This window comes from Campylobacter concisus, from assembly GCF_003048555.1.
In the GTDB taxonomy this organism is placed as follows: Bacteria; Campylobacterota; Campylobacteria; order Campylobacterales; family Campylobacteraceae; genus Campylobacter_A; species Campylobacter_A concisus_AO.
Genome location: NZ_PIRR01000009.1, coordinates 1 through 50,252, shown reverse-complemented (window position 1 = coordinate 50,252; position 50,252 = coordinate 1). Strand labels below are relative to the sequence as shown.

Genomic DNA, 50,252 nt, shown 5'->3' with positions numbered 1-50,252 from the left:
GATATAATTTCGCAATCAATAAAATTTATTATTAAGGAGAACAAATGTTAGTAACAAAAAAAGCACCTGATTTTACAGCTGCAGCAGTTTTAGGAAACAATCAAATTGTAAATGATTTTAATCTTTATAAAAATATTGGCGAGAAAGGCGCAGTTGTATTTTTCTATCCAATGGATTTTACTTTTGTTTGCCCAAGCGAAATTATCGCATTTGATAAAAGATATGACGAGTTTAAGTCACGTGGTATCGAAGTTATCGCAGTTTCATGCGACAACCAATTTTCACATTTTGCATGGAAAGAAACTCCAGTAAACAAAGGCGGTATTGGCAAAGTTCGCTTTCCTATCGTAGCTGATATGACAAAATCAATCGCTCGCGGATTTGACGTACTTCTAGAAGATGCTGGTGTAGCGCTTCGCGGTAGTTTCTTGCTAGATAAAGACGGCACTGTTCGCCACGCAGTTATAAACGATCTTCCACTTGGCAGAAATATCGATGAGATGATAAGAATGGTTGATACTATGCTATTTACAAACGAGCACGGCGAAGTTTGCCCAGCTGGTTGGAATAAAGGTGATGCTGGTATGAAACCAAGCACTGAAGGTGTTGCCGACTACCTTTCACACAACGAAGGCAAACTATAATTAATAGAAATTTCTAGGTATCTTTACCTAGAAATTTCTCCTCCAAATAAATTTAAATACTTTTTTAATATAACTTTTTATATCATAGCCTTGGCTTTAATCAATAACATTCCGGAGACTACATGGATTTTAAAGGCAGGCAAGAGCTTGTAATAAATTGCGAAGATAGCATACTTAAATTAAGAGATAAATTTATCGACGATGGTATCAAATTTTGTAGACAGCTAACATTTATCGTGCCGCACGATCAGGTAAAAATTTGTCTTGAAAACATCTTTGATACACTGCTTATTCAAAAGCCAAATGCTACGCAGCTACAAGATGATTTAAATAATCTAATACCAAAATCAAATGCAAGAGATGAATTAATCAATTTTCTACTTTTAAATTTGACCTTAAATTTTAGTCACTCTTGCGACAACAGTACCTTCGTAGGCTATTTCGTAAATGCCGTTTCAAGAATCAAAGAAATTTTATGTGGTACCAAAGACCAGCAAGAAACAAATGTAAAAGACATGATCGAAACCGGAACATTTTTTTATGAAGATCCGATCAATACATTCACTCGTATGAAAAAAGCCAAGGTAAGGCCTGAGCTTTTAAATTTATATGACGGACTAAATATAAAATATGAGGCTGAAATTTTAGAAGTTAAAGAAGATAGTGTCGTTTTTCGCGTGGACATGATGCAAATTTTAGCTATGAAACAAGACGGCAAAGGTTTTATTTTGCCAAATAGCTTTTTCTCAAAGCCATTATGTGCTGATATTGTTAATTACAATATAGTTAATAAAGGCGTCACTCTTTCAAATTTCTTACGAAATACGACGATGTACGCATATAAAAGAAAATTCCAACGTATCTTGCCAAATCGTTTCACCAAAACTATTATCAAAGGCAAGCAAGACAAGATCGAAGGTAGCCTTTATGATGTTTCTGAAGGCGGCATAAGTGTATTAAGCCCGCAAACTACAAATTTTCAAGATGGAGAAGAGCTAGAAGCGACCTTTGATATCTCAATCGCGCCAGATAAAGTAAAAAACGTGACTTTAAAGCTAAGACTTGTTACAGAGCTGGCATATAAAGGCTACATTAGATACTGCATGAAGCTTATCGATGATGATGAAACTATAAAAGATTTTACGCAAAAGCGCATAAAAGAGACGCTTGACGAGCTTCGCTCACGTATAAATTTATACGAATAAGGCAATCAGTGAAAACAATACAAGAAAATTTAAAACTTTTTTATATCGGACTAAAAGATAAAGAGCCATTTTTTTATAAAAATAAGGATCTAACCACCCACGCAGCCATCATCGGTATGACAGGTAGCGGCAAAACAGGCCTTGGTATCACACTTTTAGAAGAGGCCTGCATAGACAATATCCCTTCTATCATCATCGATCCAAAGGGCGACATCACAAATTTAACTCTAACCTTTCCGCAGATGAGGTCGGAGGATTTTTTACCATACATAGATGAAGCAGAAGCGGCCAACAAAGGTCAAAGTGTAGAAGAATTTGCCGCTGCTCAAGCCGAGCTTTGGAGAAACGGCATAGAGTCAAGCTTTCAAGATCTTGAGCGAGTAAAAATTTTAAAAGAGAGCGCTAGCTTTAACATCTACACACCAAAAAGCTCAGCTGGCATAGGCGTAGCGCTACTTAGTGACTTTGCCTGCCCAAATATCACTGATGAAGAAATTTTTAGCAACTATATAAATTCGCTTGCGGCCTCGGTATTATCTCTTATTGGTATAAATTCTGAGGATATGAACTCAAAAGAACAGCTTCTCATCTCAACCATATTTGAGACTAAATTTAAAGAACAAAAAGATGTCAGCATCGAAGAGCTTATAAATTTCATCGCAAATCCACCTTTTAAAAAGATAGGTGTCTTTGACGTGGATACCTTCTATCCAAGCAGTGAGCGCCTAAAGCTTGCCATGAAGATAAACGCTCTCATCGCAAGCCCAAGCTTTAAAGGCTGGACGCAAGGCGTTAGACTAGAAATTTCAAAGATGCTATTTGATGAAAACGGCAAAGCAAAGTGCAATATCTTTACAATCTCACACCTAAATGACGCTGAGAGGATGTTTTTTGTCACCCTTTTACTAAATGAGATCATCGCATGGATGCGCGGTACTGAGGGCACAAGCTCACTTAGAGCGATCCTTTATATGGATGAAATTTTTGGCTTTTTCCCGCCAAACGCAAACCCTCCATCAAAAACGCCTATGCTCACGCTCTTAAAACAAGCCCGTGCATTTGGTTTAGGCTGCGTATTAAGCACGCAAAACCCAGTCGATCTTGACTATAAAGGTCTAAGCAACATCGGCACTTGGTTCATCGGTCGCCTCCAAACAGCGCAGGATAAAGCACGCGTGATCGACGGGCTAAGCGGCATCGCAGGCTCAAGCTTAGACAAAGCTTCACTTGAAAATCTCATATCAAATTTAGCCAAAAGAAATTTCTTACTTAAAAATATAAACGAAGATGGCTTAAACGTCATCTCCACGCGCTGGGCACTTAGCTATCTAAAAGGTCCGCTTAGCCGCGAACAAATTTCAAATTTGATGAAAGATAAAAAAGAAAATTTAAGCAGCCAAGGCGTAGATAAAAGCGAGATGAAATTTAGCATAAAGCCTATCATTTCAAATGAGATCACGCAACTTTATACTAACTCAAAAACCCTTACACCAAACCTACTGGCAAGTGCGAAGGTGAGAATTTATGACACCAAAAAAGGTATCGATAGCGTTTATGAAGTAAGCTATCTTTATGAACTAAACGAAAATGACAATGAGCCAAACTGGGATGAGGCTGGCGAAGGCATGCACGTTGAAACAAGCGAAAATGAGCCAAGCGGTGCAAGCTTTGCAGCTGTGCCAAATTTTATTTTAAAAGCTAAAAATTTTGACAATATCCAAAAAGATTTTAAAGAGTATCTGTATAGAAATTTCAAATTTAACACCTTTGAAGCATTGAGAATTTATTCAAAAAACAATGAAACAAAGGAGCAGTTTTATATTAGGCTTCAAGATAAGTGCAATGAAATTTTAGAAGAACAAACCGCAAAACTCACAGCAAAATTTGAAAAAGAGCGAAAAAGCCTACAAGACAAGCTAAACAAGGCTCTAGCAAAGCTTGATAAAGAGCAAAAAGAGATGACCACAAGTGGGCTTGATGCTGCCATAAATATAGGCGCTAGCATACTTGGAGCGATATTTGGCAACAAGCTTTTATCTCGTCAAAATGCGGGTAAAATCGCATCGAGTGCAAGAAGTGCAAATAGAGTCTTAAAAGAGCGAAGTGATGTAAAGCTTAGTGAGCAAAGCGTAAATGATATAAGCTTAGCCATAAGCGAGCTCGAAGAGAAATTTGCACAAGAGTGCGATGCGTTAAAAGAAGCAAATGATGTTAAAAACATCACGATAAACGAAACGCAAATTTCACCAAAGAAAAGCGATATCTATGACGAGAAAGTCGTACTTTTGTGGAGATGATTTATAAAATAATTAGTATTTTTTTACTATCATTTCTGTTAAATTTAAAAGGTAAAATATGCAAAATTTAATACTTTATGCCGTTAGTTATTTACTTGGAAGCATTCCGTCTGGCCTTATTCTTGCAAAAATTTTTGGGCATGTTGATATAAAAAATGAAGGTAGCAAGAGTATCGGTGCAACAAATGTTTTAAGAGTTTTAAAACAAAAAGATCCAAAACTAGCCAAGAAACTAGCCATTTTAACGATAGTTTGTGACGTGTTAAAAGGCGTTTTACCACTAATGGTCGCCTCTTCTCTTGGTGCAAGCCAAAGCGTGCTTTGGATGATAGCAGTTTTAAGCGTGGCCGGACATTGCTTTTCAATATTCTTAGGATTTCAGGGTGGCAAAGGAGTCGCAACTGGAGCTGGAGTGATCGCTTTTTTCTTGCCAGTTGAGATCATTATTGCTCTAGCTGTCTGGTTTGTGGTCGGTAAATTTTTAAAAATTAGCTCTCTTGCTTCACTTTGCGCGTTGATAGCTCTCATAGCGTCAAGCTTTATAATCCACCCAGAGTTAGATGAAATTTACACACACGCTCCGATACTAATCATCGCATTTTTGGTGGTTTATAAACACATACCAAATATCGTTCGTTTAATATCCGGTAAGGAGAAAAAAGTCGTATGAAAAGCGAGATGACGACGATCATTAAAGATTATAAATTTGAAACGATCATCGGAATGCTTGATTTTGAGCGAGTCGCTAAGCAAGAGGTGCAAATGAATCTAGAAATTTGCTCAACTAGTTTTATTGATTATGTTTTAATTATTGACTTTGTTAAAAATTTTTATAATGAAAGACAGTTCCAAAGCGTTGAAGAGTCTCTTGAAGAAACCAGCAAAGCGTTAAAAGAGAAATTTAGCTCACTCACTGGCCTTAAAATGGAAATTTTAAAAACTGAAATTTTACCAAATGCAGTTGTTGGAGCAAAAATAAACACTATTTTTTAAAAATTTATTAAACTATCTTGAAATATTGCTTAATTTATGATACAATCGCCCATAAATTTTAGTTTAAGGAAGCAAAATGCGTATTTTAATAGTTGAAGATGAAGTGACGCTAAATAAGACGATTGCTGAGGGCTTGCAGGAGTTTGGCTATCAAACTGATAGCTCTGAAAATTTTAAAGATGCTGAATACTATATAGGGATCAGAAATTACGATCTAGTTTTGACTGATTGGATGCTCCAAGATGGCGATGGCATAGATCTTATAAATATCATCAAACATAAATCTCCACGCACTTCAGTTGTAGTTCTTTCTGCAAAAGATGACAAAGAAAGCGAAATAAAAGCACTTAGAGCTGGTGCTGATGACTATATCAAAAAACCATTTGATTTTGATATCTTAGTAGCTAGACTTGAAGCAAGGCTACGCTTTGGCGGCACAAATATTATAAAAATCGATGAGCTCATCATCAATCCAGATGAGGAGAAGATCACATATTTAGGTCGTGATATTGAGCTTAAGGGCAAACCTTTTGAAGTCTTAACTCATCTTGCAAGACACTCAGATCAGATCGTATCTAAAGAGCAACTACTTGATGCTATCTGGGAAGAGCCAGAGCTTGTCACTCCAAACGTTATTGAAGTCGCTATCAACCAAATCCGCCAAAAAATGGATAAACCACTAAATATTTCAACAATTGAAACTGTTAGAAGACGCGGATATAGATTTTGTTTTCCCAAAAAAGCCTAAGGAATAGATTTATACTACAATTAGCATCTGGTGCTATGATGCTAATTGTAGTTATTTCGGTAATGCTTTATCACTATATAAGGGTTACCGTTTTTCAAAGTGTAGTTAATGAGCTAAACTATCAAGCAGAAGCTTATAAAAAAAATCCTCAGAATTTCAATCCTTTAAATTCAAAAACATTTACGATAGAAAATCCAAATAAAACTCTAGCAACGATAAAAACAGACGAGCCACAAGATAGAGAAACATATATCGTAACACGAAAATCAAAGGATCAGAGTAAAACTTTTTTAATAACAAAACTTGATGAAAGCAGTTATTTAAGCCTAGAAAAAGATACTACACTTCAAGCTCATATAGTAGAAGAAATTTTTATAGATATTATAATCGTAAATGTATCAGCGATACTTTTGGTACTTTTTTATGCACTATTTTTATCAAGAATGCTTTTAATACCTATAAAAATTTTGAGTCACAAACTTACAAATTTAGACGAAAAATTTCTTCATGAGATCGATATAAAAAGTCTACCAGATGAGTTTTTACCACTTGGACAAAGCATAAATAGGCTAATCTCTCGCATCCAAACATTTGTCTTATACCAAAAAGAACTTTTTGTAGGCGTGGCACATGAGCTAAAAACACCGCTGGCTGTAATGAAAACAAAAAATGAAGTTACACTTTTAAAGCCACGCGAGAGCGAAAAATATATCGAGGCTCTAAAATCAAACAATGAAGCTATAAACGGCATGAACGCAATGATAAGTTCTGTGCTTGAGATCGGCCGTCAAGAAGGAGCTCAGTTTGAAGAGCCAGTAAATACCGATGTTATAGGATTTTTAAAAAAACTTACGAAAAACTATGAGATACTTGCGAAAAATGATGAAAAAAATATAAAACTGGACCTAAAGCCAGAAATTTTAAATCTAAAAATACAAACTAGCTTGCTAACTCACATTGTGCAAAATTTTGTTCAAAATGCTATTAAATTTTCACCAAAAAATAGCACCATTACGATTAGCTCTAAGCTTATAAAAAATAAATTTATCATCGAAGTAATAGATGAGGGAATAGGCATAGATGAGAGTAAAGATTTATTTGCTCCATTTAAAAGATACGGCGACAAAGGTGGTGCTGGGCTTGGGTTATTTCTAGCTAAAGGTGCGGCGCAGGCTCTTGGTGGCGAAGTAGACATTGAAAATAGAAACGATAGAAGCGGTGCAGTCGCAAGCCTAGTTTTAAATATAAAAGGATAAAAATGGCAAAGAGAACCGCAGTAATCGACCTTGGCTCAAATTCTATGCGAATGGCGATATTTGAGAGAACGTCACGCTTAGCGTTTTTTATACTAGCTGAATATAAAACAAAAGTGCGTCTAGGCGAAGGTGGATATGGTTCAAACAATGAAATATCCGAAAGCTCAATGAAAAAAGCACTAAAGGCTTTTAGCGAATTTTCAAATATCATAAAAAGCTACAAATGCAATAAAGTCTTATGTGTTGGTACTTCAGCGCTTAGGGACGCTCCAAACGCAAATGTTCTGATCTCTCTTTTAAGAAAAAAACTTGGTATAAATTTAAAAGTCATAGACGGCAAAGAAGAGGCTACTTTTGGTGCGATCGCAGCCAAAAATTTACTCCATAATATCGATGAATGCGTCACTATCGATATCGGTGGCGGATCAACTGAACTTGCCAGAATAAGCAAAGGCAAAATAATAGATACGCTCTCACTTGACATTGGCACAGTTAGATTAAAAGAGCTTTTTTTTGATAAAAAAAACTTAAATAAATTGCCAAAATTTTTAGAACAAGTTACAAAACAGATAGATGAGCGATTTAAATGCCAAAATATAATCGCTATTGGTGGCTCTCTTAGAGCGATATCATCTGCCATAATGAGCAAAAATTTATATCCACTCTCATCACTGCATGGCTTTTGCTACAAGCTTAGCGACGAGCAAGCCTACATCGAGAGCATCGCAAATGTTAGCGTGCTTGAGCTAAATAAATTTCCTATTAAAAAAGATAGATACGATACCATTAGAGAGGGTGCACATATCTTTTTGGCCCTCGCCAAAGCTCTAAATGCCAAAAATATTATAACAAGTGGGGTTGGCGTAAGAGAGGGAGTGTTCTTGAAAGATTTTTTACGCCCTAGCCTTAAATTTCCGCAAAATTTTAATCCAAGTATCAAAAGTTTGCAAGATCGTTTTATATTATCATGCAATAAATCGGTCACAAGATATGCAAAAGATATATTTATTGTATTAAAAAAGCTTCATGGTCTAAGTGATAACTATCTTGAAGTGCTTTTAGTTGCTGCAAAACTTCACAATGTCGGTCAAGAGATTGGCTTTTATGGCGATCATAAAAACTCAGCCTATATAGTCCTAAATGCCTTAAATTATGGCTTTTCGCATGAACAAAAAGCATTGATTGCAGTAGTAATTGGTACAAACGGAAAGAAAAATATATATGAATTTGAGCGGTATAAAAATTTACTTCCAAAAGCCGAGTGTATAAGATGGCTGAGTTTTATACTCTCACTAGCAAAGGCACTTGATCTAACCTGTGAAAGGCTAAATTTAAACTTCGAATTTAGTGGGCATACGCTAAAAATAGAAGGTGCAAAAGAATTTGCTATGGCAAAAGAAGAGATAAAAAAGATCACAAAACCTGAAATTTTTGCTATTTCGTTTGTATAAATTTTGAAACTAGCTTTAACGTATAAAAATTTTAAGCATACAAGGTTAAAAATTTACTCAGAATAAGACCTAATTATTGGATGAGAATTTTAGCTAAAACTACTAAAATTCTCCGCTCATCTTATCTTTATAGTTACTTAAACTATTTTTTCGCTCTTCTAAAAATGAGCTTAGTTTTTTCTTGTTTTCTTCAAAAAATATAGCAAAATCCTGCTCATTTTGTATCTTGTCTTCACCAAAGCTATCAAGCATTACATTTGAGCTACCAACTATCACCAAATAACGCCTATTTTCATAGCTTAATAGCATTAGCTTATTCGTGCGATCAAGATACTTTTCATATATTATATTGACGTTACTATTTTGATTTTTAAGTAGCCAGTTCATTGATTTTGTATCATTTTGAGACTGATTTCTAGGTGCTTTAAATCCGCTAAAATCATTACTCTTTGACGTAATATATCTTTTAAATACATATAAAAATACAAGAAGCGCAATAAGCACACTTAAAACTATAAAATACCTTGAGTCTATATTTAACATAGGCTCTTCATCTATCTTTGGAGTGCTAGGTGTCTCTATTTTTGCACTAGCTTGAGGCATATTTTGTATTTGAGGTTTTGTATTTTTTAGAGTTATACGAATGCGGAGTCCAAAACTATCAGTCGTCTTTGAAGCATTTACGATAATAGCATCATTTGAGCGCAAATTTAAGACAAGTGAGTTTTGCTTTGGCTCTATCTCAAGCTCTTGAATAATCTTTGAGTTTATGTCTTTACTAGCACTTTGATCGTAATTTAGCGAATTTAATATCAAAGATGTTGTGTCTTTTTCGCGCTTTTGAAAGATATTTCCTTCATAAGGTGCATCAAAGCTAAGCATAATATCAACTCTATCAGCACGTTCATAGATATTGTAAGTTAATAGGTTTGAAGCTAAAATTTGAGTTGCAAAAAGTAAGAAAAATAGTATAAATTTCATAAAAGTTCTTTTTTGAAGTACTGAATAACTGACTTTGAATCCAAAATTTCATTTATCCTGATGGCTAAATTTTTCTCATAAACCATTACTTCGCCTTTTCCAAAAATTCTATTATTTATATATAGCTCCACACTCTCACCAGCTGGCTTTTCAAGGTCTATGACTGAGCCAGCTTCAAATTTCAAAAGCTCATTTATACTAACCGTGGTAGTTCCTAGCTCAGCTATAAAATCAACACTTATATCCATAAGCTCATCATAGCTCTTAAAAAGCCCTAGCTGTTCTAGCGTCTCTATCGCACTCTCGTCGTTCATTGTATGTCGTAGCCTATTTGAAATGTTCTATTTTTTATCTTATATACAAATTTCTCTTTTAGTTTGATGCCAAAATTTTCAACTTCGCCTAAAAATTCAGGCGTTCCAAGCTTATAAGCATTTGGCTCTTTTTCGTTTAGCAGATTTTTAGCCTTGCCGATGATTTGATTAGCTATCTCTTTGCAAAGATCGTCCAGATCGCCACCATCAACATCTTCGTGACCAAAAAAGGCATTCATGAAAATTTTCAAAGTATCTTTTTTAAAAAATAGGTAAAAATGATACTCGCTCTTGTCCTTATAGACTGGTATGCTAGCTCCGTAAAATCCCTTGCCAAGGCTCTTACCAGCTTCTAAATCTAGCCCTAAAGTATCCTTGCAAAGATAGCTTGTAGCTTCATCTATAACTTTTCTCATATCTCTTCCTTAAGACTTGAAATGCATTTTCAATTATACTTTGGCTTTACTAAATTAGCTATAAATTTATTAAGCATTTTAAAAGAGTTTATCTATCTCTTTTACTAGCTTTTCACCGCTAAATTCGGCACAAAGCTTAACTATTTGCGTGCCTATTATCGCTCCATCAGCATACTTTTTTACTTCATTAACGTCATCTTTATTTTTGATACCAAAGCCTACGGCTACTGGTAGATCGCTCTTTTTCTTAAGCTCTAGGACCAAATTTTTTATCCTATCTTCATCAGCCCTTTTTGAACCGCTAACGCCAATCGCACCAAGAGCGTAAATAAACCCTGAGCCAAATTTCAAAATTCCATCCGCCCTACCCCCAGATGTTACGCTGATAAGTGGTATCAGGCTTAAATTTAGCTCTTTGCATTTTATAGCAAATTCCTCGCACTCCTCACAAGGCAGATCCGGCACGATAAAGCCGCTAACTCCAGCTTCAACTGATCTTTTTAGAAATTTATCAACGCCGTAAGCAAAGATGATGTTGTAATAAACTAGAAAAACAAGTGGCTTTGTCACTTTTGCCTTGCAACTCTCAAGCATATCAAAGACAACGTCTGTATTTACGCCATTTTGCACCGTCTCAAAGCTAGCTTGCGCTATGAGTTTACCATCAGCCAGCGGGTCAGAGTAAGGGATGCCGATCTCAACTAGATCTAGCGTGCTCTCATCTAAATTTTCTAAAAATTTCTTCGTTTTTTCTAAGCTTGGATATCCAGCCACGATGTAGCCGATGTTTGCCTTTTTGCCGTTAAATGCGCTTCTAACCTTATCCATAAATTTTTCCTTTTTCGTAGCCGATAACTGTGTTTATGTCCTTATCGCCCCTGCCTGAGACATTTACGACTATGACGCTTTTTTTATCTAGTTTTGGGCAAAGCTTTTCTAGATATGCCAGTGCATGCGCGCTCTCGATGGCTGGGATGATACCCTCCATCTTGCTTAAAAAATACAAGGCATTTATGCATTCATCGTCTGTTACAGCTTCATATTTTACCCTTTTGATGTCGTTTAGGTGGGCGTGCTCTGGGCCGATGCCTGGGTAGTCTAGGCCTGCTGAAATGCTATGCACTGGCGAGATCATACCGTACTCATCTTGCAACACGGTCGTTTTCATGCCGTGGATGATGCCGGTTTTACCTTTGCTAAGCGTAGCTGCGTGATAAGGCGTCTCTATGCCAAGTCCGCCAGCCTCGATACCTACTAAATTTACGCTCTCATCGTCCAAAAACGCACTAAAAATGCCAATAGCATTACTGCCGCCGCCGACGCAGGCGATGACGTAGTCAGCCTTTTTGCCGTAGTCTGCAAGCTGAGCTTTGGCCTCTGTGCCGATGATGCTTTGGAAGTCACGCACGATCTTTGGATATGGGTGCGGACCAACGGCTGAGCCGATGACATAAAACGCGCTCTCTATCTCATTTACCCACGCTTGTATGGCCGCCGTAGTCGCCTCTTTTAGCGTTTTTAAGCCATCTTCTACGCTAACCACTTTTGCACCAAGAAGCTGCATGCGAAAGGCATTTAGCTGCTGTCTAGCAACATCTGTAGCACCCATATATACGTCACACTCTAGGCCCAAAAGTGCCGCTGCAGTCGCTGTTGCCACACCGTGCTGACCAGCTCCAGTCTCAGCTAAAATTTTCCTTTTACCCATTTTTTTAGCAAGCAGTGCTTGAGCAAGAGCGTTATTTATCTTGTGTGCGCCCGTGTGGTTTAAATCCTCTCTTTTTAGGTAAATTTCATGTCCATAGTGCTCGCTTAGGCGCTTTGCAAAAAAGAGCGGACTAGGCCTGCCAACGTAGTTTTTAAGCAGATCATCAAGCTCATCTTTAAACTCTTTTGTCTTTGCGATGCTCTCATAAGCATTTTCTAGCTCATCAAGGGCAAACATCACCGTCTCAGGCACGAACTGCCCGCCAAATTTTCCAAAATATGCTTTACTGTTCATCTTCTACCTCACCTATGATCTTTAAAATTCTCTCTATCTTTTGCGCATCTTTTATGCCGTTTTCGTCCTCGACTTTGGAGTTGATATCGACTAAATATGGCTTAAATTTGAGCGCCTCTTTTATGTTGTGCTCGCCTATGCCTCCAGCCATGCCAAATTTAAATTTAGCCTCTTTTAAAATTTCCCACTCAAAGCTAGTGCCATTTCCACCGGCATTTTCGCCCTTGCAGTCAAAAAGCGCCATGTCAAAATGCTTAAAATCAACCTCTGGCAAGCTATCTTTCACGCTAAAAACCTGCCAAATCTCAAGCCCTATATCTTTTAAATTTGCACCTAAATTTTCACTCACAACTCCATGCACTTGAGCCACGTCAAGGCCAGCAAACTGGCAAATTTCCATTATCTCGCACTCACTTTGCTCCGCAAAAACACCAACTACTTTTTTGCCCTTGCTGTGAGCAAATTTAGCTATCTGCCTAGCTAAATTTAGCTCGACTTTTCTTTTACTTTTGGCAAATATTAGCCCGATAAAATCAACATCCAAAGCGCAAACCGCACCCGCCTCATCTAGCGTTTTGATGCCACAAATTTTAACTAGTGCCATTACACTTGTGCCTTTATAAACTCTTCATAAAATTTATACGCCTTGCCAGAATTTATCGCCTCTAAAACCATTTTTTTAGCCTCATCTGGACTCTTTGCGCCATCAGCCGCGTAGAGCGCAAACATCGCATTAAAGACCACGATGTCAAATTTTGCCCCCTGCTCCTCGCCTTTTAGCGTGCGGATCAAGGTTTTGGCATTTTCTTCAGGTATGCCGCCCTCGATGTCGCTGTGAAGCGCTCTTTTAAAGCCAAACTGCTCTGGCGTGATGCTGTATTCAAAAATTTCTCCATTTTTTAGCTCCACAACGCTTGTTTCACTACAAAGCGTGATCTCATCAAGTCCGTCATCGCCACGGACGACCAAAGCGTGCTTTCTGCCAAGGATCTTAAGCGTCTGGGCGTAGAGTTTTAGCACTGGTTTGTGATAGACGCCAACTAGCTGATTTGTAAGGTTTAAATTTGGATTTAAAAGCGGTCCAAGCACGTTAAAGACGGTCCTTATGCCAAGTCTTTGGCGCACTTCTCTCACCTCACCAACTAGCGGATGGAAAAATGGAGCGTGGAAAAAGGCTAAATTTTTACTAGCTAAATTTTCACGCTGTTTTGCCAGTGATTTTTCACTTTTTACGCCTAAAATTTCAAGCACATCAGAGCTACCTGACTTGCTTGAAACTGCCTTATTGCCGTGTTTTGCGACCTTTATGCCAAGACTTGCAAGGATAAATGCCACCGTAGTTGAGATATTTATCGTCTTAAAGCCATCGCCGCCAGTGCCGCAAAGATCGATCATAGGCGTATCGTCGCGGTAAGTTTGCGAGTATTTTAGGATATTTTTTGCAAGCGCAGCAAGGCTTTTTGGATAGAGGCTCTTTTCGCTAATTAGCACTAAAAGGGCTGAAAGCTGCACTATCTCGTACTCTTTGCTGGCTATTATCTCGCAAATTTGCTCAAAGTCGCTATCGTCAAGCGGGATATTCTCTTGAAGCTTGATAAGATATGGCTTAAGAGAGCGAATTTTTGGCTCTTTAACCTCATCTTTTGCTTTGTAATTTACAAAATTTTCAACGATCTTTTTGCCGTATTGTGTGAAGTAGCTCTCTGGGTGAAACTGGATACCAAAGATCGGCTTATCTTTTACGCTAAGTGCCATAACTACGCCATCATCGCTCACCGCATCAGCGCTTAAGCTAGCTGGGAGCTCATCGACATAGAGTGAATGGTAACGCATTACTTCAAATCTATCAGGTAGCCCTGCAAAAAGTGGCTCTTTGTTTTTCACGTCGATAAATGAGGTTTTGCCGTGTAGTGGGTCATCTAGTCTTTTTATCTTTGCGCCAAAACTAAGCCCTATAGCTTGATGTCCAAGGCAAATGCCAAGCACCGGTACACCAAGATCAGCCTTTAAAATTTCTAAACAAATTCCGCTATCTTTTGGGTGTTTTGGCCCTGGGCTTAAAATGATCTTGCTTGGGTTTAGTTTTTTGATCTCGTCAAGCGTGATCTTGTCATTTCTAACGCATCTAACCTCTTCATCTGTAAGCTCTTTTACATATTGCTCAACATTAAAAACAAAACTATCGTAATTATCTATGAGTAAAATCAACCTATATCCTTTAAATTTAGCAGCGGTTGTGCCTTGGCTAAATTTCTATAAATTTAGGCAAAATTATAACTAAAAGAAAGTTTAATTAGGCTTTTGTACGGCTTTCGTAGGCTTTTAAAAGTGAAAGCATATCGACGTTTTCTAAATTTACACCAGTTGGTACGCCCTGAGCGATCTTGCTAAATGAAATTTCACTCATGCCAAGCTTGTCCTCGACATAAAGCATAAGAGCGTCTGAATTTAGCCCTGGTGTAAAGGCAAAAACAACCTCTTTTGAGCCATTTTGTTTGATCGCGCTTCGCAGCCTCTCTATGGCATCCTCGTCGATCTCGTCAAGTACGAAGTAAAGGCCGTTGTAGATGCCATTTTGCTCAAAGACTAGAATATCTTTTGGGCTCTCAACTAGCAAAATGACCTCACTGTCTCTGCTCTCGTCGCTGCAAATGTCGCAAATTTCATTTTCGCTTAGCCCACCACAACGCTCACAGCGCTTGATAAATCTTACCGCGTCTTCGATATTTTGAGCGAGCCTTAGCCCTGCAAAGCTATCTTGCATGCAGACAAAATAGGCAAACCTTGCGGCTGATTTTTTACCAACACCGGGGAGCTTTGCAAAAGACTCAGTTAGCTCGTTAAATTTTTCTAAGCCTCTTTTCATGCTCGCCTTGCCTTTGATCTAAGTAAAATTTTAAAGACGTGATAGCCGTCTTCATAGTCATAAACAAGCTCAAATTTTTGCATCTGACAAATTTGCTCAATGATATAAAGGCCAAGCCCCATGCCGCTTCCTGCACTAACCTTATCGCCACGCACAAAGGCTTGTTTGTAGTAGTCAATCGGGTGATTTAGCTTTTTGCCTAAATTTTTAACCACTATAAATTCGCTATCGCAGATCAAAATAGCCTTTTTATCCTCTGCGTATTTTAGGGCATTATCTACCAAATTTTTAATCGCCAAACTAAAAAGCTGAAAATCCACTCTCAATATCACGTCATCTCTGATGTCGCAGCTCACTCGCTCTTCAAATTTATCAAGCATGAGCATATCTTGCACTTGCTCTAAAATGAGCGAGAAATGGCACTCTTGGTAGTTTAATGCGTAGCTTTTAGAAAGGAGCTGCTCAACCTTGCTAAATTCATTTATCAGCATCTCAAGTCGCTCAAATACATTGATAAGCCTCATCTTTTGAGTCTCATTTGCGACCATTTCAGAGACGATCCTGCCCTTGCCAATAGGAGTCTTTAGCTCATGCATAATCGCACGCAAAAATAGCTGCCTTGAGCGGATGAGCTCTCTGATCTTGCAAACGGCGTTATCAAACTCAACCGCAACCTGTCCGATCTCGTCTTGCTCGTTTTCATTTAGTCTAGCCGTCATCGCCATTTCCATATTTCCACTGGCAAATTTTCTGATGTCTTTACTAAGCCTTCTAAGTGGCGAAAGACTTCTAAGAACAGAAACATAAAGTGAGATGAGAAGAGCTGAAACTATTAAGAACGCGACCCAAAGTGGATCATTTACGTGTCTTGCATCGTTACTTTCAAGAAGCAGCTGAAAAGATGGGTTTTTAATAAGCAAATACAAATCGCCTTTGTAATTAACTGATTGCACCACTCCAAGAGGTGTATGCTGTGTAAAAACAACAGTCCCGTTTGTAGCTATTGAAGTGGCTAAATTTTTATTTCCAACATACTCTAAGTAAAAATTTTTAAAATAATGCTCTAAATCTCTTGGGGGATTTCCGCGTTCATAGAGTGCGACAAGGTAGTTCATCGCACTTATTTGCCTATCCTTTAGTTTTTCTAAAGCGCTCTCTTGCTGAATGTTTGCAAAAGTTACAAAGAGCAAGCACATCAGCGAGAAAGCTATGGCAAAGATAATAGTTATCTTCGTAGTTATGGAATATTTCATCCGATAAGCTTATATCCTATGCCTCTTACTGAAAATATATGTTTTGGGGCTTTTGAGCTATCACCGATTTTTGATCTAAGGCGTCCAATAATAACATCTAAGCTCTTTGAATCTTTATCTTTTAGGCTTTTGCAGTTATAAACTAGCTGTTCGCGTGATACTGAAAAGCTGTGTTGCTTAATGAGATAAGTTAAAATTTCATACTCAGCTGGAGTAAGAGCTAATGGCTCATTGTTAAAGTAAATTTCGTGACGTTTATCATCGATCCTGAATGCGCTATCAACGACCTCTTCTTGTACTTCATTTGTCTTTTTATATCTTCTTATAAGACTTGTGATACGAGCGTACATCTCTTTTGGATCGTATGGTTTTGGCAAATAATCATCAGCACCAAGTTGAAGTCCAACGACCTTATCGCTAATATCGCTTCTAGCTGAACTTATGATGATAGGAATGTCATATTTTTGGCGAATTTCTTTACAAACCTCAAGCCCATCAATACCCGGCAAAGTAAGATCAAGTATTAGCAAATCATAGTTTTTTATCCCAGCGCTAAGTCCTAAATAAGGGTCTTCAAAATTCGTAACTTTTATATTAAAACTATCAAGATATTCAGATAAAATTTGTGCAAATTCTGGATCGTCTTCTATCATTAAAACATTAACCATGAATTATCCTTTTTATTAAAAATAGTAGAGATTATACGGCAAAAATGTAAATTCTTTTTTAAATTTAAACTTTTTTGGGTAAAATCCCATATTTAAAATAAGCTTAATTAACAAGGAAAAATGTGGAATTTGACTATTACGAAATCCTTGAAATTTCAAGAAATGCAAGCGGAGATGAGATCAAAAAAGCCTTTAGAAGACTTGCTTTAAAATATCACCCAGATAGAAATTCTGGTGACAAAGAGGCTGAACTAAAATTTAAACAGATAAATGAGGCTTATCAAGTTTTAAGCGACGAGCAAAAACGCTCTATTTACGACAGATACGGCAAAGAAGGCCTTGAGGGTCGATTTGGTAGCGGTGGCGGATTTAGTGCCGATTTTGATCTTTCAGATATTTTTGACTCATTTTTTGGTGGCGGTTTTGCAAGTAGTTCTAGACAGAGAAAAAGATACTCTGAAAAATACTCAGCCGATCTTGAAATTCCTATAAATTTGGAATTTAACGAAGCTATTTTTGGTTGTGAAAAAGAGATAAAATTTGATCAAAAAGTGCCTTGCCCAACATGCAATGCAACCGGCAGTAAAGATGGCAAGAGCAAGACTTGCCAGCACTGTGGCGGAAGTGGCAGGATAACACGCGGAAATGGCTTTATGAATATCGTCCAAGAGTGCCCATATTGCCATGGAAGCGGTGAAGTAATAAGCGAACCATGCCCCGATTGTAACGCGAAAGCTTATAAAATCCAGCAACAAACTGTAAAGATTACCATCCCTGAAGGCGTTGATAGCGGCATGAGAATGAGAGTAGCTGGTAAAGGCAATATCGGCACAAACGGCGTTCAAGGCGATCTTTATGTAAGCATAAACGTAAAAGAAGACAAGCATTTCATTCGCCACAACGACGATGTTTATCTAGAAATTCCTGTCTTTTTCACGCAAGCTATACTTGGCGAGAGTATAAAAATTCCAACGCTTCGAGGAGAAACTGAGCTAAAACTACCTGTTGGAGCAAAGGACAAGCAGCAATTTATCTTTGAAAATGAAGGTATAAAAAGTGTAAATTCGCGTAAAAAAGGTAGGCTTGTAGCGCAAATTTCTATTCAAACGCCTGAAAAACTAAGCGATGAGCAAAAAGAGCTTTTAAATAAGCTTCAAGCTAGCTTTGGCATAGAATCAGGCAAATCAAATACCGATGAAAGTGTCTTTGATAAGATAAAAAGCTGGTTTAAAGGCGATGAGCCAAAGAAGAAAAAGAAAAAATAAATTTAGATTTGTGACGTTAAATTTGACGTCACAAATTCTTTCAAAATAAATTTTATATATCCTAATTTTTACAAGTAAATTTCACACAAATTTTAAAATTTCATAAGCGAGTAATTTCAGCTCTAAAATTTGAGCTAAGCGGTAAATGAAGCCAAATTTTAGTAGTCAATTCTTGCGAGTGAATGAAAGTTTTAAAATTTGCAAAGCAATCTAGTCAAATTTAAATGTTTGTTTCTTTTGTTAAGGGGGAAGAGGCTTGAATTACGAAGTCACTCCCTTCCACCTTAACAATCCCCTAACCCCGACGACGTTAGAAGTGGCATGTCTCAGTACTAACGCACTGCATGCGTTATATTAAATTTCCAGCAAATTTTAAAATTTATTATCGAGCATATCACGGCTCTAAATTTAGTGCTAAACGAAGTGCGGACTAAAATTAGTAATCTGCTAAGGCGAGCGAGCAAGATTTTAAAATTTGCAAAATTGCTTTGTTATATTAGGTAGGCATCAGGCAAATTTTAAAATTTCATGAGCGAGTAATTTCGGCTCTAAAATTTGAGCTAAACAAAAAGTAAAGACAAATCTTAGCAGTCAATTCTTACGAGCAAGCAAAATTTTAAAATTTGCAAGAGAGTATAAATTTACTCAGTTGCAAGCTCCAAATAATAATCAAGCTGATCGCGTCTGATGATACGTATAAGGTTCGTGCTACCCTCAACGCCCGTAGGGTGACCGGCAGTGACAAGATAGGTCTTGTCGTGTTCGACATATCCCTCTTCATACGCCTTTTTCATGACATTTGCCAAAAGTGAGCTAAGCTTTGTTTTTTCTAGTACAAGTGCTGGCGTAACACCCCAAGCAAGGGTAAGCATGTGTGCTGTTTGCTCATCGTGAGCGACTGCAATGATGTCGATGTTCGTGCGGTTTCTAGCTAATTTTATAGCCGATTTTCCTGAGCCAGTGATTGAGATTAATGCATCTGCTTTTATGCGAACAGCAAGAGATGCGGCGCTACTTGCCACCATATCAGTCTCGTCAAAAAAGTCAAACTCATCAAATTTATTATATGGATAGATGCTTTGAGTTTGGATGATCGTTTTACTCATCGCCTCTACGACCGCGACTGGGTTTTTACCGATCGCACTCTCCTCGCTTAGCATAACAGCATCAGTACCGTCTAGCACGGCATTTGCCACGTCGCTGATCTCCGCTCTTGTGGCAGTCTCATGCTCTGCCATGCTTAGCATCATTTGAGTTGCTGTAATGACTGGCTTGCTTGCTGCATTTGCCTTTTTGATGATGAGCTTTTGGATAGTTGGAACCTTATAAAATGGCACTTCTATGCCAAGATCGCCACGAGCTACCATGATACCATCACTCTTTGCGATGATGTCGTCTATATTTTCAACTGCGTCAAATTTCTCGATCTTAGATAAAACGGCAGCTCTTGAGCCAAATTCTTTTAAGATATTTTTTGCCTTTATTACGTCATTTGCATCTTGTACGAAGCTAATGGCGACAAAATTTACGCCATGCTTTGCGCCAAATTTCATATCTTCTTTATCTTTTGGTGTGATGATCTCTATGCCAAGGGCTGTATTTGGGAAATTTACGCCTTTGTTTGAGTTTAAAATTCCATCATTTTCAATGATAGTTTTTACTATTTCTTTACCTTCACTAATGACCTTTGCTCTTATAGAGCCATCATAGAGATAGACATACTCGCCAACCTTTAGCATTGGCAAAATTTGAGGCTGATTTAGGCTTACTTTATAAATTCCTTTTTCTACTTTTTCACCAACGATATCCTCTGCGTAAATGCTTAGTTCATCGCCGGCTTTTAGATAAAATGGCTCACTAAGCTTACCAACTCTGATCTTTGGGCCGCAGATATCTTGTAAAATTCCTATTCTTTTATTTAGCTTTTTTTCGATATTTCTTATCTTGTCAATGTTTGATTTATGGTATTCGTGTGTCCCATGGCTAAAATTTAAACGAAAGACATTAACACCTGCTTTTACCATCGCCTCCATTGTCTCTTCATTATCACTTGCTGGCCCCAAAGTAGCTACGATTTTCGTCTTTTTTATCATTTTATGCCCCATAAATTTGATTTTTGCGATTATAACACATTTTAATAATGTAATTTTTTGTATAATAGGCAAAATTTCAAAGGAGAAGATATGAATAAATTTTTATTAGCATCTCTTGGTTTAGCAGCTGTTGCTTGCGTTGCTATGGGAGATGATAAAGTTTATAAGCTAAAGCTTGCTAGTTCATGGGAGAGCACTATGCCAGTGCTTGGTGATGTGCCAAAAGAGCTAAAGGATAAAGTTGAAAAGATGAGTAATGGCAGACTTGAGCTAAGGATTGATTATCCATCAAAGCATAAATCGCCTTTTGCGATGCTTGATTTTGCTAAAAGCGGTCAATACGACATTACCTACACAAGTAGCTATTATTATAAAGGCAAAGATGCTAAAACTATATTTTTTACAGCAACTCCATTTATGATGAATACTGACGAGCAAACAGCTTGGTATGAATTTGGCGGTGGTAAGGAGCTTGAGGCAAAAGTTTACGATCCATACAATATCAAAATTTTTAGAGCTGGAAATACCGGCATGCAAATGGGTGGCTGGTTTAAAAAAGAGATCAAATCATTAGATGATATCAAAGGCTTAAAGATAAGAATTCCGGGCTTTGGTGGTGAAATTTACGCTAAACTTGGCGCTAACATTAACACTATCCCAACTGGTGAGCTTTACATGGCTCTTGAGATGGGAACGATTGACTCAGTCGAATGGGTTAGCCCAGCTTATGATATGGCACTTGGCTTTCACAAAGTGGCAAAATACTACTACACAGGCTGGCAAGAGCCAAACGGTGAAACTCAGTTTTTCTTTAATAAAAAATCATACGAAAAACTTCCAGATGACCTAAAAGCGATCTTTGAAGCAGCTGCAGCCGAAGTAGCAAGAGATGCAAATACAAAAGTATTTTATTCAAATGTTGAGTACTGGGATAAAATGAAGAGCGAGTATCCAGACATCCAAGTAAAATCTTTCCCACCAGAAGTAATCGCAGCTCTTAAAAAAGCTACAAATGAGCTTCTTGATGAAGAGAGTGCTAAAGATCCGTTATTTAAAGAGATCGTTGAGTCTCAAAGAGCTTTCCTTAAAAAAGCAAGAGAATGGACTAAAATTTCAGACTACGCTTACATCAAAACAAACGAATAGTAAAATTTAGCAGGGACCTTCCCTGCTTTTTATAGTTACTGTCAAAAAAATTTTAATCAAAATGTTTTCTACAAGCTATAAATTTTTACAAAAATAAACACTGGTGGCTATTATAGATAGAAAATTTCTCTCATTGAGCGCTCTATCTTTGACTCATCAAGTGTATTGTTAAAAAATAAATTTAGTGCTAGAACTGCTTGATATAAAAGCATATCGGCGCCATCTTTTACACTAAGATTATCTTGCATGGCCATTTCTAAAAATGGTGTTTGCTTACCATAAATCACATCAAATGCGAATCTAGCATCTTTAAAAATGCTTTTTAAAATTTCTTTAGGTGCTGGTAAAAAATCATCCTTTAAGCCAGCAGAGGTCGAGTTAATTACTAGATCAAATTTTTGCTCTTCGTAGTTATCCCAGCTAAAACATTTATACTCATCTTTAAATTTCTCAAGCCTATCTTTGCTTCTATTTAGTATGCAAACATCAACGCCTTGTTCTTTTAATGCATAAGTTATGGCATTTGCAGTACCGCCAGCTCCAAGAACAATAGCTTTTTTTACATCTTTAAAATTTTTTATTGCCTTTAAAAACCCAGGCGCATCTGTATTGTATGCATAAATTTTGTCATTTTTAAGCACAAGCGTATTTGCAGAGCCTATTTTGCGAGCTATATCTGAAGCTTCATCGGCTAAATTTAAAGCCCACTCTTTATGTGGAAGCGTTACGTTTGCACCGTTTAATTTTAAGGATTTAAATTTATTGATTAATTCGCTGCCATCTTTTAGCAAGACTCTTGCGTAAAGTGCTTTTAAGCCCAGGTCTGCAATGGCTTTATTGTGCAGCCTCGGAGATACCGAGTGAGTTATTGGATCTCCAAAGACTGCGAATGTTTTCATTTTGCTCTAAAGATAAAAGCGTCTTTATTGATATCTTTTCTAATATCGCCTACTACTTTTTGAAGCGTTTTTTCATCAAATGGACCAACTAAAATTTTAGTCAGCTCACCAACTTTTATAGTCTTGTAACTATATCCCTTAGCAGCGATCTTCTTCATATATTCAGCATTTGGATTAAATTTACTAGTCACAAATACTTGAACATAAGAGCCTTTTGTAACAGGTTCACTTTTAGCTACTTCAGCTTTTTTATCCGTTTTTTCTACTTTAGTTTCAACCTTTTTTTCAATCTTTTTATCTATTTTATTTTCAGTTTTGGCTGGTTTTGCCTCACTCTTTTTATCAGTAGCTGCTACTTTTTCGACTTTTTTAACTGAAGTATCTACCTTTGTCTCAGCTTTTTTTGCTGGTATTTCGGTAGGCTTTTCGATAGGCTTAACTATCTCTTTTGGCTCTTCAGTTTTAGAAACAGGCTTATTGTTTTCTTTATCTTTTAGCTTTTTGATCATATCTTCAAATTCATCTTGTTGCTTATTTTCAGGTACGATCGGTACTTGCTCAAAGAGCTGTGTATCGCCTTTTTTATTGTCTGAATTTGTATCAGCTATCGGAGCTTGTCTATCTACTGGCTGCTCAGCTGGTACTGGAGGAAGCACTAGTCTTGAATCAGCTTCATTTTGAGCTTGTGAAGGATCGCTTGAATTTACTAGCTTCATAGCCACTACAATAATCAAAAAAAGTATAATAAGAGCCGCTATAAATATCAGAAGTTTTTTTAGCTTCAATCCTCTTGCGTCATCATCTCTTTCTAAAAGAATATCTTTTAACTCATCGTTTTCCACTTTTTATCCTTAATTACATATATTTTGACCAACTTGCCCCGCGCTCTTTTTGATAGAGCTTATAAGGTAAAGTTAGTATGTTAAATTCTTTTGGCATATCGATATTTGGAAACATCCTCCACTCTTTAGGCAACTTCTGTGAAAGCTTTGCGTTGAGCACGTTTGCCAGCTGACAAGCCTCATTTAGCGTAGTGTGACCTTTATGCACATAAAGATGCAGATGGCCTGGTGTCTTACTCTCGTAGGCTGTAAAATTTATAAATCCCTCTTCTCTTAAAAGAAGCTGTGCTTTATGCCAAAATCTATCAGGGGTTCTGCCGTTATAGTCAAAGACTATATTTTCAACTTTATCGTATGCATTTATTAAAGAGTGTGCGATAACGGCCTTACCCTCTTCATGCTCTTTCATAATATTATAGGTCAGTGGCTCATTTATCTTTTCAAATTTATCAAAGAAAATTTTGCCTCTGTATTCTATTTTATTAACGATCGTATCACGCTTGATATAGTAGTGAGTTGTAATAATCTTTATAAGTGCCGTATCAATACTTTGCATCAAAATGTCGCTTTATCATAGATTATAAATTTATGAGCAAGTTCAACTAGCTCAGCTTTTGTCTTCTCTTGCAAAGATGTGTTGTTTATATCGCTTAGCACGTCAGCTATTTTGTTTGCTATTAGCTCAAACTCAGCCTCTTTCATGCCACGAGCCGTAAGAGCAGGACTACCAACACGTATACCACTTGTGATAAATGGGCTTCTTGTCTCGCCTGGAACCGTATTTTTATTTACTGTTATACCGGCATTTCCAAGAGCGATATCAGCGTCTTTACCGCTAAATTCGCGGTTTAAAAAGCTCATCAAAATTAGATGGTTATCGGTACCGCCGCTCACTAGATCAAAGCCTCTTTTTATTAGCACTTCGCCTAATTTTTTAGCATTTGCTTTTACTTGTTTAGCATAAATTTTCCACTCAGGGCTAAGGTTGTGCTTAAAGCCAACTGCCTTTGCTGCGATGACATGAACTAGTGGTCCGCCCTGAATGCCTGGAAAAATAGAGGCATTTATCTTCTTAGCATACTCTTCGTTGTTTGTCATAATGATACCGCCTCTTGGGCCTCTTAATGTTTTATGCGTAGTTGAGCTTACGACATCACAGTATGGGAAAGGACTTTGATGCTCACCAGCAACAACAAGACCAGCAATGTGAGCAACATCTGCAAAGAGTATCGCCCCAACAGCATCGGCTATCTCACGGAATTTTTTAAACTCAATCTCTCTTGTGTATGCGCTTGCGCCACAAACGATCATTTTTGGTTTTACTATCTTTGCGATATCCATGACTCTATCGTAGTTTATGCGGCCATCAAGCTCGACGCCATAGAAAAAGCTCTCATACATCTTACCAGAGCTGCTGACCTTTGCACCGTGTGTCAAATGTCCACCATGGCTTAGATCCATGCCTAAAATTTTATCGCCTGGATTAAGTAAAGCGCCATAAACACCTTGGTTTGCCTGAGAGCCTGAGTTTGGTTGAACGTTTGCAAATTCACATCCAAAAAGCTCTTTACATCTATCAATAGCTATTTGCTCGATCTCATCTACAAATTCGCAGCCACCATAATATCTTTTGCCAGGATAGCCTTCAGCATATTTGTTTGTTAGGATTGAGCCCATTACTTCCATAACTTCTGGATATGTAAAATTTTCACTAGCAATCATCTCAAGGTGATCACATTGGCGTTTTAACTCTAAATTTACTAGATCGTAAATGTCCTTATCATAGCTTTGCAAACTCATTTTTCATTCTCCTTTATCTCATTTTTAAGTGGCCTCATCGCTGGGAAGAGTACAACGTCGCGAATTGATTTTTTATCCGTTAAAAGCATCACGAGCCTATCGATGCCTATACCCTCACCTGCAACTGGTGGCATGCCGTATCCTAGGGCTTTTACATAGTCCTCATCCATCTCATGTGCCTCGTCATCGCCTGCATTTTTAGCATCGATTTGCGCTTTAAAGCGGTTGTATTGATCGATTGGATCATTTAGCTCATTAAAGCCATTTGCTAGCTCACGACCAGCGATAAATAGCTCAAATCTCTCAGCCACATCAGGGTTTGCGTCACTTCTTCTTGAAAGTGGGCTGATCGAAATCGGATAATCAATAACAAATGTCGGGTGTATAAGCTTACTCTCTACGTAGTTATCAAATAATTCAGCCTGCAAGTGACCAAGATCAAGCTTCTCATTTGCTTCAAGGCCATCAGCTCTTAGTTTTGCTAAAATTTTATCTTTGTCATTTATGATATTCTCATCTAGTCCACCGATCTCAACGAGAGCTTTTTTGTAGCTTATTCGCTTAAATGGCTTACTAAAATCAATCTCCATGCCGTCAAAATTTACAACTTTTTCCATATCCAGCTTGTCTAAAATGACATTAAAAAGATCCTCTGTGATACCCATTAAATCGTGGTAGTTGTGGTATGCCCAGTAAAACTCTATACTTGTAAACTCAGGATTATGAGTAAGATCCATTCCTTCATTTCTAAAATTTCTATTCATCTCATAAACAGCCTCAAAGCCACCTACTATAAGGCGTTTGAGGTATAGCTCAGGTGCGATCCTTAGATATCTCTCGACCCCAAGGGCATTGTGAAAAGTGATAAATGGCTTTGCGTTTGCACCGCCTGCTATTGGGTGTAGCATCGGTGTTTCAACTTCTAAAAAGCCTTTTTCTTCAAAAAATCTTCTAATCGTACTTATAATCACCGAGCGTCTTTTAAAATCAGCTCTAACTTCAGGGTTCATTATCATATCAAGGTATCTTTGGCGATATCTTGTCTCAACATCAACTAGTCCATGATACTTCTCAGGAAGTGGGCTTATCGACTTTGAAGCAAGGCTAAGCTCGCTTACATGCATGGAAAATTCGCCAGTTCTTGTTATAAATGCATAACCTCTGACATAGACGATATCGCCTATCTCTACGTATTTTTTAACAATTTTAAACCACTCTGGATCAAGCGTTTTATTGCTAAAGTAAATTTGTAAATTTCCATCTTCATCTTCGATATTTGCAAAAACCGCTTTTCCAGCATCACGAATTAGTTTTATTCTACCTGCAAGACCTACTAGCTGACCTTCGGCCTTTTTCTCTTCCGTATCATTAATGTAGTTAAATTTTAGTCTAAATTTAGAGATATTCATATCTCTTCTAAGAAAATGCGGATATGGATTAATACCTAAATTTCTTAGCTCATCTATGCTTTGTAGTCGTTGAATCTCATGTTGGTTGTCAAATATCACCTTACTTTCCCTTTATATTATTTTTTGAGCATTTTTCACAAATTCCATAAAGCTGCATCATATGACCAGTTAGTTTAAAGCCATGATCTTTTGCAATACTGATTTGTCTTTTTTCTATCATTGGATCTTCAAATTCTATGATAAGGCCGCACTTTCTGCATATCATATGGTCGTGATGTGGCTTTGTGGCAAGCTCAAATTTTTTACCTTGTGAACCAAAGCTGATTGATGTCACCATTTCTGATTCTTCAAGTAGATTTAGTGTTCTATAAACAGTTGCGATACCAATATTTAGCTCAGGGTGCGTTTCTTTTATAAAAAGATAAAGTTTTTCTGGAGTAAAGTGTTCGCCATTGTTGTATAGCGTTTTTAGTAAAATTTCACGCTGTTTCGTATATTTTAAACCATTGTCGCGAAGCACTCTTTTGAATTTCTCAAGCAACGCATCATATTCTAAATTTTCTATCATTTTATTCCCCTTTTGTGATATTAGAGTCGGTATTTACACTAGCATTTGCATCCATTGAGATAAATGCGTCAGTTTTATTTGTATCCATTGGTCTTGCCACTATCTCATCTAACTCACTTTTGATATTTTTCACATCAAGATTTGTTATCCATTTGCCAGTTTCTATCAAAACCGGATAAACTTTACTGTTCGCAAAATAAGGAGCAATTATATTATTTAGCGAAGTGCCAGATATTACAGCAACTACTGCCGAAAATGTTAAGAAAATTTTTCCACTTCCCATAACAAATCCACCAAGTCTATCCAAAAAACCAAGCCCACTTACTGAAACTATTTTTGATAAAAATTTACCAACTAGTAAGCAAACTAGCCAAAAAACTAGCCAAAGAGAGATAAATGCAACAAACTGTAAAAATGAAGGATTTTCAAATTTATATATATTTTTAGTTATAAACTCACCAGATAGATCTGAAAACCTGCTAGCTATAATTAAGCCACCGATAAGTCCGATAAGTCCGAAAGCTTCTTTGATAAGTCCATTTAATATGCCTTTTATGCCAAGCATCAAGACAAGAGCAATAATAATAATATCAAACCATGTTACTAAATCCATTATATAGTTCCTATTAAATTTTGAAGTTCTTGCTGGCTAGTTGAATAAGCTAGCGCATTTTCTTTTGTAATCTTACCCTCTTTTAGTACTTTCATCAAAGCCTGGGTTTGCGTACTCATACCAGTTTGTTGTTGATTTAGCTGCATCTGAGAGTAAATTTGATGTATTTTGTTTTCACGTATCAAGTTTGAGATAGCCATATTGTTTATTAAAATTTCATGCACAGCACACCTTCCACCGCCTATCTTTGGGATCAGACTTTGTGAAACGACAGCAGTTAGCGAAACGCTAAGCATATTTCTTACTTGTAATTGCTCGCTCCCATCGAAACTATCAACGATCCTATTTATAGTTTGAATGGCCGAATTTGTGTGAAGCGTACCAAAGACTAAGTGTCCAGTCTCAGCCGCCGTAATAGCCGTTGAAATCGTCTCTCTATCTCTCATCTCGCCTACAAGTATGATATCTGGATCTTCACGAACCGCAGATTTTAGAGCCCTTGAGTAAGAAGTTGCATCAGTGCCGATATTTCTATGAGAAAATAGAGCTTTTTTATTGTTATGCACAAACTCGACTGGATCCTCAATTGTAATAATATGCTTTCTATAATTTAAATTTATCTCATTAAGCATGGCTGCAAGAGTTGTTGATTTACCACTTCCTGTCGGTCCGGTAACCAAAATAAGACCTTTTTCACGCTTAATAATATGTTTAAAAATTTGTGGGGCATTTAACTCATCAAGAGATGGGATATTGATTGGGATTATACGAAAAGCAGCAGCTAAATCACCATTCATGGTATAGTAATAGTTGCCACGAAAGCGACCAATATCTGGAAGCTCAATCGCAAAGTCAAGCTCTTTATTATTCTCAAGCTCACTTTTTTGTTCATCAGTAATCAAAGCAAAACATAAATTCTCTATATCCTTACCACTTAATATGCCAAAATCAATGGGCTTTAAAGCACCATCTACTCTTATTTGCGGCTCAGATCTTGAAACAAGGTGAAGATCGCTTGCCTTATCACTTACAACAGTTTTTAAAAGTGTTTTTATATCGCCAGCAAGATTATTAAGGTTATTATCTTCTGGTATTTTTACACTTAAATTCTTCGCCTGAAGCTGTTCGATTAGATCCATATCTTTACCATTATTCTATTATTTTTGGTACAGCAAAAAAATGCCCTTCACGTGAAGGAGCGTACTTTAAGATCGTATCAATCACATCACTTGGTCTTGGCTCATCTTCTCTTAAAGGCGTGCCACCTTTTATAGAGCTAACTACAGCTTCATCGCTACTTAGATCAAGTTCATTTAAAATATCAACAAAAGATACAATCTCGCTTAGTTGTTTTTTTACTTCTTCTCTTTTTTCATCACTGATTTGTAAGGCAGAAAGTTTTTCTAATTTATTTAAAAGAGTGTCATCTATTTGCATTATATAAGTAACCTTATTAATTAATTTTGAGCCATTATATCACATTCAAGCTTTAATTTTGGGATAGTTTTAATTTAATTATGTTAAAATCTGCGAATTAAAATTTTTTAAAAATAAAGGAAAAGCGTTGGCTATAAAAGAAGATCTAACACAGATAAAACAAGAGATTGGTGCTCAAGAACAGTTTTTAGAAAGCATGATCAAAGGTGAGCGTTTCTTTAGAAAGTATAAAAAATTTATGATAATTGCCATTATTGTTGCCGTCATTGCAATTATTGGATTTTATTCGAACAAAATAATAAATGATAATAGAATTGAAGATGCAAATTTGGCTTACTCAAAGCTGATTTTAAATCCAAACGATACAAATGCCTTAAGCATTTTAAAAGAAAAAGAACCAAATTTATATGCACTTTTTTCACTTCAGCAAAAGCTTGATAAAAATGAGACAAATGGCATTAGCGAGCTTGTAAATTTAAAAGTAAATCCTATAGTAAAAGATATCATTCTTTCACAAAATGGTAATGCAAACACTCAAATTTTAAGCGAATATAGCACACTTTTAAAAGGTTTTGAGCTTTTAAAACAAAATAAAATCAAAGAAGCAAATGATGAGTTTAATAAAATTTCACTCGACTCTCAACTTCAAACTTTAGTTAAAAATTTAAAACACTATCAGGGAATAAAATAATGAAAAAAATTACTCTTTTCTTGGCTTTTGCCTTGGCTTTAGTTTTAAGCGGATGTGGCACAAAAAGACAATATTTCGAGCCAGCTCAAACCTCTGGCAAAATTTCTTTGTCAAAAGATATGCCATCTTATATCAAATCAGCAAATGCAAATGGTGCCACTCTTGATAACGGCAATATTATCACCAAAAATGGTCTAAATACAAACATCAAGTTGCCTGAAAATTTTAATTTTTTAAATGAAAACAACGGCTTTATCATCTCAGCTAGTATAAATGGCGATCTAAATGTGACAGATCCTAACGGACGCAGCGTTTATAGCAATAAATTTCCAACAGCAATTGTTGCTGCCTCTCTTGATCAAAACCTATTAGCAGCTATCAGCGCGGCAAACCACATCTATCTAATAGACATAAATACCGCAACAACAATAATGGAATATAGCTCGTCTAATATAGCAGCAGTTGATTCAAGGATCGTAGCGCCATTTTTTATGAGCTCGCTTATCGTTTATCCGGCATTAGATGGCAAAATTTATATAGTACAAAAAGAGACTGGTAGAATTTTACGTGACGTGGTCGTAAGTTCTGAAAATTTCTTTAATAACATCATATTTTTAGGCGTTGAAGGCGATAACCTAATAGCAGCTACAGCTAAAAAACTTATCGTCATTAACCCAAGTCAAACAGTTTATTATGACGGCGAGATCAAAGATGTATTAGTTAATAACGATGAAATTTATATCTTTAAAAAAGATGGTACGATCGTAAGAACAAATCTTATGCTAAAAGAGCAAAATAAAGTAAATTTCAAATTTGCCATCTTCTCAGCAGCTACTATTATCAACAATAAGCTTTACGTAATCGAAAAAACAGGCTACGTTATAAAAACAAATTTAGACCTCAGTGGAGCTGAAATTTATGAATTTAGCGATGAGATAAAAGATAAAAGCTTTATGGGCAATGGTGCCTTTTATTATGATAATGAGCTTGTTAATTTAGGGCAATGAACCAAAAAATTTGGGAGCTTTTTGAAGCCAAAAAAATTCTCTTAAAAGATATCAAAGAACTTAACACAAGTGAATTTAGCACAAAAAAGACGCTTGATATCTTTTGGGGAGTGGACAATAAGAGCTTTTACAATCTTGTCTTTTTAAGAACAGCAAAAAGTAGATTGCTACGCAAAGAGGCTTTGGAGCTTGAAGAAATTTCTAAAAAAATAGAGGTAAAATTCCAAACAAATCTAAGAAAAAAAACTATATTTTACAGCTCTGAAATTTGCTCTAAAGCCTTAAAAGAGCTACAAGATAATAATTGGCGATGTTATGATTTTGTGTAATATAGGCAATACTAACGCTACATTTTTAGAAGATGGCAAAATCTCACGTATGAAAATTTCTGAGTTTAAAAGCTATAAACTAGAGAAAAAAGTATATTTTATATCCGTAAATGATGAAATTTTAAATCTTTTAAAAGATAATAAAATGTTTGTAAATTTAGAACCATTTTTTACTATTGATACAATATATCAGGGTCTAGGCGTAGATAGAATCGCTGCATGCTACTCTATAAATAATGGCGTAATTGTCGATGCTGGAAGCGCGATAACGGTTGACATTATGGCAAACTCTATCCATCTTGGAGGATATATCTTGCCAGGCATTTCAAGTATGCTAAATGCCTACAAAAGTATCTCGCCACGACTTGATATCACTATAAATTCACAAATTGACATAGATGCTCTACCACAAAAAACAGCCGATGCTGTGAGTTATGGCATTATTAAACCGATAATAACTCTACTAGATAAACTAGCCGGCGATAAAAAAGTCTATTTTACTGGTGGAGATGGCGACTTTTTGTCAAAATTCTTTAAAAATGCTATTTGCGACAAGATGCTAGTTTTTCGTGCCATGCAAAAGCTAATAACCGAAAAGAAAGATATGATAATATGATAACAGTAGCACTACCAAAGGGAAGAATAGCTGAGGCAACACTAGAAATTTTTAGAAAAATTTTTGGTTCAAGTTTTTTATTTGAAGACAGAAAACTAATTCTTGAAGAAGGAAATTTTAGATTTTTAATGGTTCGCAACCAAGATATCCCAACTTATGTCACAGAAGGTGCAGCTGATATTGGTGTGGTGGGACTTGACGTACTTGAAGAACACAAGCCAAACGTTGTAAGGCTACTGGATTTAAAAATCGGACAGTGTAAAGTTTGTATTGGCATAAAAAACGACTCTGAACTAGATCTAAACCAGCCGGAGCTAAAAATAGCCACAAAAATGCCAAATATAACAAGAAATTATTTTACAAAACAAGCCGTAGCTGTAAAGATCATCAAGCTTTATGGCTCGATCGAACTTGCACCATTAGTTGGCTTAAGCGACGCGATAGTTGATGTAGTCGAGACCGGCTCAACCATGAAACAAAACGGACTAAAGATCGCTGGTGATATCATGCAAAGCTCAGCTTATCTAATAGCAAATAAAAATAGCTTTATTATTAAAAAAGATGAGATTTTAGAGCTTTATAAAAAAATCAAAGAAGAAATTTAAAGCCCTTCTCTCTTATCATAAAGTACAAAATTTCTCTAATTATAAAGTCCGACTATTCGCTTATAAATTCTTTTAGAATAATGCATTGGTAGTCACTGGCACACTTTTATATTAATTTATCTTAATAGATTGGTACTGACATACCAAAGAGCGATCTAAATATTACAAAGATAGTAGTTTCTGACGAGCTAAGAGCTAGGCATAAGCTAAAGCCTCATCGCGAACATTTAAGCTTTGATTGTATTTGCCATCAAAATCAAGACGATAATCCTAGCAAATTTAAAGAGATCGGCGATAATAGCTATTTATCCTGTCATAAGAGTGAAAAGCTCTTAGCTGATAGACTGAAATTCATGGAAACTCTAAAAGTAAATTCTCATAAATCAGTTCATGATAGTCCAACTTTATAAGAATCAACAAATATGTGCTCTGAGCACCATGAGCATAAAACTCCATAATAGATGGTGGTAACACCATAAAAATTTCAAAGAAACTATTAGCTCTTATAATCTTTATAAGTGGGACGTTGGATTTATAGTTGTTTTACTAGTTCATTATGTACTTGATAGTAGGAATAAATTCTATGTAGCTTGCCATGAGATGGATTCTGTGGTCATTGCATACAATGATGACGTCCACAGTGATAATGGCAAAACAGGTATTAAAGCAAGATGTGTAGACTGCAACATACCACATGACGATATTGCAAAATACACTCTAACAGAGGCAAAGATGATATTTTAGAGGGCTGAGTATATTTCTTTGGTAATCCTGATGCGATTGATTGGCATAAGAATATAAAAAATCGCGAGTATTTCGTATTTGATAATAGTGGCACTAGCTCCATACAAATGTAATAGATAACAACACTTCAGCACAAATTCAAAAGATACATACTCACCACAAACAACTACTTGATAGTAATAAAGAACTAATGTGTGTAAGCTACCACTATGATGCAGGATATAAGGCTAGCTTTAGAAATTACCCTGAATACCGAAAGCTAACATATAAAATTTATGATAAGAATATGCTAGAGCAAAAGATTGATGCTAAGAAAAAATCTTCAAAGATGAATATAAACCTACAAAAGAAGAAAAGGAATTTTTTAAAACAAAAAGTCATAAAGACGCTCAAAACCAGCTGGTGGTATGGCTGGATAAGTCTAAATTTTCTATTCATCAAGCAAGCGATTTAAGTTTGCCTGTTTCTACTTCTTACATAAAGCTTTTAATACAAATTTATATTATAAAGATAGAGATAAATCTAAATTGGAAAAATTTATAAAAATATTAACGATAAAATAATAAATTTTAGTTTTTAAAATTTAAGAAATTTGCACAAGCTCTTTGTTCTCAAGCTTGTATGAATTGTCGCATTTAGCGGCTAGGTCGTTGTCGTGAGTAACTAGAACAAGGGCAGCGTTATTTTCATTTATATAGTCAAATAAAACTTGCATCACTTCATTTGCCGTCTGCTTATCAAGGTTGCCCGTTGGCTCGTCTGCAAAGATGATCTTTGGCTTTTTGGTAAGCACTCTAGCGATACTGACACGCTGCTGCTGACCGCCACTTAGCTCGCCAACTTTTTGATTTATCACACTTGAAATTTTAAGCGCTTCAAGATCATTTTTTTCTATATTTTCGCCAGATAAGATGCTTGCAAGCTCGATATTTTCATAAGCGCTAAAGCCTCTAAAAAGATAGTGCGACTGAAAAATGATACCAAAATGAAGCCTTCTAATGGCCAAAAGCTCGTTTTGAAAAAGCTCATAGATCGATCTATCTTGATATATAACCTCGCCAAAATTTGGTTTTAAGAGTGTTGAAAGTATGTGCAAAAGTGTTGATTTGCCACAACCGCTAACGCCGGTTATCGCGATACTTTGTTTTTGATTGAGAGTTAAATTTATATTATTAAAGAGCGTATAATCATACGCAAAGCCTAGATTAGACGCTCTTAAAATTTCCATTAGCCTATTTGAGCAGCAACTTCTGCAGCAAAGTCATCTACTTTTTTCTCTAAGCCTTCGCCAAGTTCAAAACGAACGTATTTTACGATCTCGATCTTGCCACCAAGCTCTTTGCTTTTTTCTTCAATAACTTGTTCAATAGTCTTTTTATCGTCCATTACATAAAACTGGCCTAAAAGTGTGAGGCGTTGGTCAAGCACTGTGTTATCAGCATAAAATCTCTCGATCTTACCAGGGATGATCTTGTCCCAAATTTTCTCAGGTTTGCCCTCAGCTTTTAGCTCTTCTTCGATCGCTTTTGTAGCTTTTGCAAGCTCAGCATCACCTATCTGGCAGCGGCTAGCATACTCAGGGATGTGATGAAGTGGCTTGCCTAGGCGTTTTAGCTCTTCATTTTCTTTTTCAAGTTCAGCGCGAAGTGCTATAAATTCTTTCTCAACAAACTCTTTATCAAGGTCTTTGTAGCTTATAACGCTTGGCTTCATAGCAGCTGCGTGCATACATAAATTTCTTATAAAATCAGCTGCTTTATTTGCAACTTCTACGCTTTCGCAAGCTGCACCGATAAGTACGCCAACACGGCCATTTGAGTGAACATAGCCATTTACCACGCCCTTATCATCAGCGGTAATAGTCTCAAAGCGGCGCACTACAAGATTTTCACCGATAGTTGCGATCTGAGTTTTGAAATAATCTTCAAATTTAACACCATTTAAAGTGCTCGCATTTAGCTCTTCAACTGTTTTTATGCCACTTGATTGGATGTGAGCTGTTGTGTCTTTTGCAAGCGCTTGAAACTGTGGATTTCTAGCAACGAAGTCAGTCTCAGAATTGATCTCGCTGATAGTTGCTTTTTTGCATTTTGAGCAAACTTCAACACTTACTAAGCCCTCGCTTGCAAGGCGGTCAGCCTTTTTAGCAGCTTGACCTAGGCCTTTTTCGCGAAGGATATCAACAGCTTTTTCCATGTCGCCATTTGCTTCGCTAAGTGCCTTTTTGCAGTCCATCATGCCAGCTCCGGTTGATTCGCGGAGCTCTTTTACCATTTGTGCAGTTATTTCCATTACTCTTCGTCCTCGCCAAAGTCTTCTTCGCTCATAGCCTCAGCCACAACTGCGTCTTTCTCATCTTGGCTTACTTCTTCACCAGCAGCTTGCTCTCCACCATCTTGCTCAAGAAGTGATTTACCTTCGTTGATCGCTTCAGCCATCTCTTGGCAGAAAAGCTGAACAGAGCGGATAGCATCGTCATTTCCTGGGATCGGATAATCAACAACATCAGGATCGCAGTTTGTATCGATCGGTGCTACAACTGGGATTTTTAGGCGATTTGCCTCTTGAACGGCGATCTTTTCTTTAACTGTATCAACGACAAATATCATATCAGGTAGGCTTTTCATATTGCGGATACCGCCAAGAGTTGCGATAAGTTTCTCTTTTTTGCGGCGAAGCATCAAAGCCTCTTTTTTAGTTAACAAATTTATCGAACCATCTTCTTCCATAGTTTCGATAACTTCTAGTTTGCGGATAGACTGGCGGATAGTACCAAAGTTTGTCATCATACCACCTAACCAGCGGTGATTTACATAAGGCATTCCACATTTTTCAGCGTACTCTTTGATAGCGTCGATAGCTTGTTTTTTAGTACCGACAAATAGCACTGACTTGCCTTCAGCAGCTGCGTCACGAACGATGTTGTAAGTGTAGCGGAAGTAGCGGATAGTCTTTTGTAGATCTATAATATAGATACCTTTTCTCTCGCCAAAGATAAATTTTTTCATCTTTGGATTCCAGCGGCGTGTTTGGTGACCAAAATGTACGCCACACTCTAATAAATCTCTCATAGTTACCATGAGTTTCTCCTTGTTTTAGGCATTTTGCCTTGAATTTAGTTTTATCCTCCACGACCATTAATGCTTTCGCACAACCAAATTTAGGATTGTCGTGTGTGAAATAAAGGGGGATTATACTTAAAATAATATGAATTTAAACTAAAGTTTATTTACTTAATTGCGAGTCTTCTTCGATTTTTATTAACTTAGCAAAAATTTCTGCCATTGCTTGCCTTTGTTCGGATGAAATTTCAAGCTTCTTGGCATTTAAAAGAATGCTTACAAACTCCTCGTTTTGTAGCGTTTCTACGCCAAATTTTCTTGCGTTTGTAGTGATTTTTAGCACAAGAGGATTTTTTGATTTAAAGTTTTCGTAAGGCATTCTTTCTCTACTTTCAAAATTATAAAGCAATTATAAAAATTTATAATAAATTCGGACTCAAATTTATATCAAACTTTTATTCTTTTATCTCAAAACTAAGCGTCGTTTTTAACGTCTCTTTATCACACTTCGCAGCATCTGGATAAGGTCTTTCATAAATCACTTCAAATACCCAAAATCCTGGTCTTAGAACTAACACTTCAGTGATGCCTTGCTCATCAGTCACACCATGAAACGCATGCTTATGGTCTAAAAACCCAACAAAAGTACCAGTTAGCTTAGCTCGCTCTAGCGGCTTTCCATCAGCAAAAACCTGCAATTTAAAAGGCTTATCTACTCTAAATTCCGCTGGGTTTTGTAGCGGTACGATCTCAATTTTAACTCCAACAGGTTTAGTTACGAAGTCGTTTGTTTCACCTAAATTTAAGACTCTCTTAGATGTTATCGTCATCAGCCGACAAATCTGTATATCGCTTAGATCCTTTAGATCAAGCTTTGTTTTGTCTATTAGCCACTTGCCATCACTACGTTTTTTAAGCGAATACATAGGATTTTGCTGTGCTAGTAAGATATATATGCCTTTGTCTAATCTTTCGCCCTCGTAGCGGTAGTTCTCGCCACTTTGTGTAAGCTTCTTTTTGCTACCATCTTTACTTATTACAGTAATTGGCGCAAAAAGATGGATGCGTTCGGCCATAATAGGCGCTAGCTTTGGAAAATCGTCGCTATAACCCATGTTTGCGATAAATTTTCCTAGCTTTTCATTATTAGCTCCATCTACCCAAAACATATGTGCTTGCACCATACAAAAGGCTCCCGTTAACATAATGGCGGTCAAAATTTTACCTATTTTCATGATTTTCCTTATTGTTATTTTTGATATTTGATGTCAAATTGTAGCTAAAAATTATTATATTTAGCCATTTTTTAGATCAAATTAAATATCAAAACGTTCAATACAATTTAGCTGGCAAATTTTAACAGGCAAGTAATGAAGCTAAAAATTTGCTTTTATTTTTTAGTATTTACCGATGTGGCTCTATTCATCACAAATCCGCAAAAACGCCCAGTCCTACTCTGTTTGCGGTATGAGAATAATTCATCTCTCTCAAAAGTGCAACGAGGATCTAGCGATATTTGCTCTACTCCAAGCTTAGTAAATTCGTCTAATAAAGCTGCGTTTATATCAAATTTTCCATCATTTTTATATCGGTTAAATTCACCAATATCTAGCTTGCCTACTTCGTAGTTTTGCACTTTAATATTTGCGCCTATAAATACGCGTAAATTATTAGCACAGCAACCAAACTCACTCGTCATCAGCCCCACTGCATTTGTGCAAATTTTACTAGTAACACCTGCGCGTCCCGCATGCACAGTTGCGACTACGCCAAGATGTTCATCTATTATCAAAACAGGCGCACAGTCAGCGACTAAGACGCAAAGTGCTACGTCTTTTAATGATGTTATCACACCGTCACACGGAGGTAGGGTATCGTTAAAATCTTGCAAAATTTCCACTTTATTTGAGTGGATTTGGTTCATAAATTTTAAATTAATAGGCATAATGCCAAGAGCCGTTGCTAAAATTTCACGATTTTGTGCGACCTTTAGCGGATCATCGCCAACATGATCTGCTAAATTTAAGCTCTCAAAAGTGCCCTCACTCACACCGCCAAATCTATTTGTAAAGCCGGCTAATACGCCATTTTTATCAAAGACGATCTCTAAATTTTTACGCATTTTATCCACCTAGTAAAGGCTAGAAATTCGCTCAACATCGTCCCAGCTAAGGGTGCTATCTTGCTTACAAAAAAGCTGCCTAGCTACGTATCGAGCCAAAAGATCGCTTTCGATATTTACGCGTCTACCGACCTTAAAAGTACCAAAAAGGCTATCTCTAAAAGTGATTGGTATGATTGTGAGCCTTATACCCTTTGGCAAAATTTCATTTATGGTTAGACTCACGCCCTCAACACCCACCGAGCCTTTATTTGACATCAAACTCATAGCCTCACGCGGCAAGTCGATGTAAAAATCAACCCCATTCTCATTCTTTTTGATATTTGAAATTTTACCGATAAAATCGATATGTCCTTGCATCAAATGCCCATCTACTCGGTCTCCTAGCTTCATAGCTGGCTCGATATGCACTCTTTCTTTTAAATTTTCAACCGCGATATTTGCCCTACTCTCTGCGCTTAGCTCCACACTAAAGCCATCTTCATATAGTTTTATTACGCTCAGGCAAGCGCCATTTACAGCAATGCTATCGCCTAAATTTGGACGAAAATTTGCCTTTAGCCGTAAAACATTTTGCGAGTAGCTAATGACCTCGGCAAACTCCCTGATCAAGCCATTAAACATATTTTGCCTTTAAATTTTTTAAGGATTTTACTAAATTTTGCCTAAATTTGGGCATTACCATCTTTGATTATTTTATATATTTAAGTAGTTAGTGGTAGAAATGGCAGTGAAATTTTGGCAATCGCACTAAAAACGTTAGTAAAAATTTATTGTGTAACCCTAGTATAAAATTTCTCTATAAATTTTAATTTTTATCTTTTATAAATTTGGCAACCTTAGCTTGTCTGCAAAACTAGCCACGTCTTGCTAAAGTCGCGCGCTACCAGATCATCCCTCTTTATCCACAGATAAATTCTGCCCTCTCCGTCCCAGTCCATGTCGCCCTCATCATCACTATCTATCTGTAAAAGTAGTTGCCACTGGGCAGAATTTTTCTCAAATTCCGCTATTCTTGGGTGGTGATAAGCGCTACTATCACCACAGCTAAGTCCATTTGCAACCAGCTCACACTCTAGCTCCATGCCATCTTGGACATTATCAGAATGTCCAAGGAGCTTATTTTCTTTAGCCTGCCAGCTTGGCTCAATAACTTCATGATAGGCCTCCCACTCAGCCTCACTAATTTTACTAAATGGCACAATTGAGCTTTGTAAATTTGGCAAATTGATCTCATTTTTAAAGCTGAGCAAGCGCGCATTAAATGTGAAATTTTCTCCCTCTAAGCTCTCCGCTCTCCTGCGAGAAAGTGGTCCATGATTTACATCAGAAAAGATCACTGCAAAGCCATTTTTATCGGCAGGATCATAGCCCCAAACACGCAAATTTCTATCATAAAAGAGATAGAGCATTCCGCTTTTTGGCAATAGTGAGTCAATGTCAAATTTGCTAGCTTCAGCAAAATTTATCTGTGCCACAAAACTCAAAGCGCCATTTTCATTTGAAGGCCACGATAAACCATCTGGCAGATCTGGCAAGCCACCGAATTTAGACGCTCCAACGGCGATATCATCGTCATTTTTAGCTTGCGTATCTATCCTTATGGCATTTCTTGCTAGTGGCGATAAAAGCTTAAAAAGTTCATCCAGTCCACGTTCTTTACAACCTTTAGAAATTTTTGCAATATCCATATTTTCCTCTTTAACAAGCATCAACGTATATATGATACTTCTTACAATGCAAACAACGAAACAAATATCCAGCAATATCGCCAGCTTTAACAAGATGTTCGCGTAGCATTTTATCGTCGTATTCGGCCCTTTTTGCATAGTCCTCAAAGACCTCGTCTGCTATGCCCAATTCTTCGAGCTCTTTTGTACCAACATCACCTAAAAATTCGCAATAATCATCACAACAAGCTATCCAATGCTCGCCCTGCCAGCTCTCGTAACCCGGGGTTCTTCTAAAGAGTTCGTCATCCTTTTTAGCATCACTTGTAGTTAGTTTATCAGCATCTTGTACAAATGTAGCGTCAAATTTCTTGGCAGCCGCGCCATTTGCGATGCAGGCTGGGCAAAGATAGGTGACATCTTGCTCGCTATAGATGCCGTTATTATAGTAAATTTCTATGCTTTTGCCGCAACACTCGCAGATGACACTCATATCATCTTTAAATGCGCCAGTTTTTAAAGGATTAGGATGGTAGATAAATTTTGGTAGCGTGATGGCTTTGTCTTTTTGAGCCAAAATTTGACCTCTACTTTTTGGGCGAGGCAGCGCCCATTTATCATTTTCGTCAATGAATTGCACTAGATAGCCAAGTGTCTTTAGCTGCTTTTTATCACTTTTGTCATGTATTTTTAAAAGTAAGTCGTAAGCACTCTTTCTCATAGATAAAAGCTGATAAACATCGACTAAAACATACTTTGCACAAATGTCGTCACAATTTTCCAACTCTTCTTTAAACTGATAGAGTGCCTCAATGCTAGAAGCATTGCCATTATTTTTATAATATTCTTTTGAAAGAGTGATATATTTTTCTTGAAATTTATTCATTAATACTCTTTATGTGGATTTAACATTAACAATTTTAGTGTTTAAATCTTAAAGATATAAAAGCTAGTATAAAAATTATGGCTATTAAATCGATTAAATTTATATCGATTTTTAAATTGTTTTAGTATTTTAGTAGATAATGCCACAAACAAATTTGATAAGTATTCTTATAAAATTGTTGTGACTATAAATTTATTCTTCAAATGCTCCGATAGAGAGAATTTTTTCTATTCTTTTTGCAACAAGATCATTTATATCAAGCTTTTCAAGCTCAGCTAGCTCTGAGATAAAATAATTTGCAAGTGCTTTTGCAGCACCATCTTTATCTCTATGGGCTCCATTTATCGGCTCATCTATAACGGCATCAATCAGCGATAAACTTTTTAAATCATCAGCTGTTATTTTCATAGATTTTGTAGCTTGTTCCTGTTTAGCTGGGTCATTCCAAAGTATTGCTGCACAGCCTTCTGGCGAAATAACCGAAAACACAGAATTTTTCATCATAGCAAGCCTATCAGCCACACCAATAGCTAACGCGCCACCGCTTCCACCTTCGCCGATAACAACAGCAACTATTGGAGTTTTTAAATTTGCAAACTCAAATAAATTTCTAGCTATGGCTTCACTTTGTCCTCGCTCTTCAGCTCCAACACCTGGATATGCGCCTGGAGTGTCTATGAGAAATAAAATGGGTAGATTAAATTTCTCAGCCATTTTTGCAACTCTAAGAGCTTTGCGATAACCCTCAGGATGAGGCATACCAAAATTTCTTCTTAATTTGTTTTTAGTGCCACGGCCTTTTTGCTCGCCTATAACAATAGTCTTTTTGCCTCCGATATAGCCGATGTAACAAACTATCGCTGGATCATCTCTAAATGCTCTATCTCCATGAATCTCATATCCATCAATCAAAAACGCATTAATATAATCAATAGAATATGGTCTATCTGGATGACGAGCAAGTTGCAAACGTTGATATTCGTTTAAATTTTTATATACTTTTGATATCTCTTTGGATAAATTCTTATTTAAAATTTCAACAGCATGTTCATCGCCTCTGATCTTAGCATTTGCTATATCTTCATCAATTTGTTTTATGCTTTTTTCAAAATCTAAATAATTTGACATCTTAATCCAACTTTTTAAATATCACGACGCCATTCGTGCCGCCAAAGCCAAATGAGTTGCTCATAACAGCTTTTATATCAGCTTTTCTAGCTTTATTTGGAACGTAGTCTAAATCGCACTCTGGATCAGGTGTTTCATAGTTTATTGTTGGAGGGATAATGCCATCTCTCATTGCCATTATAGATATAACAGCCTCGATCGCACCAGCACCACCTAGACAGTGTCCAGTTTGACCTTTTGTTGAGCTAACTGGTGGACATTTGTCACCAAAAACTGCCTTTAATGCTGCAGTTTCATTCTTATCATTTACAGGCGTTGAAGTACCATGTGCATTGACATAATCTATCTTTACACCTTTTGCCATATCAAGTGCTTGTTTCATCGCACTTAATGGACCTTCAAGTGTTGGTGATGTGATGTGATGTGCATCTCCGCTCTCACCAAATCCAACTACTTCAGCGTAAATTTTAGCACCTCTTGCAATAGCTGACTCATACTCTTCAAGTACAAGCGCACCGGCTCCTTCACCCATTACAAAACCATCACGATTTGCGTCAAATGGCCTTGATGCCTTACTTGGCTCATCATTTCTAGTTGATAGTGCTTTCATTGCCGCAAAGCCGCCTATGCCAACGCCACAGATAGTAGACTCAGCACCGATAACTAGCATATTTGTAGCTTGACCGATCATTATGCATTTTGCAGCTTGTGATATCGCATGAGTACTTGCTGCACATGCTGTTACACTAGATAAATTTGGACCTTTAAGTCCGTGATTTATAGAAACTATGCCACCTAACATATTTACAAGTGCTGATGGAATGAAAAATGGCGAAATTCTCTTTACGCCTTTTTCAAAGTATGTGATTGAATTTTTCTCAATATTTGGCAAACCGCCTATACCAGCTGCTGAACTAACTCCAAATTTATGAGCATCAAACTCTTTAAAATTTGCATCAGCCATAGCTTCATTAGATGCTTTTATGCCAAGCTGTATGAAACGATCTACTTTTTTCACCTCTTTGCCGTCCAAAATACTATTTGGATCAAAATCAGTTATCTCGGCAGCAATTTTAACAGGGAAGTCACTTACATCAAAGCTTGTAATCTCTTTCACACCTGTTTTACCCTCGCAAATAGCCTTAAAAGAGCTCTCTTTGTCAAGACCAAGTGCGTTTATCATGCCTATACCAGTTACAACGACTCGTTTCAATACATCTCCTTAAATCAAACTGTGTAAATTTTAATTATTTACCTAGCTTTTCTATATAATTTACAACGTCTTGAATGCTTATTAATTTCTCTGCTTCGCTATCAGGAATTTCTACTTCAAATTTCTCTTCTAAAGCCATAACTAGCTCTACAACGTCAAGTGAATCAGCGCCTAAATCTTCGATGATTTTAGACTCTAATTTTACTGCTTGTGGATCTACACTTAGTTGCTCTACAACTACGTCTCTTACGTCTTCAAATACTGCCATTTTAAGGTCTCCTTATAAAAAATGTCTGTTATCTTATAATATTTACGCTTTTATTTATTTTAAATTTCAAAACTTGTCTGAAATTTACCTACATATAAAGTCCACCATTTATTTTTAGCGTCTCGCCAGTCACGTAGCTCGCGTGATCACTTAGTAAAAATGCCACAGCCTCGGCCACCTCGCTAGCACTACCGAAACGTTTTAACGGGATATTATCGCTATAAGTTTTTTTTACCTCATCGCTTAGCCCATGCGTCATATCAGTCTCGATAAAGCCCGGAGTTACGCTGTTAAAGCGGATATTTCTACTTGCGCCCTCTTTTGCAAAGCTCTTGCTCATGGCGATTAGTCCGCCCTTGCTGGCTGAATAATTAACCTGCCCTGCATTTCCCATCTCACCAACGATAGATGCGACATTTACGACCGCTCCAAAGCGCTTTTTGCTCATCACTTTCAAAGCCTCTCTACATCCTATGAAAGCTGAAGTTAAATTTGCATTTATCACATCTGTAAATTCGCTAGTTTTCATGCGAAGTGCTAGCTTGTCATTTGTGATGCCAGCGTTATTTACAAGGTAGCTTAGCTCGCCATCGCTATCAACTATCAAATTTATACCTTTTATAAACTCATCTTCATCAGTTGCGTCAAATTTTATCACTGCAGCCTTGCCACCATTTTGCTCGATCTCAGCCTGCAAAGCGTCTGCTATCTCAGGTTTTGAGCGGTAATTTATCCACACTTTTAAGCCCATATTTGCAAGCGTCTTTGCGATCTGTGCGCCGATACCTCTGCTTGCACCTGTTATTAGTACATTTTTCCCGCTAAATTTCATAAATTCTCCTTATTTTTTAATTTTTCAATGATTGTAGCTTATATAAGCTTAACGTCTAAATTTTATCGCTTCTTTCCCACTTTATCTTTTTGCCAAAACCAAGAACATTACTTGTAAATTTTAGTTTTTCAAGGCTTATAGACCAAATTTTTGGATTCATTGCCTTTGCATAAAAAAACCTTTTGAAATAAATTTCTATTTCGTTTTCTTTAGCCTCTCTCATCACTCCTTGAAACTGTACGCCCTCTATCTTGCCAACGATCTTTGTATCAAGAGCAACCGTACCAGCAACAAGCTTTGAGTTTTTTAAAAATTTGATATGAGAGCTCTCATCAGAGCTAGCTAGCAAAAGGCTAAAATTTAGCTCATCAAGGGCGTAAAATGCGCTAAAGGCATAAGGCTGCCCATCATCATCGATGGCGCATACACTTGCAAGGTGCATCTTTTTTAAAAATTTAACTATCCTCTCATCCATCTAAATTCCCCTAAAAATATCAAGAATGACTTGAAATTTAAATATGACTATGGTGATTATTAGCACCCAAAGCGTAAAAATAATAAGCTCTATTAGAGTAAATTTATCTTTTGCAACTTTTTTAAAAACAAGTATCGTTAAAAATGCCCCTAAAAAGCCGCCGATTAGCGAAAAATAGTGGATCGCATTAACCTTTACAAAGCTTGGCAAAAACCCTTTAAAAAATAGTGAAAACATCAAAATAGCAAGCAAATTTGCAAGTATCAAATAATAGCCAACGACTGGTAAAACTGGGTAGAGCCTAGCAAAGCCAAAGCTTAAAACAGTGATAAGCATAAGCAAAAAGATCCTAGTCCCAAAACAACACATCGCCCGTCCTTTTTTTGACGCATTTTACAAAATTTTGCTTTATGAAATTAAAATTTTGCCGATTTAGCCTCAAAAGGATTTAAAAATGCAAACAAATTTTTACTCTCAAGGAAACTACAACAACATGAGCTTTTCGATGAAAACTAGCTCAGGCGATGAAATAAGCTTTTCGATGTATGACAACAAAAGTTTGGAATTTTCCAGCCAGAAAAATGGCACTTCTAGCCAAAGAAGTCTTACTCTCACGCACGAATACGGCTATGAGTTTTTATATAAAGGAAACGGCATAGACGAGCAAGATATGAAAGAGATCGAAGAGGCGATGAAGCAAATTCGCCCGCAAGTTGATGAATTTATGAAAAATGTCAAAGAGGGCGACAAGATCGCGGGTAGTAGCCAAAGCATAAGCGAGCTTTCAAACAAGATCAAGCAGATGCTTCCTGACGCAAAAGATCTGGATCATAAAAATTTCATAAATGATAATATGCTAAAGATGTTTGACGAGCTTCTGGCTAAAAATGATGCAAACAAAAATCTACTAAGTGCCACAAAAAGGCTATTTGACACATTACTTAATGAGAGCAACAAAGTATCTTACTATGCGTAAATTTAGGGCCTTCTGGCTCTAAATTTTTATAAGTGCTTCTTTCTCAAAAAAGAGGTGCGATAAGACTATCACGAAATAAAGCTGAAAAAATAGTCCCACAAGCGGCACAAGCGAGATGAGATAAAACAAAAGCGTAAAAGCTATAAATTTTATCCCGCCACCTTCAAGCAGTGCTAGCTCAAATTTATCGCTATCAAGAGTGTTTGAGCCAACGTCTATCAGTAAAAGTTTGTAATAGATATAAAAAAACGGCACATTTATGATGAAAAAATTTAATACTGGTACAAATAAAAGCGGTAGGCAAACGAGCAATATCCCAAGAAATTTCATGATCTCAATCATCATCACCTTTAGCACTCTAGCCGTGCTAACCTCGCTTTTAAGCACGTAGTTGTAATGTCTTTTGTTTATCTCTTTAGTAACAACTGGAGTTAAAAAGCCAGCTACAATTAGGGCGATTACTATGCTAATGATGATCGTTAAAAAGGTGCTCAAAATATAAAAAAGTATACTAACTATCCATTTTGTGGCGCTAAAGCTTAAAATTTTAATAGCTATAAAAGAGAGCGCTGAGTTTGGCTCTAAAAAGGCAAAATTTTCGTTTTTAGCACTATCACTTAAAAGGTCAAATATCTCACCGCCGCCCCAGATCGTAAGCCACGCAAGACTAAAAATACTAAGGCAAAGTGGCAAGATAGATAACGTTATAAATTTGGCTGTAAGAAAATCTTTAAACCCAAGGCGAAGAAGATTTATCATTTCACCTTTTTGTATTCATGCTCAAGTGCGGCGTAAATTTCACCTATCTTACTAACGCCATTTGACAAAATTTCGCTCATCACTTCATTGTCTTCGCGTCCGTTCCAATTTTTCTTATAGCTACCTTCTTTGTAGCCATTATTTTGACGGAAGCGATTTAGCACGTTTTTAGCGATGTAGCACTCATAAAGTGAGTATAAATTTACGCCACATTTTAAAGACATAGAGAAGTAAATTTTTAAAATATCAAATATATCGTAGTCAAACCCGCTGCACTCATGTATAAGCATCTCAACATCATTCATTATCTCATAAATGCTCTCGTCTTCGATCCTTAATGGCTCTTTGCAAAACTCACTAAAACCGCTTGATTGGCAAATATCATCGGCTAAAGTTTCTATATCTCCAAGCTGTTTTGATTTATAAATTTGCAAAGCCAGACTCATTATAAAGTGCCAGATATCAACAACTTCTATGCGCAAATTTTGCTCATCAGTCTTTGCATCGATGCTCTTCCAGTGTTTCCATGCAAAGCTATCGATTAGCTCAGCACATTCCATATATATGCAGCGCCTCCAGCTGATTAATTTATTTTTATCAGTATAACCATTTTCCCAGCCAAGCCCATTTGTCTCATCATTTAGGCTTTGCTGCATCTTTAACATCTCTAAAATAATCGTTCTTTCATTCATTTTAGGCCTTTTAAAATTTTAAGGATTATAACAAAAAATTATTAAATGCCACGAGACAAGCTTGACTTAAATCATTTTATGTATAAAATTTAGGAGCTAAAATAGGCAAAAATTTCAAAGGAGAAAAAATGAGAGAAAAAGATCTAGTGGTTTGCAATGTTTGCGGACTAAAAAGCAGTGATGATACAAATGCAGTTTTTATCCACGCTCATAAAAATGGCGAAGAAGTTGATATTTGCACCAGTTGTGTTCCAAGCGTGATCCATGGCTCAGGTATGGTCGTAAAATCAAACGAAGAGATAAAGGCTGAAATTTAAATTTTTGCTATTATTTGAGGATCTTGTCTTACAAGGTCTTCAAATTCTTCTGCACTCATAGGACGAGATAAGAAAAGTCCTTGAACTTCGTTACAATCAAGCTCTTTTAAGAAATGAATATCTTCTTCTTTTTCTACTCCTTTTGCGCCAACTTTTATCTTCATTGCCTTTGCTAAATCAATAATTGCAGATACGATTTGTGCATCTATTTTGCTATTTGATGCTTGAGCAACAAATTCACTTGCTATTTTTATACGCTTAACACCGTATTTTCTAATATAAATAAATGAAGTATATCCAGAGCCAAAATTATCTATGCAAACATCTATATTATTTTCTTTAAGAATAGAAAAAATTTTATCAAGCGTCTTAGTATTATTTGTCCATATTTCTTCGCCAAATTCTATTTCAAAAAGCTCTGGATTTATATGGTGCGAGCGTAAGCTAGAAATAAAATCTAAAACAAATTTTTCTGATTTAATTTGAATCTGTGCAACATTTATACTTATTTTTGGTATCAAGAGTTTTTCTTTTTGCCATCTATCTACATACTCTATGGTCTTTGAAACTAAAAGTGAACAAATATCATTTAAAATATCGCTATTTACATTGACCTCTTTCATAAATTTGCTCGCTTCCATCAAGCCAAATTTTTCTGATTTCCAATATAAAAAAACCTCTGCGTAGATCATTTTTTCGATTTTTAGATCAAATATTGGTTGAAAATATACATGAAGGTCTTCTTGCAAATTAGCTTTTTTAAGCGCGATCTCGATGCTTGAGCTTAAGTGCATTTCATTGCTAATTTTATCGCTATAAACCATAGGATTTAAAGCTGGATTTTTCTTGGCGTAATACATTGCCATATCTGCGTTTTTTATAATATTTCTTGGATTTGCCGTGCTATTTTTTGTTGCTACATCTATGCCTATTATGCACTTAAGCCCAAAGTGATATCTATCTATTTGAATTGGCTTTTCAATAGCATCTTTTAAGGCGATACCAAGATTTAAGCGTTTTGTATGACTATTTATCTCCATTTTTGCTAGTACGATAAATTCGTCCGCACTAATCCTTGCTATGGCCTCTTGTCTATTGCAAACTTCAAGTATCCTTTTTGCAACTAGTTTTAAAATTCTATCGCCTATTTCATGCCCATAAGATGTATTTATGCTTTTAAAACGGCTTAAATTTATATAATAAACTGCGATTTCCTCATCTTCAGAGATGCTTTTGCACATTCTTTCAAGCTCATTTACTATAAAATTTCTATTACCAAGATCTGTTAGATAGTCTTTCTCGGACATATCTTGAAGTCTTAAATTTGCGAGCATAAGTTCATTGGTTCGCTCATGCATCGACTTTTCCATCTCTCTATGAAGATTTCTCTCATAGTCTAATATTTTTCTACTTGCAATAGAGCTTTTAACATAGTAATTAACAATAGCATTTACAACCAAGATAAATAGTGAGATAAGTGCGCTAAAAGATGTTAGATCTTCTTGTAATAGCAAAGGTAAAACTATTATTATTGGTAGCCATTTTGATCCTATTGAGATATCTTTATCGGTATTTGTAACATATTCATTTTTAGCTTTTAAATGAAAAGCACCTATCATCAAGAAGAAGAAAGGAACGATATATAAAAAATCTATTTTATGGCCAAAATTTACATTTGAGATCTGACTATAGAAAATAAATAAATTTAGCATCGTAAATAAAATACTAGCCGATATAAGGTAAAAGCCACTAATTTTTATATGAAGCAAACTGCTTGTAAAAATCTCACTTAAAGTGATAAAAAGTATAAGAAAATTTATGGCTACAATAGAGAGAAAAACGATATTTGATCCATTATTTATCATCAATGAAATATCTATTTCGTCAAAAATACCATATATTAAAATTACTATTAAAAAAAAGACACTTATGCTATCCATAATGATGGCTAGCTTTTCTTGACTGGCTGCAAATTTTGAATACAAAAATATACTAACGCCAGTTAAAATAGATATCATCGGCAACATAAAAAACACATCAAGATACGCATAAGAACTATGAGTCCGCAATAGCACATCTTGATTTAACACCATTAATGCATCACAAATAGACCATAAAAAAACACCAAAACATATTGCAAGCCAATGCGTTATTTTGGTTTTTACTTTATCCATTGAAGTATAAATGCCAAAAGTTATTATAAAGAAACTAAGCAAAATAGATATTTTTCCAATTAGATTATAGTCTAGCAAAGATGCTAATAGTGCAAATACGAATAGAGCTACAACTGCAACTAAGATCCATTTTCGCATGCCAGTTATAGATGATTTTGATATTAAAAAAATAGTGTCCCTCTCCTAAGAAATAGTCCAAATTATACAAAAATTGACTTTGCTTTTGGTTATAATTTCCCAAAAACTTTAAAATTCACAAAGGTATCTTATGAAGTGTAATATCGTCATAAATGGACAAAATTTAATAGATTATAAATCTTTTATCTTATTTTTCTCAAAGGCGGCAAGAAAGCAGTATTTTATAAATACTTTTATGATATTCACTGAAGCCATCATAGCTGGTTTCGTTGCTGATATGCTATTAAAAAGTAAAATTTTTACTATTATCGGAGCCATTTTTGCTATATTTTGGATCATTTTTTATCCTATTTTTTTAAAAAGAAGTCGCATAGCTGCATTA

The 50,252-nt window shown here is 36.4% G+C and carries 57 protein-coding genes and 1 pseudogene; 20 read left to right on the top strand and 38 right to left on the bottom strand.

Features of this window, described 5'->3' with window-relative positions; translation table 11 throughout:
- Nucleotides 1-44 precede the first annotated feature (44 nt).
- The 8 genes from CVS92_RS02785 (at nucleotide 45) to CVS92_RS02750 (ending at nucleotide 8,594) form a co-directional block, all read left to right on the top strand.
- A complete protein-coding gene (locus CVS92_RS02785; protein WP_021091673.1) occupies nucleotides 45-644 on the top strand; it encodes a peroxiredoxin in 600 nt (199 codons plus the stop codon).
- Between the two features lie 122 nt (nucleotides 645-766).
- Nucleotides 767-1,849, top strand: a complete 1,083-nt coding sequence (locus CVS92_RS02780; protein ID WP_107788435.1) for a PilZ domain-containing protein — start codon at nucleotides 767-769, stop codon at nucleotides 1,847-1,849.
- 8 nt (nucleotides 1,850-1,857) lie between these two features.
- Nucleotides 1,858-4,146, top strand: coding sequence for a helicase HerA domain-containing protein (locus CVS92_RS02775; RefSeq protein ID WP_107788434.1), 2,289 nt, complete (start codon nucleotides 1,858-1,860; stop codon nucleotides 4,144-4,146).
- A gap of 58 nt (nucleotides 4,147-4,204) precedes the next feature.
- Nucleotides 4,205-4,816 (top strand): glycerol-3-phosphate 1-O-acyltransferase PlsY, encoded by a 612-nt coding sequence (plsY, locus tag CVS92_RS02770; protein ID WP_107788433.1) that lies wholly within the window; start codon nucleotides 4,205-4,207, stop codon nucleotides 4,814-4,816.
- Nucleotides 4,813-5,139: a dihydroneopterin aldolase gene (locus CVS92_RS02765; RefSeq protein ID WP_084041244.1), complete on the top strand. Its 327-nt coding sequence runs from the start codon at nucleotides 4,813-4,815 to the stop codon at nucleotides 5,137-5,139. Before plsY ends, CVS92_RS02765 begins: the two co-directional genes overlap by 4 nt.
- Nucleotides 5,140-5,215: 76 nt before the next feature.
- On the top strand, nucleotides 5,216-5,887 hold the full coding sequence (hsrA, locus tag CVS92_RS02760; protein WP_021091657.1) for a homeostatic response regulator transcription factor HsrA: 672 nt from the start codon (nucleotides 5,216-5,218) through the stop codon (nucleotides 5,885-5,887).
- A 38-nt stretch (nucleotides 5,888-5,925) separates the two neighbouring features.
- A complete protein-coding gene (locus CVS92_RS02755) occupies nucleotides 5,926-7,143 on the top strand; it encodes a sensor histidine kinase (RefSeq protein ID WP_199906400.1) in 1,218 nt (405 codons plus the stop codon).
- A gap of 2 nt (nucleotides 7,144-7,145) precedes the next feature.
- Complete coding sequence (locus CVS92_RS02750; protein ID WP_084109540.1) at nucleotides 7,146-8,594, top strand: Ppx/GppA phosphatase family protein; 1,449 nt, start codon at nucleotides 7,146-7,148, stop codon at nucleotides 8,592-8,594.
- Nucleotides 8,595-8,696: 102 nt separating this feature from the next.
- On the opposite strand, the gene CVS92_RS02745 is transcribed toward CVS92_RS02750, so the two are convergent.
- The 10 genes from CVS92_RS02745 to CVS92_RS02700 form a co-directional block, all read right to left on the bottom strand.
- Nucleotides 8,697-9,575: an excinuclease ABC subunit A gene (locus CVS92_RS02745; RefSeq protein WP_107788432.1), complete on the bottom strand. Its 879-nt coding sequence runs from the start codon at nucleotides 9,573-9,575 to the stop codon at nucleotides 8,697-8,699.
- Nucleotides 9,572-9,889 carry a flagellar motor switch protein FliN gene (gene fliN, locus CVS92_RS02740; RefSeq protein ID WP_021091807.1) on the bottom strand — a complete coding sequence of 106 codons (318 nt, stop codon included), beginning with the start codon at nucleotides 9,887-9,889 and terminating at the stop codon, nucleotides 9,572-9,574. The genes CVS92_RS02745 and fliN overlap by 4 nt, the downstream gene beginning before the upstream one ends.
- Nucleotides 9,886-10,305: a chemotaxis protein CheX gene (locus tag CVS92_RS02735; RefSeq protein WP_103580045.1), complete on the bottom strand. Its 420-nt coding sequence runs from the start codon at nucleotides 10,303-10,305 to the stop codon at nucleotides 9,886-9,888. The genes fliN and CVS92_RS02735 overlap by 4 nt, the downstream gene beginning before the upstream one ends.
- 78 nt (nucleotides 10,306-10,383) lie before the next feature.
- Complete coding sequence (gene trpA / locus CVS92_RS02730) at nucleotides 10,384-11,133, bottom strand: tryptophan synthase subunit alpha (protein ID WP_107788431.1); 750 nt, start codon at nucleotides 11,131-11,133, stop codon at nucleotides 10,384-10,386.
- On the bottom strand, nucleotides 11,126-12,307 hold the full coding sequence (gene trpB / locus CVS92_RS02725; RefSeq protein ID WP_107788430.1) for a tryptophan synthase subunit beta: 1,182 nt from the start codon (nucleotides 12,305-12,307) through the stop codon (nucleotides 11,126-11,128). Before trpB ends, trpA begins: the two co-directional genes overlap by 8 nt.
- Nucleotides 12,297-12,911: a phosphoribosylanthranilate isomerase gene (locus CVS92_RS02720; RefSeq protein ID WP_107788429.1), complete on the bottom strand. Its 615-nt coding sequence runs from the start codon at nucleotides 12,909-12,911 to the stop codon at nucleotides 12,297-12,299. The genes trpB and CVS92_RS02720 overlap by 11 nt, the downstream gene beginning before the upstream one ends.
- A complete protein-coding gene (gene trpD, locus CVS92_RS02715; RefSeq protein WP_107788428.1) occupies nucleotides 12,911-14,515 on the bottom strand; it encodes an anthranilate phosphoribosyltransferase in 1,605 nt (534 codons plus the stop codon). Before trpD ends, CVS92_RS02720 begins: the two co-directional genes overlap by 1 nt.
- 85 nt (nucleotides 14,516-14,600) lie before the next feature.
- Nucleotides 14,601-15,173: a recombination mediator RecR gene (gene recR / locus CVS92_RS02710; protein ID WP_009294391.1), complete on the bottom strand. Its 573-nt coding sequence runs from the start codon at nucleotides 15,171-15,173 to the stop codon at nucleotides 14,601-14,603.
- On the bottom strand, nucleotides 15,170-16,426 hold the full coding sequence (locus CVS92_RS02705; RefSeq protein WP_107788427.1) for an ArsS family sensor histidine kinase: 1,257 nt from the start codon (nucleotides 16,424-16,426) through the stop codon (nucleotides 15,170-15,172). Before CVS92_RS02705 ends, recR begins: the two co-directional genes overlap by 4 nt.
- Nucleotides 16,423-17,094 carry a response regulator transcription factor gene (locus CVS92_RS02700; protein WP_021091583.1) on the bottom strand — a complete coding sequence of 224 codons (672 nt, stop codon included), beginning with the start codon at nucleotides 17,092-17,094 and terminating at the stop codon, nucleotides 16,423-16,425. The genes CVS92_RS02705 and CVS92_RS02700 overlap by 4 nt, the downstream gene beginning before the upstream one ends.
- 122 nt (nucleotides 17,095-17,216) lie before the next feature.
- Here CVS92_RS02700 and dnaJ point away from each other — a divergent pair, with 122 nt between their 5' ends.
- Nucleotides 17,217-18,359 (top strand): molecular chaperone DnaJ, encoded by a 1,143-nt coding sequence (gene dnaJ / locus CVS92_RS02695; protein ID WP_103619420.1) that lies wholly within the window; start codon nucleotides 17,217-17,219, stop codon nucleotides 18,357-18,359.
- Nucleotides 18,360-19,000: 641 nt separating this feature from the next.
- Here the strand turns inward: dnaJ and pyk are convergent.
- The gene (gene pyk / locus CVS92_RS02690) at nucleotides 19,001-20,452 is read right to left on the bottom strand and encodes a pyruvate kinase (protein WP_107788426.1); all 1,452 of its coding nucleotides are present in this window, start codon (nucleotides 20,450-20,452) and stop codon (nucleotides 19,001-19,003) included.
- A 90-nt stretch (nucleotides 20,453-20,542) separates the two neighbouring features.
- Between pyk and CVS92_RS02685 the strand changes: the two genes are divergently transcribed.
- A complete protein-coding gene (locus CVS92_RS02685) occupies nucleotides 20,543-21,598 on the top strand; it encodes a TRAP transporter substrate-binding protein (RefSeq protein WP_021091622.1) in 1,056 nt (351 codons plus the stop codon).
- A 110-nt stretch (nucleotides 21,599-21,708) separates the two neighbouring features.
- Here the strand turns inward: CVS92_RS02685 and CVS92_RS02680 are convergent, their stop codons facing one another.
- The 9 genes from CVS92_RS02680 to gatC are packed head-to-tail and all read right to left on the bottom strand — an operon-like array spanning nucleotide 21,709 to nucleotide 29,166.
- The gene (locus CVS92_RS02680; protein ID WP_107788425.1) at nucleotides 21,709-22,497 is read right to left on the bottom strand and encodes a shikimate dehydrogenase; all 789 of its coding nucleotides are present in this window, start codon (nucleotides 22,495-22,497) and stop codon (nucleotides 21,709-21,711) included.
- Nucleotides 22,494-23,339 (bottom strand): SPOR domain-containing protein, encoded by an 846-nt coding sequence (locus tag CVS92_RS02675; RefSeq protein WP_107788424.1) that lies wholly within the window; start codon nucleotides 23,337-23,339, stop codon nucleotides 22,494-22,496. Before CVS92_RS02675 ends, CVS92_RS02680 begins: the two co-directional genes overlap by 4 nt.
- Nucleotides 23,340-23,352: 13 nt before the next feature.
- On the bottom strand, nucleotides 23,353-23,895 hold the full coding sequence (locus CVS92_RS02670; RefSeq protein WP_103600211.1) for a DUF1882 domain-containing protein: 543 nt from the start codon (nucleotides 23,893-23,895) through the stop codon (nucleotides 23,353-23,355).
- A complete protein-coding gene (locus CVS92_RS02665) occupies nucleotides 23,895-25,139 on the bottom strand; it encodes a serine hydroxymethyltransferase (RefSeq protein ID WP_087579191.1) in 1,245 nt (414 codons plus the stop codon). The genes CVS92_RS02670 and CVS92_RS02665 overlap by 1 nt, the downstream gene beginning before the upstream one ends.
- Nucleotides 25,136-26,644 carry a lysine--tRNA ligase gene (gene lysS, locus CVS92_RS02660; RefSeq protein WP_223154669.1) on the bottom strand — a complete coding sequence of 503 codons (1,509 nt, stop codon included), beginning with the start codon at nucleotides 26,642-26,644 and terminating at the stop codon, nucleotides 25,136-25,138. The genes CVS92_RS02665 and lysS overlap by 4 nt, the downstream gene beginning before the upstream one ends.
- 4 nt (nucleotides 26,645-26,648) lie before the next feature.
- Nucleotides 26,649-27,116 (bottom strand): Fur family transcriptional regulator, encoded by a 468-nt coding sequence (locus CVS92_RS02655; protein ID WP_087577804.1) that lies wholly within the window; start codon nucleotides 27,114-27,116, stop codon nucleotides 26,649-26,651.
- A 1-nt stretch (nucleotide 27,117) separates the two neighbouring features.
- Nucleotides 27,118-27,729, bottom strand: a complete 612-nt coding sequence (locus CVS92_RS02650) for a CvpA family protein (RefSeq protein ID WP_084041229.1) — start codon at nucleotides 27,727-27,729, stop codon at nucleotides 27,118-27,120.
- Nucleotides 27,729-28,868 (bottom strand): type IV pilus twitching motility protein PilT, encoded by a 1,140-nt coding sequence (locus CVS92_RS02645; RefSeq protein WP_107709741.1) that lies wholly within the window; start codon nucleotides 28,866-28,868, stop codon nucleotides 27,729-27,731. The genes CVS92_RS02650 and CVS92_RS02645 overlap by 1 nt, the downstream gene beginning before the upstream one ends.
- A gap of 10 nt (nucleotides 28,869-28,878) precedes the next feature.
- Nucleotides 28,879-29,166 (bottom strand): Asp-tRNA(Asn)/Glu-tRNA(Gln) amidotransferase subunit GatC, encoded by a 288-nt coding sequence (gene gatC / locus CVS92_RS02640; protein ID WP_072594515.1) that lies wholly within the window; start codon nucleotides 29,164-29,166, stop codon nucleotides 28,879-28,881.
- A 127-nt stretch (nucleotides 29,167-29,293) separates the two neighbouring features.
- On the opposite strand from gatC, the gene CVS92_RS02635 reads away from it, so the two are divergent.
- From CVS92_RS02635 to CVS92_RS09125, 7 genes are all read left to right on the top strand, one after another.
- Complete coding sequence (locus tag CVS92_RS02635) at nucleotides 29,294-29,857, top strand: hypothetical protein (protein ID WP_107788423.1); 564 nt, start codon at nucleotides 29,294-29,296, stop codon at nucleotides 29,855-29,857.
- On the top strand, nucleotides 29,857-30,864 hold the full coding sequence (locus CVS92_RS02630) for an L-seryl-tRNA selenium transferase (RefSeq protein ID WP_107788422.1): 1,008 nt from the start codon (nucleotides 29,857-29,859) through the stop codon (nucleotides 30,862-30,864). Before CVS92_RS02635 ends, CVS92_RS02630 begins: the two co-directional genes overlap by 1 nt.
- The gene (locus tag CVS92_RS02625) at nucleotides 30,861-31,193 is read left to right on the top strand and encodes a hypothetical protein (RefSeq protein ID WP_107788421.1); all 333 of its coding nucleotides are present in this window, start codon (nucleotides 30,861-30,863) and stop codon (nucleotides 31,191-31,193) included. The genes CVS92_RS02630 and CVS92_RS02625 overlap by 4 nt, the downstream gene beginning before the upstream one ends.
- On the top strand, nucleotides 31,180-31,809 hold the full coding sequence (locus tag CVS92_RS02620) for a type III pantothenate kinase (protein ID WP_107788420.1): 630 nt from the start codon (nucleotides 31,180-31,182) through the stop codon (nucleotides 31,807-31,809). The genes CVS92_RS02625 and CVS92_RS02620 overlap by 14 nt, the downstream gene beginning before the upstream one ends.
- The gene (gene hisG / locus CVS92_RS02615) at nucleotides 31,806-32,414 is read left to right on the top strand and encodes an ATP phosphoribosyltransferase (protein WP_084109560.1); all 609 of its coding nucleotides are present in this window, start codon (nucleotides 31,806-31,808) and stop codon (nucleotides 32,412-32,414) included. Before CVS92_RS02620 ends, hisG begins: the two co-directional genes overlap by 4 nt.
- 495 nt (nucleotides 32,415-32,909) lie before the next feature.
- Nucleotides 32,910-33,158 (top strand): NapC/NirT family cytochrome c, encoded by a 249-nt coding sequence (locus tag CVS92_RS09130; protein WP_320205034.1) that lies wholly within the window; start codon nucleotides 32,910-32,912, stop codon nucleotides 33,156-33,158.
- A 190-nt stretch (nucleotides 33,159-33,348) separates the two neighbouring features.
- Nucleotides 33,349-33,612: a hypothetical protein gene (locus CVS92_RS09125; protein WP_234398684.1), complete on the top strand. Its 264-nt coding sequence runs from the start codon at nucleotides 33,349-33,351 to the stop codon at nucleotides 33,610-33,612.
- Nucleotides 33,613-33,741: 129 nt separating this feature from the next.
- On the opposite strand, the gene CVS92_RS02600 is transcribed toward CVS92_RS09125, so the two are convergent.
- The 15 genes from CVS92_RS02600 to CVS92_RS02530 all read right to left on the bottom strand — a co-directional run bounded on the left by CVS92_RS02600 (nucleotide 33,742) and on the right by CVS92_RS02530 (nucleotide 45,183).
- Nucleotides 33,742-34,386, bottom strand: a complete 645-nt coding sequence (locus tag CVS92_RS02600; RefSeq protein ID WP_107788419.1) for an ABC transporter ATP-binding protein — start codon at nucleotides 34,384-34,386, stop codon at nucleotides 33,742-33,744.
- Entirely contained in the window at nucleotides 34,386-35,450 is a 1,065-nt protein-coding gene (gene tsf / locus CVS92_RS02595) for a translation elongation factor Ts (RefSeq protein ID WP_107788418.1), read from the bottom strand. Before tsf ends, CVS92_RS02600 begins: the two co-directional genes overlap by 1 nt.
- Nucleotides 35,450-36,238, bottom strand: coding sequence for a 30S ribosomal protein S2 (gene rpsB, locus CVS92_RS02590; RefSeq protein WP_002941277.1), 789 nt, complete (start codon nucleotides 36,236-36,238; stop codon nucleotides 35,450-35,452). The genes tsf and rpsB overlap by 1 nt, the downstream gene beginning before the upstream one ends.
- A gap of 145 nt (nucleotides 36,239-36,383) precedes the next feature.
- Nucleotides 36,384-36,599 (bottom strand): acetyltransferase, encoded by a 216-nt coding sequence (locus CVS92_RS02585; RefSeq protein ID WP_107788417.1) that lies wholly within the window; start codon nucleotides 36,597-36,599, stop codon nucleotides 36,384-36,386.
- Between the two features lie 76 nt (nucleotides 36,600-36,675).
- The gene (locus CVS92_RS02580) at nucleotides 36,676-37,455 is read right to left on the bottom strand and encodes a DUF4198 domain-containing protein (protein WP_107788416.1); all 780 of its coding nucleotides are present in this window, start codon (nucleotides 37,453-37,455) and stop codon (nucleotides 36,676-36,678) included.
- Nucleotides 37,456-37,610: 155 nt separating this feature from the next.
- Nucleotides 37,611-38,342 (bottom strand): peptidoglycan editing factor PgeF, encoded by a 732-nt coding sequence (gene pgeF / locus CVS92_RS02575; protein WP_107788415.1) that lies wholly within the window; start codon nucleotides 38,340-38,342, stop codon nucleotides 37,611-37,613.
- A gap of 9 nt (nucleotides 38,343-38,351) precedes the next feature.
- Complete coding sequence (locus CVS92_RS02570) at nucleotides 38,352-38,966, bottom strand: riboflavin synthase (protein WP_107788414.1); 615 nt, start codon at nucleotides 38,964-38,966, stop codon at nucleotides 38,352-38,354.
- A gap of 215 nt (nucleotides 38,967-39,181) precedes the next feature.
- The gene (locus tag CVS92_RS02565) at nucleotides 39,182-40,033 is read right to left on the bottom strand and encodes a YwqG family protein (RefSeq protein WP_107788413.1); all 852 of its coding nucleotides are present in this window, start codon (nucleotides 40,031-40,033) and stop codon (nucleotides 39,182-39,184) included.
- A gap of 10 nt (nucleotides 40,034-40,043) precedes the next feature.
- Nucleotides 40,044-40,898 (bottom strand): CbrC family protein, encoded by an 855-nt coding sequence (locus CVS92_RS02560; protein WP_107788412.1) that lies wholly within the window; start codon nucleotides 40,896-40,898, stop codon nucleotides 40,044-40,046.
- Nucleotides 40,899-41,090: 192 nt separating this feature from the next.
- Nucleotides 41,091-42,026, bottom strand: a complete 936-nt coding sequence (gene accA / locus CVS92_RS02555) for an acetyl-CoA carboxylase carboxyl transferase subunit alpha (RefSeq protein WP_107788411.1) — start codon at nucleotides 42,024-42,026, stop codon at nucleotides 41,091-41,093.
- 1 nt (nucleotide 42,027) lies between these two features.
- Entirely contained in the window at nucleotides 42,028-43,239 is a 1,212-nt protein-coding gene (locus CVS92_RS02550) for a beta-ketoacyl-ACP synthase II (protein WP_084041941.1), read from the bottom strand.
- Between the two features lie 34 nt (nucleotides 43,240-43,273).
- On the bottom strand, nucleotides 43,274-43,507 hold the full coding sequence (gene acpP / locus CVS92_RS02545; RefSeq protein WP_021091725.1) for an acyl carrier protein: 234 nt from the start codon (nucleotides 43,505-43,507) through the stop codon (nucleotides 43,274-43,276).
- Nucleotides 43,508-43,595: 88 nt separating this feature from the next.
- Nucleotides 43,596-44,339 (bottom strand): 3-oxoacyl-ACP reductase FabG, encoded by a 744-nt coding sequence (gene fabG / locus CVS92_RS02540; RefSeq protein WP_021083753.1) that lies wholly within the window; start codon nucleotides 44,337-44,339, stop codon nucleotides 43,596-43,598.
- A 55-nt stretch (nucleotides 44,340-44,394) separates the two neighbouring features.
- Nucleotides 44,395-44,814 carry a hypothetical protein gene (locus tag CVS92_RS02535; protein WP_107775466.1) on the bottom strand — a complete coding sequence of 140 codons (420 nt, stop codon included), beginning with the start codon at nucleotides 44,812-44,814 and terminating at the stop codon, nucleotides 44,395-44,397.
- Nucleotides 44,815-45,183 carry an L-arabinose ABC transporter gene (locus CVS92_RS02530; protein ID WP_223154522.1) on the bottom strand — a complete coding sequence of 123 codons (369 nt, stop codon included), beginning with the start codon at nucleotides 45,181-45,183 and terminating at the stop codon, nucleotides 44,815-44,817. It abuts the gene before it with no gap.
- Nucleotides 45,184-45,268: 85 nt separating this feature from the next.
- On the opposite strand from CVS92_RS02530, the gene CVS92_RS02525 reads away from it, so the two are divergent.
- Entirely contained in the window at nucleotides 45,269-45,790 is a 522-nt protein-coding gene (locus tag CVS92_RS02525; protein ID WP_107788410.1) for an ATP/GTP-binding protein, read from the top strand.
- An 18-nt stretch (nucleotides 45,791-45,808) separates the two neighbouring features.
- Here the strand turns inward: CVS92_RS02525 and CVS92_RS02520 are convergent, their stop codons facing one another.
- Entirely contained in the window at nucleotides 45,809-46,549 is a 741-nt protein-coding gene (locus CVS92_RS02520; protein WP_107788409.1) for an EI24 domain-containing protein, read from the bottom strand.
- Nucleotides 46,546-47,241 (bottom strand): dUTP diphosphatase, encoded by a 696-nt coding sequence (locus tag CVS92_RS02515; RefSeq protein WP_107788408.1) that lies wholly within the window; start codon nucleotides 47,239-47,241, stop codon nucleotides 46,546-46,548. The genes CVS92_RS02520 and CVS92_RS02515 overlap by 4 nt, the downstream gene beginning before the upstream one ends.
- Before the next feature lie 128 nt (nucleotides 47,242-47,369).
- Here CVS92_RS02515 and CVS92_RS02510 point away from each other — a divergent pair, with 128 nt between their 5' ends.
- Nucleotides 47,370-47,558, top strand: a complete 189-nt coding sequence (locus CVS92_RS02510) for a hypothetical protein (RefSeq protein WP_021091806.1) — start codon at nucleotides 47,370-47,372, stop codon at nucleotides 47,556-47,558.
- Here CVS92_RS02510 and CVS92_RS02505 read toward each other — a convergent pair.
- Nucleotides 47,555-49,633 carry a bifunctional diguanylate cyclase/phosphodiesterase gene (locus CVS92_RS02505; protein WP_234398685.1) on the bottom strand — a complete coding sequence of 693 codons (2,079 nt, stop codon included), beginning with the start codon at nucleotides 49,631-49,633 and terminating at the stop codon, nucleotides 47,555-47,557. The two genes, CVS92_RS02510 and CVS92_RS02505, sit on opposite strands and share 4 nt — an antisense overlap.
- Nucleotides 49,634-50,000: 367 nt before the next feature.
- On the opposite strand from CVS92_RS02505, the pseudogene CVS92_RS02500 reads away from it, so the two are divergent.
- Nucleotides 50,001-50,252: pseudogene (locus CVS92_RS02500) on the top strand (hypothetical protein); the annotation flags it as partial.

Excerpts from the sequence above, each read along its gene's own strand:
- CVS92_RS02785 (WP_021091673.1), top strand. The coding sequence starts at position 45 with ATGTTAGTAACAAAAAAAGCACCTGATTTTACAGCTGCAGCAGTTTTA.
- CVS92_RS02780 (WP_107788435.1), top strand. The coding sequence starts at position 767 with ATGGATTTTAAAGGCAGGCAAGAGCTTGTAATAAATTGCGAAGATAGC.
- plsY (WP_107788433.1), top strand. The coding sequence starts at position 4,205 with ATGCAAAATTTAATACTTTATGCCGTTAGTTATTTACTTGGAAGCATT.
- CVS92_RS02765 (WP_084041244.1), top strand. The coding sequence starts at position 4,813 with ATGAAAAGCGAGATGACGACGATCATTAAAGATTATAAATTTGAAACG.
- hsrA (WP_021091657.1), top strand. The coding sequence starts at position 5,216 with ATGCGTATTTTAATAGTTGAAGATGAAGTGACGCTAAATAAGACGATT.
- CVS92_RS02755 (WP_199906400.1), top strand. The coding sequence starts at position 5,926 with ATGCTAATTGTAGTTATTTCGGTAATGCTTTATCACTATATAAGGGTT.
- CVS92_RS02750 (WP_084109540.1), top strand. The coding sequence starts at position 7,146 with ATGGCAAAGAGAACCGCAGTAATCGACCTTGGCTCAAATTCTATGCGA.
- CVS92_RS02745 (WP_107788432.1), bottom strand. The coding sequence starts at position 9,575 with ATGAAATTTATACTATTTTTCTTACTTTTTGCAACTCAAATTTTAGCT.
- fliN (WP_021091807.1), bottom strand. The coding sequence starts at position 9,889 with ATGAACGACGAGAGTGCGATAGAGACGCTAGAACAGCTAGGGCTTTTT.
- CVS92_RS02735 (WP_103580045.1), bottom strand. The coding sequence starts at position 10,305 with ATGAGAAAAGTTATAGATGAAGCTACAAGCTATCTTTGCAAGGATACT.
- trpA (WP_107788431.1), bottom strand. The coding sequence starts at position 11,133 with ATGGATAAGGTTAGAAGCGCATTTAACGGCAAAAAGGCAAACATCGGC.
- trpB (WP_107788430.1), bottom strand. The coding sequence starts at position 12,307 with ATGAACAGTAAAGCATATTTTGGAAAATTTGGCGGGCAGTTCGTGCCT.
- CVS92_RS02720 (WP_107788429.1), bottom strand. The coding sequence starts at position 12,911 with ATGGCACTAGTTAAAATTTGTGGCATCAAAACGCTAGATGAGGCGGGT.
- recR (WP_009294391.1), bottom strand. The coding sequence starts at position 15,173 with ATGAAAAGAGGCTTAGAAAAATTTAACGAGCTAACTGAGTCTTTTGCA.
- CVS92_RS02705 (WP_107788427.1), bottom strand. The coding sequence starts at position 16,426 with ATGAAATATTCCATAACTACGAAGATAACTATTATCTTTGCCATAGCT.
- CVS92_RS02700 (WP_021091583.1), bottom strand. The coding sequence starts at position 17,094 with ATGGTTAATGTTTTAATGATAGAAGACGATCCAGAATTTGCACAAATT.
- pyk (WP_107788426.1), bottom strand. The coding sequence starts at position 20,452 with ATGATAAAAAAGACGAAAATCGTAGCTACTTTGGGGCCAGCAAGTGAT.
- CVS92_RS02685 (WP_021091622.1), top strand. The coding sequence starts at position 20,543 with ATGAATAAATTTTTATTAGCATCTCTTGGTTTAGCAGCTGTTGCTTGC.
- CVS92_RS02680 (WP_107788425.1), bottom strand. The coding sequence starts at position 22,497 with ATGAAAACATTCGCAGTCTTTGGAGATCCAATAACTCACTCGGTATCT.
- CVS92_RS02670 (WP_103600211.1), bottom strand. The coding sequence starts at position 23,895 with ATGCAAAGTATTGATACGGCACTTATAAAGATTATTACAACTCACTAC.
- CVS92_RS02665 (WP_087579191.1), bottom strand. The coding sequence starts at position 25,139 with ATGAGTTTGCAAAGCTATGATAAGGACATTTACGATCTAGTAAATTTA.
- CVS92_RS02655 (WP_087577804.1), bottom strand. The coding sequence starts at position 27,116 with ATGATAGAAAATTTAGAATATGATGCGTTGCTTGAGAAATTCAAAAGA.
- CVS92_RS02650 (WP_084041229.1), bottom strand. The coding sequence starts at position 27,729 with ATGGATTTAGTAACATGGTTTGATATTATTATTATTGCTCTTGTCTTG.
- CVS92_RS02645 (WP_107709741.1), bottom strand. The coding sequence starts at position 28,868 with ATGGATCTAATCGAACAGCTTCAGGCGAAGAATTTAAGTGTAAAAATA.
- gatC (WP_072594515.1), bottom strand. The coding sequence starts at position 29,166 with ATGCAAATAGATGACACTCTTTTAAATAAATTAGAAAAACTTTCTGCC.
- CVS92_RS02630 (WP_107788422.1), top strand. The coding sequence starts at position 29,857 with ATGAAAAAAATTACTCTTTTCTTGGCTTTTGCCTTGGCTTTAGTTTTA.
- CVS92_RS02625 (WP_107788421.1), top strand. The coding sequence starts at position 30,861 with ATGAACCAAAAAATTTGGGAGCTTTTTGAAGCCAAAAAAATTCTCTTA.
- CVS92_RS02620 (WP_107788420.1), top strand. The coding sequence starts at position 31,180 with ATGATTTTGTGTAATATAGGCAATACTAACGCTACATTTTTAGAAGAT.
- hisG (WP_084109560.1), top strand. The coding sequence starts at position 31,806 with ATGATAACAGTAGCACTACCAAAGGGAAGAATAGCTGAGGCAACACTA.
- CVS92_RS09125 (WP_234398684.1), top strand. The coding sequence starts at position 33,349 with ATGTGTGTAAGCTACCACTATGATGCAGGATATAAGGCTAGCTTTAGA.
- CVS92_RS02600 (WP_107788419.1), bottom strand. The coding sequence starts at position 34,386 with ATGGAAATTTTAAGAGCGTCTAATCTAGGCTTTGCGTATGATTATACG.
- tsf (WP_107788418.1), bottom strand. The coding sequence starts at position 35,450 with ATGGAAATAACTGCACAAATGGTAAAAGAGCTCCGCGAATCAACCGGA.
- rpsB (WP_002941277.1), bottom strand. The coding sequence starts at position 36,238 with ATGGTAACTATGAGAGATTTATTAGAGTGTGGCGTACATTTTGGTCAC.
- CVS92_RS02585 (WP_107788417.1), bottom strand. The coding sequence starts at position 36,599 with ATGCCTTACGAAAACTTTAAATCAAAAAATCCTCTTGTGCTAAAAATC.
- CVS92_RS02580 (WP_107788416.1), bottom strand. The coding sequence starts at position 37,455 with ATGAAAATAGGTAAAATTTTGACCGCCATTATGTTAACGGGAGCCTTT.
- pgeF (WP_107788415.1), bottom strand. The coding sequence starts at position 38,342 with ATGCGTAAAAATTTAGAGATCGTCTTTGATAAAAATGGCGTATTAGCC.
- CVS92_RS02570 (WP_107788414.1), bottom strand. The coding sequence starts at position 38,966 with ATGTTTAATGGCTTGATCAGGGAGTTTGCCGAGGTCATTAGCTACTCG.
- CVS92_RS02565 (WP_107788413.1), bottom strand. The coding sequence starts at position 40,033 with ATGGATATTGCAAAAATTTCTAAAGGTTGTAAAGAACGTGGACTGGAT.
- CVS92_RS02560 (WP_107788412.1), bottom strand. The coding sequence starts at position 40,898 with ATGAATAAATTTCAAGAAAAATATATCACTCTTTCAAAAGAATATTAT.
- accA (WP_107788411.1), bottom strand. The coding sequence starts at position 42,026 with ATGTCAAATTATTTAGATTTTGAAAAAAGCATAAAACAAATTGATGAA.
- acpP (WP_021091725.1), bottom strand. The coding sequence starts at position 43,507 with ATGGCAGTATTTGAAGACGTAAGAGACGTAGTTGTAGAGCAACTAAGT.
- fabG (WP_021083753.1), bottom strand. The coding sequence starts at position 44,339 with ATGAAATTTAGCGGGAAAAATGTACTAATAACAGGTGCAAGCAGAGGT.
- CVS92_RS02535 (WP_107775466.1), bottom strand. The coding sequence starts at position 44,814 with ATGGATGAGAGGATAGTTAAATTTTTAAAAAAGATGCACCTTGCAAGT.
- CVS92_RS02530 (WP_223154522.1), bottom strand. The coding sequence starts at position 45,183 with ATGTGTTGTTTTGGGACTAGGATCTTTTTGCTTATGCTTATCACTGTT.
- CVS92_RS02525 (WP_107788410.1), top strand. The coding sequence starts at position 45,269 with ATGCAAACAAATTTTTACTCTCAAGGAAACTACAACAACATGAGCTTT.
- CVS92_RS02520 (WP_107788409.1), bottom strand. The coding sequence starts at position 46,549 with ATGATAAATCTTCTTCGCCTTGGGTTTAAAGATTTTCTTACAGCCAAA.
- CVS92_RS02515 (WP_107788408.1), bottom strand. The coding sequence starts at position 47,241 with ATGAATGAAAGAACGATTATTTTAGAGATGTTAAAGATGCAGCAAAGC.
- CVS92_RS02510 (WP_021091806.1), top strand. The coding sequence starts at position 47,370 with ATGAGAGAAAAAGATCTAGTGGTTTGCAATGTTTGCGGACTAAAAAGC.